We start from the raw sequence: 57,671 nt of genomic DNA on the forward strand, positions 1-57,671 counted from the left end.
GCTGGTCGCGAACAGCAACGCAGCAAGGGCGGCCCCCGACGGACCGGGCAGAAAGATCATATGTTCGGCATTCGGGACGGCAGTACTGCGAACGGCTATCAGAAGCGTAGCCGCAAGCCGAGGACAGATTATATGAACGATCCGGCAGTGATTGCACGGCGAGAGAAAGCGTTATTGAGGCGGCCAGCGGCGGAATAAGGATCGTCAGTGCACGCCGATGTCGCTTTGCGTATCTGATTCCAGCTGCAGACAGGCGGACCAGAGCGGCGTTTTGTGGAAGGAGCCGTCTTGGAAAAGCGTGAGCCCTTCTCTTGCTTCATAGAGCAGGCCCAACCAGCACAGGCGCCGCAGGACGCCATATAGGATATCGGATTTCAGCTCCCAGGCTTCCAGGGTCATTTCGGTGTCGGACAGGGGAGCGAACTCTGGCTTGAGGATTTTCACAACATCCAAAGGCGTGCAACCTTCTCTGGCCTTGATATTGAGAAGGTTGAGGAACATGCGCCACCAGCGCAATCGCGCCTGAACGTCCTCTTGCCGATCGGTCACATGGACATAGGAATAGAGATAATCCGTGGCGATCAGATCGAAGAAGGCTTGCGGGTTCACCAGAAACTCGCGTCCGCGTCTGGTTGGCAGCAGCACATCCTTTTTCCGGCGAAGAAGCTTCATGTGGCGGGTCATGTCCCGCACGACCCAGAGCGGCGGCATGTCGCTTTCGTTCAGAACTTTGTTCATGCTGTAGAGGTCTACGGCCGTGAAGTCGGGCCAGAGGAAGTTCACAGCGGCCCAATGCACGAATTTGCGGTTCATGGCGCCGGTCGCGGTCAATCCTATGCCGCCCTCACCGTCGGCATAGGCAACGGACAGCAGCATGCCGCGAAGAAGAGGTGACAGCGCGGCGACATCGACGTTACCCTGCAGCTTGATTTCCGGAAGCATCGCGCGGCTTTGATCCCTACCCGCCCAATGCGGTGTAAACGAGTATCAGCCGACAACGACACAATTGCCACTGAGAAATCTAAAGCCAAAGGGAGCGTCATCACCCGCCCCCGCTCCTCCCTTGCAACCCGGCCCAGCCGGTCGGATCGGGGGCTGATCGTCGGAGCCAGTGTCGCATCTCTAACTGGCCGACAGCGTCGCAGCCCTATCCAGCTTTGACATCTGTTGTAGCCGCAAAGTTAGAATGTCCTAATTCAGCAAAGTTGGAATGTCACACTCCCCGGGTCTGAACGATGCCTGGGAGAATGCAGATGGGATTGATTGCGATGAGCGAGCGCGATCTGCAGCGGATCGAGGTTTTGTCGAAAGTCGGCGGCGGCCGGATGACGACGGTGTCAGCGGCACATGTGCTTGACCTGAGCGAGCGTCCGGTGCGTCAGCGGCAGGTTCGAATATGCGACAAAACGTCAAGATTTTCGCCTAAAGACAGCGCGCGTCATGTCAATGACGCCAGCAACCAATTGATAATATGAGATTTTTTGCAACACGCCATAATCATTATCTTTGGTAATTACAGTGATCCGATAAATTCAATTTTTTAAACGTCACATCTCTGCCACACAGTTTACAGGCGACTTCATTCGAAGTGAAAAGCAAATTCAGATCAAGTATTTCACGTGGATAAATCAATTATCCCCGTTTGATCGAGTGCGTATTTTGAATTCTCGATGTGTTGCTCTGAGGAAATAATTTTAAAGGCACAGGACATGACTCCATTCATTGGAGATTTACTGGGGAGAGAGCAAATATGCTAGCAATTCTTGGACTGATTACAATACTTGTATTGTTGATTGTCATACTGACAAACAAGTTGTCACCACTGGTTGCCCTTATCGTGATCCCGATCATTGCATCGCTGATTGGTGGTTTTGGGGCAGAAACCGCGACTTTCATCGTCAGTGGCGTCAAAAATATTGCGCCAACGGCAGCGATGTTCGTCTTTGCCATCGTCTTCTTCGGTGTGTTGACCGATGCCGGCATGATGGATCCGATCATCGACCGTATTCTCAAGGCCGTGGGCCTGAAACCGACCCGAATCGTTGTCGGTTCCGCGTTGCTGGCACTGATCATCCACCTGGATGGATCCGGTGCAGTCACCTTCCTTGTCACCATTCCTGCCATGCTGCCTTTGTATGACCGTCTCGGCATGCAGCGCCGTGTTCTGGCGCTTGTCGTCGCCATGGCCGCAGGTGTGAACTTCTTGCCCTGGACCGGCCCTGTTCTGCGTGCCTCGGCTGCTTTGAACGTGCCGGTATCATCGATCTTCACGCCGCTCTTCGTCGTGCAAATTGTTGGCTTGGTCTTCGTTTTCGCCACCGCCTGGTACATGGGTAAGCGCGAAGAGCGTCGCCTTGGCCTTGGCGCCGGTGCCACGGTTGCCGCCGCAGGCGAAGGTTCGGAAGGCGCCTACAAGCGCGAGCTGACCGACGCCGAAAAGGAAATCCGTCGCCCTCACCTCTTCTGGGTCAATATCATCCTGGCGCTTGCGATCCTCGGTACAATGATCTCGGGTTATGTCGATGCCGCTCCGATGTTCATGATCGGTACCGTGCTTGCCCTGATGATCAACTATCCGCAGGTCAAGGATCAGAAGGCTCGCGTCGATGCCCATGCAAAGGCCGCGCTGATGATGGCTTCCATCCTCTTCGCCGCTGGCGCTTTCACCGGCATCATGGGCGGAACGGGCATGATCAAGGCCATGGCTGCAGCCGGCGCAACCTACGTTCCGGCAGACCACGCGCAGGCCATTCCCTTCATCACCGGTATTCTGTCGATGCCGCTCAGCCTGCTGTTCGACCCCGACTCCTACTACTTCGGTGTCATGCCGGTTCTGGCAAATGTCTATCACAGCTTCGGTGGTGACCCGATCCACGTCGCCCAGGCCTCCATTCTCGGCCAGATGACCACCGGCTTCCCTGTCAGCCCGCTGACGCCCGCCACCTTCCTCATCATGGGTCTCACCGGCGTCAGCCTCGGTGAACACCAGAAACTGGCTATCCCATTCCTCTTCGCTGCCACGGTCCTGATGACCATTACCGCAGTGATCCTGGGTGTCATCCCATCCCCATTCGGATGAGCCGCGCCCACCTGATTTGAAATAAGGAGTTATAATAATGCGTTTTATTCGCATCGGATCCGGAGCCGGATATTCCGGCGATCGCATCGAGCCGGCGGTGGAACTCGCCGAAAAAGGCAACATCAACTACCTCGTTTTCGAATGCCTGGCAGAGCGCACCATCGCGATCGCCCAGAACGCCAAGCTGAACGACCCGACCAAGGGTTATGACCCGCTGCTCACCGAACGTTTCGAAGCCGTGCTGCCGATCTGCAAGAAGAACGGCATCAAGATCATCACCAACATGGGTGCCGCAAATCCGCAGGCCGGCGCCGCCAAGGTTCGCGAAATTGCCACCCGCCTGGGCCTCGGCAAGCTCAAGATTGCAGCGATCTCCGGCGATGATGTCGTCGAAGCCCTGAAAGTCAGCGACACGAAGATCCTGGAAACCGGCGCTCCGGCTTCCAGCATGGCCTCCGTTCTGGTCTCGGCCAATGCCTATGTCGGTGCTGCACCAATGGTTGAGGCTCTTGCCAATGGTGCCGACGTCATCATCACCGGCCGCGTTGCCGATCCGTCGATGTTCCTCGCTCCGCAGATCCATGAATTTGGCTGGTCGCAGGATGACTGGGACAAGATCGGCAAGGGTACGGCTGTCGGCCATCTGCTGGAATGCGGTGGTCAGGTCACCGGTGGCTATTACGCCGAGCCCGGAAAAAAGGATGTTGCAGATCTCGCCCGCCTCGGCTTCCCGATTGCGGAAGTCTCCGAAGACGGTGCGATCGTCATCACCAAGGTCGAAGGTTCGGGTGGCACGGTTACCGAGCACACCTGCAAGGAACAGATCCTCTATGAGGTTCATGACCCCAAGACCTACCTGACACCGGATGTGACTGCCGATTTCTCGCAGATCACCTTTACCGAAATCGCTCCCAATCGCATCCAGGTCGGTGGCGTAACCGGCCGTGCCCGCACTGACACCCTCAAGGTTTCGGTCGGCTATAACGACGGCTACATGGGTGAAGGCCAGATTTCCTATGCCGGTCCCGGCGCTTTGGCCCGCGGTCAGCTCGCACTTGAGATCGTCAAGGAACGGCTGAAGATTACCGGCGTCAAGGCAAACGAGCTGCGTTTCGACCTGATCGGCGTCAACTCGATCCACGCTGACGTTCTGGCCCCTGCTCCCGAACCGACAGAAGTTCGTGTTCGCGTCACCGGCCGTTGCGACAGCATGAAAGAAGCCGTGCGTATCGGCAATGAAGTCGAGACGCTCTACACCAATGGCCCTGCCAGCGGTGGTGGTGCAACAAAATCGGCCAAGCAGGTGGTTGCGATGCTTTCCGCGCTCTTCCCACGCGACAAGGTCGTTCCCGTCATCGAATATCTGGAGGCTTAAGGCTATGAAACTCTTCGACATCGCCCATTCCCGCACAGGCGACAAGGGCAACATCTCCAACATCTCCGTCATCGTTTATGACCAGAAGGATTACGAACGCGTCCGCGAATACGTCACGCCCGAACGGGTCAAGGCGCATTTCAAGGGCATCGTCAACGGCGAGGTCGTTCGTTACGAGATCCCGACGCTCGGCGCACTCAACTTCGTCATGCAGGATGCGCTTGGTGGCGGTGTGACACGTTCGCTTGCCCTCGACGCACACGGCAAGTGCCTGGCCTCCGCGCTTCTTGCGATGGACATTCCGGCCAAGAACTGAAGCGCCAAAGGTGCGGGCAGTCTGACTGTTTGCGGGCTGCCCCGCCTCCCCCGAAGAGGAAAAATCCATGTCAAAAGTAAGTAGCGTCTCGGCTGCAGTCGAAAAGATCCCGGATGGCGCGGTATTGATGATCGGCGGCTTCATGGGCGCGGGCACCCCGCCAATGCTGATCGACGAACTGGTCCGCCAGGGCAAGAAGAACCTGACGGTGATCGCCAATGATACGGCCCGTCCCGGTGTGGGCATCGGCAAGCTGATCGATGCCGGTCTGGTGAAGAAGGTGATCGCCAGCCATATCGGCACCAATCCGCAGACCCAGAAGCTGATGATCGCAGGCGAACTCGAGGTCGATCTCGTTCCGCAGGGAACGCTGGCCGAACGGGTGCGTGCAGGTGGTTCAGGGCTTGGCGGCGTGTTGACGCCGACGGGTGTCGGCACGACGGCCGCCGAAGGCAAGAAGACCGTAGAATTGAACGGCGTCACCTATCTCGTCGAAGAAGCCATCAAGGCCGATATCGCGCTGATCTCTGCCCGCAGCGCCGACTATTCCGGCAACCTGCGCTATTCGCTGACCTCGCGCAACTTCAACCCGCTGATGGCGCTTGCCGCCGAACTGGTGATTGCCGAGCCGAACGAGATCTTACCCGTCGGCTGCATCGAACCCGATGCGGTCGTTACCCCGCATGTGCTCGTCGACGTGATCGTTGTGAAGGGAGCGGAGAAATGAACGACAAGGAAATTATCGCCCGGCGCGTGGCGCTGGAACTGAAGCGCGGCTCTCTGGTCAATCTGGGTATCGGGCTTCCCACCATGGTCGCCAGCTACCTGCCCGCCGATGCCGGCATCTCCTTCCAGTCGGAAAACGGTATTATCGGCATGAGTGCCCTGCCCGATCCAGGGCTTGCCGGCGCCGACCTCACCGATGCCGGCGGTTCGCCGATCGGCGCCCTTCCCGGTGCCTGCGCCTTCGATAGCGCCATGTCCTTTGCGCTCATCCGTGGTGGCCATCTCGATGTGACCGTTCTTGGCGGTCTGCAGGTCGACGAGGAAGGCCAGCTCGCCAACTGGATGGTGCCGGGCAAGATGGTGCCGGGCATGGGCGGCGCGATGGACCTGGTTTCGGGTGCCAAGCGTGTGATCGTTGCCATGACCCACACGGCCAAGGGCGCACCGAAGATCCTCAAGAAATGCACGCTTCCGCTGACGTCGGTTCGCCGCGTCGATCTGGTCGTCACGGAAATGGCCGTGATCCAGCCGACAGACGACGGGCTTGTGCTTCTGGAAACCGCTCCGGGCGTGACGGTCGATCAGGTTGTCGCCGCGTCGGAAGCCAAACTGTTAATGCCGAAGGCTCCAGGCGTGATGGGCATCGCAGCCTGACCTGTCGGTTTGCGGGAGGGGTGGTATCCTCTCCTCCGTCGTCCCTCCCGCGTCATTCCGGCTCAAACCGAGCCATTGTAATGTCGAGGCGTGGATTTCCTGCGCCATCTTCTCTCTTTCGCTGCAGATGAAGTCCGGAAGGTCGTTTCACTCATGCGGCAGGATCGGAAAAACCATGACCAATATCGTAATCGTATCGGCCGCCCGCACGGCGATCGGCAAGTTCATGGGTGGGCTTTCCACCCTTCCCGCCAGCCAGCTGGGGTCTATCGTCATCCGCGAGGCTCTCGAACGCGCCAAGCTTGAAGCCTCCGCCGTCTCCGACGTCGTGCTCGGCCATGTGCTGAGCGCCGGCCAGGGCCAGAACACCGCCCGCCAGGCTTCCGTTGCCGCCGGCATTCCGATGGAGGCCACAGCGCTCACCATCAATCAGGTCTGCGGTTCGGGCCTTCGCGCGGTCGCGCTTGGCGCCCAGTCGATCCTTGCCGGCGATGCCGATGTGGTCGTGGCTGGCGGCCAGGAGAACATGAGCCTTGCCCCGCATGCAGCCGTGTTGCGCACCGGCGTCAAGATGGGCTCGGCCGAGTTCGTCGACACGATGATCCGCGATGGTCTGTGGGATGCGTTCAACGACTACCACATGGGCATCACTGCCGAAAACGTCGCCGAGAAATACAAGCTCACCCGCGAAGAGCAGGATGCCTTCGCGCTCGCCTCGCAGACCAAGGCTGCAGCCGCGATCGCTGAAGGCCGGTTCAAGGCGGAAATCGTTCCGGTAACGATCAAAACCCGCAAAGGCGATATCATCGTCGATACCGACGAGAACCCGCGCGCCACGACGCTCGACGTTCTGGCCGGGCTCAAGCCTGCCTTCAAGAAGGACGGCACGGTAACGGCCGGCAATGCCTCGGGCCTCAATGACGGTGCGGCCGCCGTGGTGCTGATGCGCGAGGACGAAGCTGCCCGCCGTGGTCTCACCCCGCTTGCCCGGATCGCCTCGTTCGCGACGATGGGCGTCGATGCCTCGATCATGGGCACGGGTCCGATCCCGGCCTCGCGCAAGGCGCTGGAACGGGCCGGCTGGAACATCAACGACCTCGACCTGATTGAGGCCAATGAGGCGTTTGCGGCACAGGCGCTTTCGGTCAACCGCGAACTCGGCTGGGATCCAGCCAAGGTCAACGTCAATGGCGGCGCAATCGCCATCGGCCATCCGATCGGTGCTTCCGGCGCCCGCGTTCTCGTCACGCTCTTGCATGCGCTCAAAGCCCGCAACGCCAGGAAGGGTCTCGCAACGCTCTGCATCGGCGGCGGCATGGGCATCGCTCTTTGCGTCGAGGCGCTCTGAGACACCCCTGTGAGGCTTCGGCTTCGCAAAGGCGTGGGCATCTGGTGGGTGCCCACGCCTCGTCACTTCCCCGGGCGCGCGACTGCAAACGAAGGCCGGTCACGTAAACCGAAACAATATTGAAATCGATATCAACAGCACAGGCGCGAGCGGCGACGGTCGTTGCGACGAGGAGCCATGCCTATACGGCACGCCCCGCCAGAGGATTACATGAATGGCCAAAGATCAGTCACACGTTCTCATCATCAATTGCGGCAGCTCGTCGCTGAAGTTCAGCCTGTTTGCCGGTGAAGATCGCACCGCAGTCGTTTCAGGCCTCGCCGAAAATCTCGGACAGCCGGAAAGCCGCCTGATCCTCAAGGAAAACGATGCGAAAGTGACGATCGCCCTTGATGGTGGCAGCCATGACGCAGCGCTGCGCCGTCTGATGGACAGCCTGAAGGAGCGCGATCTGCTGGACGCGATCGGCGCTGTCGGACACCGGATCGTGCATGGCGGCGAGCGCTTCATTAAGGCAATCCGCCTCGACACCGCTGTTCTCGACGAGATCGATGCCCTCTCCTATCTCGCTCCGCTGCATAACCCGGCGAACGTGCTCGGCGTGCGCGTCGCCATGGAAGTGCTCGGCTGGGTGCCGCATGTGGCGGTGTTCGACACGTCCTTCCACATGACCATTCCACAAGCAGCACATGCCTATGCCATTCCGCAGACCTATCGGGATGCAGGCGTTCGCCGTTACGGCTTTCACGGCACCAGCCACGGCTTTGTCGCGAAAGAAGCGGTCGAACTGCTGGGCCTTGACCCCAAGGATCATGGCCTCGTGATTGCCCATCTCGGCAATGGTTCCTCGGCAACAGCAGTCCTGAACGGCGAAAGCGTCGATACATCGATGGGCCTCACCCCGCTTGAAGGCCTCGTCATGGGCACGCGCTCCGGCGATATCGATCCCGGGGCGATATTCCACATTGCCCGGCAGGAAAAGCTCTCGATCGACGAACTCGACACGCTGCTCAACCGCAAGAGCGGCCTGCTCGGCCTTTCCGGCCTTTCCAACGATTGCCGGACGCTCGAAAGTGCGGCAGCTGAAGGCCATGAGGGTGCTGTCCTGGCACTCGACGCAATGGTCCATCGCTTGGCCCGTTACATCGGCGGTCTTGCCACGTCCCTGCCTCGTCTCGACGCAATCGTATTTACCGGCGGTATCGGCGAGAACTCGGCCTCCGTGCGTCGCAAGACGATCGCCCGGCTCAAGGTGCTCGGCATCTCGCTGGACGAAGAAACCAATGGCCAGATGTTCGGTGGGCGCTGCGGCGTGATCAGCGCCTCCGACAGCCGGACCGCTGTGGCCGTCATCGCCACCAACGAGGAATGGGCCATAGCAAATGAGGCCCGGCCCTATATAGGTAAGGCTGGCTGAGGCGGAATATCCGAGCAGATTCCGAGGCGTCCGGTTTCCAGATTGGATTGCCGGGCGCTTCAAAATAGATTTTCCCGGCATAGCCGGAACGGTCATGACAAATCGAAAGGCGATAGTTTCATGTCGGCACATCTCATTTTCCTCGCACCGCTGGCGCAAGACGTCGACCTGAGCGCCGTGGCGCTCGGTTTCGTGCGGGCCTTGCAGCGCGACGGTCTCAAGGTCGGCTTCGTCAAGCCGATCGCTCAGCCGACAGCCGGTGAACATCCCGGCTCGCCATTGAAGACGGCCGAAGTCTCCACCTATTTTGCCCGCAGCCTGTGCCTGACGGAGGCCCCCGAGCCGATCGCTTTCACCCATGCGGAAGATCTTTTGCGCAAGGGCGAACTCGATCTGTTGCTGGAAGAGGTCGCAACAATGACGGAAGCGCTGCGCGCCAATCATGATGTCGTTGTCGTCGAAGGCCTGATCCCGTTCACCGATCTGCAGATCGTTCCTCGGCTCAATGTCGAAATCGCTCGCAGCCTCGACGCCGAAGTGGTGCCGGTCGTCAGCGGTGTCGACGATGACAAGCGGCTGACTGATACGGTTGCGCTCGCCGAGCGTCAGTATATGCGTGACGCCGATGGCCATTTCGCCGGGCTGCTCGTCAACAAGCTGCCTGAGACAAGCCGGCGTGAGGCTTTGACAGCTGCATTCGCCAAGGCCGGTATGGAGAGCAGCACCATCCTCGGCGCGATCCCCTACGAGCCGAACCTCAACACACCGCGCCTGTCGGATCTGGTCTCGTCACTGGATCTGAGCGTCGTGCAGGGCTCGAAACTCGATGCCATCAGAGTGCGCGAGATCGTCGTCGGCGCCCGTTCGGTTGAGAAGATGATCGACCGCCTGCGTCCGGAAACCCTGGTCGTCATGCCCGGCGATCGCAGCGATATCGCGCTTGCCTCGGCGCTCGCCCATAGCCGCGGCGTGCCGCTTGCCGGCCTGCTGCTCACCTGCGGTGCACCGCTCGCCACCCCGGTCGCAGACCTGATGGCCTCGGTCGGCTCAAACATCCTGCCGATCCTGTCCACCCCCGACGACACCTATGCCACGGCTTCGCGTCTCGCGCATCTGAGCTACCATGTCAGCCAGGATGACAGCCAGCATATGGAAAAGGTCATCGATTTCGTCGCCGAAAACATCGACACGACCTCGCTGCGTGACCGGATCGGCACCTCGACCGAAGCCCGGCTTTCGCCGCCGCGCTTCCGCAATCACCTGATCGAAGGGGCACGCCGCGCCAACAAGCGCATCGTGCTTCCCGAGGGTGAAGAGCCCCGCACGCTGCAGGCCGCCGTCATCTGCCACCAGAAGGGCATTGCCCGTTGCGTTCTGCTCGGCCGCCCCGATGCCATCCAGATGATCGCCAAGGCCAAGGATATCGAACTGCCGGCCGATCTCGAAATCCTCGACCCGGCCGCCGTGCGCGCCAACTATGTCGACGCCATGGTCGAACTGCGCAAGTCGAAGGGCATGACGCCTCCCCAGGCAATCGCCCAGCTGGAAGACACGGTCGTTCTAGGCACGATGATGCTCGCCGTCGGCGAAGTCGATGGCCTGGTTTCGGGTGCGGTTCATACGACGGCAAGCACGGTGCGCCCTGCCCTGCAGCTGATCAAGACGGAACCGGGCCAGAGCATCGTCTCCTCGGTCTTCTTCATGCTGATGCCCGATCAGGTTCTGGTCTATGGCGACTGCGCCATCAACCCGAACCCGACGGCAGACCAGCTGGCGGAAATCGCCGTCCAGTCCTCCGACACGGCCAAGGCCTTCGGCATCGATCCGCGGGTTGCGATGATCTCCTATTCGACCGGCACGTCGGGCACCGGCGGTGATGTCGACAAGGTGCGCGAAGCAACCGAGTTGGCACGCCAGCGCAAGCCCGATCTCCTGATCGACGGTCCGATCCAGTATGATGCGGCAAGCGTCGAAAGCGTCGGCCGCTCCAAGGCTCCCGACAGCCCGGTCGCCGGCCGCGCCAATGTCTTCGTCTTCCCGGATCTCAACACCGGCAACACCACCTACAAGGCCGTTCAGCGCTCTGCCGACGTCGTTTCCGTCGGTCCGATGCTGCAGGGTCTGCGCAAGCCGGTCAACGACCTGTCGCGCGGTGCGCTCGTCGATGACATCGTCTTCACCATCGCGCTCACTGCCATCCAGGCGGACCAGCAGGCGGCTGGTGCAGAGTAAGGTCTTTCCAGACCAAGTTCACCACGCCGGTGCAATATTCCGGCGTGGTGACTGTTACTTCAACGAAGTGCGAAAACATCCCAGTGTCCGACGTAGCCGCCTGAGCTTTCCAGCCGCACCAGTCGGGCTGCGCACCAGTCGTCTATCTCCTCTTTCCCGAGAAGCTCAGTTTCCATCACAGCGGTCGCCATTCCGGAAATGAACTGTCGCTGCAAGGCCGCATGTGTGGGATCAAGCCGCCACGGGCTCGCCGCCATTGTGACCTGAAAGCCCTGATCTTCAAGCAGGCTGCTCAGTACAGGCGCAGCAGAGGGGCCGAGCGATGGTCCAAACCCCTTGTCCCGGCGCTGATGGCTGTTGAATGCGGCAACGACCTCTTCGTCCATGGGATGGACGTCGTCCCAGCGGCAGACCCCATCATAATTCAAAGCGGCGTAGAGGCCGGCTTCCGTCTGCGAAAGCTGTGCGATCAGCCGAGCGAGAAAACTCTCGGAAACGAGATCGAAAAGGGCCGAAGCCATCACAAGCGTCGCGTCGGAAAATACCTCCGCAGAAATGTCATCCAGATGCGCTTCGATATACTCTATGCGTGCCGCGTCGTCATGCCGATTGCGGGCTTCGGCAAGCAGTTTCGGATCGTTGTCGACAAGCCGCCAGCGCCAATGAAGAGCCTCCGGCGAAAGCGCCCGAAAGGTTGATCCGGTACCTGCACCAAGATCGACAACAAGAGCTCCCTCCCCCGCCCGCGTTACATGATCGACCACCCGCTTGCGCAGATCGCCATCACGAGCCGTATGATCTGCGGCCTCTCGCAGATCGAGCCAATGTTTGTCGAAACCGCTCATCGGATACCTGCCAGAAAATCAGCTAGAACCTGTGCACTCCTCGGCCAATCGGGTAATTTGCGGCCCGTAGCCCAGGCGCCGGTGGCATAGTTTTGTCGTGCCTGCGGATCGTCAAGCAGCAGAGCCAGGGCTGCGGCGAAGCCGTCGATATCGCCGGGTTCCACCAGCATTCCTGCGGTGTCGGGCACCAGATCAGGTACAGCGCCTCCACGGCAACCGACGATCGGCAGGCCTCGCGCCATCGCTTCGGCAAACACCATACCAAAACCTTCGTAACGGCTTGCCAGCGCGAAGATATCGGCTCGGTCGTATTCGGCGTCGACGTCATCGATAGCGCCCGTCACGGCAATTCGGTCGTTCAGCCCAAGTTCGCCAATCTGCTTGTGCAGCTTTGTTGCGGATGCCGGGTCCATTCTGTCGCTACCGACAATCCGACATTGCCATGGCCGGCCGCGCAGCTGCGCCAGCGCTGCAACAAGCGTCGCATGGTCCTTGCGCGGCGTCAGCGAGCCTATGGCAAGGATCAACGGCGGCTCGCCATCGCGGCCGCCTCGGGCAGGTTCGGCAGGTTCAGTTCCCGGTATGGCCACACAGACCGCGTCTTGTCCGACGCCGAAGTCCGAGCTCAGGGTCCGGGCCGTTGCCGGGCTCGTCACCACGATCCCGCGCGTAGAGGCCAGCGCCGCAGTCTCGCTTGTTCGAAGCTCTTGCGCCGTTCGTTCCGAAAGCCCGGTTTCCAGCGCCAAGGGGTGATGCACGAGCGCGACCAATTTCAACCGTCTCGCCTCTCTCTGTGCGATTTCGGGCATGGCCCCGAACGCCAGTCCATCGACAAGGACGAGGCTTTCATCGGCAAGTTCGGCAAACTGCTTTTCCGTCGTTTCCAATTCGCGACTGCTTGGAGCCGGAAAACCGCCGGCTAAGCGGAGATGGTCCACCCGCCATCCGAGCTTGCGCAGTTCCGTGATCATCCGTCGGTCATAACCATATCCGCCGCTAGCGGTCTCTATATCTCCCGGAATGGCGAAAACGAGATGCGGCGCGTCAGCTTTCTTATCTGTGCGGTTCAAATCGCGGCCTCGTACCATGCCCGCGCGACATGGCTTTCGTGCAGCGTGATCTTAAGGCGGCAAATCCGTTTGCCACCCGGGCCCAGTTCCCCGGCATCGATACGTTGGCGCAGATCGTCGAAAATGTGCTTCGCCAGCACTTCGGTGGTTGTCACCTTGCCGCGAAGGACATCCACCTCATCGAGGTTCTTGTAATTGAGCGGGGCAATTGCATTTCTCAAAACTGTTGTCGCCAATCCGATGTCGACGCCGAGGCCGTTTTCGTCGAGATCCTCCGTCATGAAGGCCGCATCGACAACGAAGGTTGCGCCGTGCATGGCTTGAGCCGGGCCGAACACCTCGCGCGGCAGGCTATGGGCAATCATCATGTGGTCGCGTACTTCGACAGCAAACATCGTTTTGAGGTCCTCCGGTTGTCAGACATAGCGGATGCGGTGGCACAACGTATCCGGATCGGAAAGGATATCGATGTAGCCGGCCGCAAGATCATTGAAAGCCGTCTCGCCGGAAATAAGGCCGTCGAGACGATCATCTGCCAAAAGGGCCAGCGCAGTTTCAAGTCGTCGAGAAAGCGGCCAGCGGGATCTTCGTGTCGCCGGGACATGGCCGACCTGTGAGCCGACGATCGAAAGTCGGTGGCTATGAAATCGGCCGCCGAGTGGCACGACAGACCGGCTGTCGCCGAACCAGGACATTTCGACGATCCGCGCTTCGAAACCGGCGACAGCGATGGCCGTCGAAAGGCCTTCGGATGTGGCCGATGCGTGGAACACCACGTCGCTGTCGCAGTCAGATGCTTCCGCCGCCTCCGGCAGGGCGAAGCTGCAGCCGAGCATTTCGGCAAGCCTGCTGCGATCGGGGTTGACATCGACGAGTGTCACTTGCACTCCCGGAACCTTGGCAGCGAGGAACGCCGTCAAAAGCCCCACCAGGCCGCCACCGACAATGGTGACCTTGTCACCAGCCAGGACGCCCGCATCCCAGATACCGTTCAGCGCCGTTTCCATGTTCGCTGCCAGTACGGCCCGATGAGCCGGGACGTCCGGCGGTACTGGAAACGCCATATTCGCCGGTATGTGAAACAGGTCCTGATGCGGATGAAGGCAAAAGACGGTCTGACCGATCGGCTTTGCACTCCCTGCCTTGATCCTGCCGACCACCGCATAACCATATTTGACCGGAAACGGAAAATCTCCCGCCTGCATTGGTGCACGCATGCAGTCATGCTCGCTTGCCGGGACACTCCCCTCGGCGATCAATGTTTCGGTACCCTTGCTGATGGCTCCAAAGCGGCTTTCGATCAGAAGTTCGCCGTCAGCAAGCGCATCCAGCGAAGTGGACTTCAGTTCGGCCTGCCTTATCGCAGTCAACCATAACGCACGCGCCATCGTCATGTGCGATTTTCCGCCAGCATTTGGCAGGAAGCATCGGTGTCCTGTTGCCCCGTCCCTGATGCGCCTCCTGGTCTTCGCCAGCGACGGGCGGCATGCGGCACGAGCGGGCTCAAGATCCGTGGCATCCGCACTTCTTCGGGAACGGCAAACAGGCCGCAACGCGTGGTCCATCGGCCGAAACGGCTGGAAGCGGTGAGCATGGTAAACGGTATCGCCAGACAGAGGCCAGCCATCATCGGCAGCGTCCAGAGGAGCGCACCGGCCCCTGCTCCAAAAAGCAGAGTGATGCCAAACGTAAAGCCGATCACTGTCTGCAACCCCATGGTTCTGAGAGCCGACGAGAAGGAAACGCCCAGCTTGTCGCGGTTTTGGCCGCTCCATGTGACACTGCGCCCGAACGGCAGGCCGAGGAGAAAGACAGAGACATAAACGGCAATGACCGGCGCCATCAGCATAGAGGCGAGGATTTCCGCAATGACGGAAAAGCCGAAGCGCAAAGGCCCGCCGTAGCGGCGTATAGCCCCCTTGGTCAGACAAACATCGAGCATGCCGGCCAGCTTTGGGGCGATGGACATGAAGAATATGACTGCGAAGAGGGAAAGGCCAACCTGCAGATAAGCGGGATCGAAACCTGCTGACATGGCCTTCCAGGCCGCAGCGAATGTGGCTGCAATCCAGGCAGGCGGTGCGACATACATCAATATTGCCTGCACGAGCTGGAAACGGCTCAGCGGTTTCAATCCGGGTTCAAACAGGAAGCGCCAATACTGCATGTTTCCCTGGCACCAGCGCAAATCTCGCTTGGCGAAATCGGGAAATGTCGGCGGATTGGCCTCGAAACTCTGCGTTTCGATCGGCAGAACTCGAACCTCGTAACCGCCGCGCCGCATATAGGCGGCCTCCAGCTGGTCATGACTGAGGATGTGGCCGCCAAGCGGTGGCGATCCGGGCAATACGGGCAGGTCGCAATGGGACTTGAATGCTGCCGTGCGGATCAGGGCATTGTGGCCCCAATAGGGACCGCAATCGGCATTCCACCAGGCAGCCCCCATGGTGAAGGACCGCATGCCGTGGCGCATGCCGAACTGGAACATACGGGCAAAACCGCTCGTCGCCGGAGTTCCGACAACCAGCGTCTGGAGAATACCCAGTTCCGGCCTTTTCTCCATTGCGGCAACAAGCCGGACGATCGCATCACCGGACATGACGCTATCGGAATCGAGAGGCAGGAAAAAATCGTAGTCCTGGCCGTATTCCTCGAGAAAATCATGGATGTTGCCGGCCTTGTAACCGGTGTTTTTCTGGCGTCTGCGATAGATCGGATGAGTGTTTTGAGGCAGGCCGAGGCTATCCGCCAGTTGCGCGAAAGCTCTCTCCTCCGCTTCAGCAATTTCCGGATCGGACGTGTCGCTCAGCACAAAAAAGCGGAAATGCCGTTCGAGACCAGTTGAGTGAAGGCTTTGCGCCATCGTCTGCAACCGGGCAAAGGCTGGCAGAGGATCTTCGTTTCGAAGAAACAGGGTAAGAGCGGTACGCGACGACAGCGTTCGGGGCCGACTGTCACTCCGATAGAATGGGTAGACGCTTCGGGCAGGATTACCCGGCCCATGCAGAAGTATCAGTCCGATGATTGCATTCCAGAACCCCAGCACCGTCCATGGCATTGCTAGCAGAAAGCCGGCCAGCATGACGGTTTCGGGGAAGTCGATACCGCCGGGAAGCAGAAGCCTCAGCAGCCCGAGGAAAAGAGCGCCGATCGTCAAAACATTCAGCACCAGCACAATGCCGCGCCGCCACGTGACCGATGGGCCTGAATAGCGAAAGACCTTCTCGCTCGTGGTCTCGCCCAGCTGATCGCTCACACTCCTGGAGCTGCCGGCTTCATCAGTCGCAGCGGGATCGATCCGTCTGGCATGCAGGTTCATGAGAGTGCTGCTTTCGGTGGGGACGGGCTTGATCCTGAAATTAGGCCCCGATCACGCTTCAACAAGACGTCTGGTCGATCAAACAAACCGCGCCACTCTCACGAACGGGTGATCAGGTCCATCACCTTGCAATTTCATGACTTTTAGTCAGAAACCCGCCTCCCGGAAAAGCACCATCAAGACACGCCGCCAAGCCCGCTCGGCGAAGCTTACTCCCGCACCATCCAGAAGCATGACCCCCTGGACCGATCGGCTGGGCTGAAAGGCGGCGTCACCGACCTTTGCGACCACGGCATATTGGGCCGAGACCGGGACCAGCCTTTGGCGCCTTGGCTCCGAGGCAATATGCACGGCGATCGCTCCATGATGTTGCGACGAAAGCTGTGGCAGATCGATCTCGCGCGCTCCGGCCTCGGCAATCGCAGCGAGCTTCACCGGCAGCCTCGGCTGCGAAAGGTCGTCGGGGATGAACCAGCCCGCGGCATCGACATTGAGCCGCGAGCTGTCATTGCCCGCCACATATCCGCGTGCAACGGATCCGTTTCCGGCGGAAAGAAACCCGATCTGCTCATTGCGTCCGACCCACTGACCGGCCTGAATCTCGGGATTGATCTCGGTGATGGTGCCGTCGAAGGGTGCCTTGACGATAAGTGACGCCTTGCGTTCCTCAAGCCCGGTCTTGCGGGCAAGCGAGCTGCCGAGTTCGCTTTCGATGATGCTGCGCTGGGCAAGGTCATCTGCATTGGCACCCACGCGGGCAAGACGTGAACGGGCAAGCTCTATCTCGACATTGGTTATACGCAGTTCTTCCCGGATCTGCGGCGCGTCGATGACGAACAGGATGTCACCCGCTTTCACGGTCTGTCCGGCGGAAATATCGAGGCGTTCAACCTGCCCCGGCTCCTGCGGATAAAGCCGCACGAACTGTTCGGGGTAGATGACTGCGGGCGCGGTCACGCGGGTCGAGAGCGGCAGAAAGGCCAGGACCAGAAGCAGCCCGAGGATCGAGAGCGTCACATAGGTACGCCGGGTTTTGACGATATCGCTGCGCATGGCCCACCACTCCTTCACTTCCATGACGATGGGGCGAATGATGAAAAAGCCGATCTCGACGATAAAAAGCAGGATACCGACCAGCTTGATGGTGAAGTGATAGACCAGCACCGCAATGCCCAGATAAAGCACCAGCCTGTAGATGGCGGTGGCAATCGCATAGGCGGTGAGGATGATGTCGAGCCTCGGCGGAAAGGCTTCCGGCGCGGCATAACCGGGCTTGAACAGAAACTCCCTCAGCCGCCATCGCATATGCCGGAAGCTGCGCGGCTGCAGGTTTTCCACCCCGAGAAGGTCGGCGAGGATGTAGTAGCCATCGAAGCGCATGAACGGGTTGAGATTGACCAGCAGGCTTAACACCACGCCAGTCGCAGCCAGAACGAAGATGGCGCTGCGCAGCGGACCGTCCGGCACGAAGGCCCAGGCGAGCAGCGCATAAGCCGCCACCGTCAGCTCCACCAGCATGCCGGCGGAATCGATCCGAAGCCTCTGCCAGCGGGACTTCAGTTTCCAAGCGTCGCTGACATCGGTGTAGAGCAGCGGCATCATCACCATGAAGGCAATGCCCATGGTCGGGATACGGCAGCCGAACCGATGCGCCACATAGGCGTGTCCCAGTTCATGAAGGCATTTGATGAAGATCACCGACAGGATGGAGATCGCTGCCCCTTCCAGCGAAAAGACGAAGGGAAAGGTTCCGACGAACGCATCCCACTGGCGCGAGACGAGGTAGATACCGATGAGGCCCGCGACGGCGGAAATCCACCAGAACACCCGGCTGAACAGGAAGGCCACATAGGGCCATGTGGCGCGGATGAAGGGTTCGGGGCGAACCAGCGGGATCTTGAAGAAAAGGTAGTTGTGAATGAGCCGCATGAACCAGGAATGGCGCGGCTGGGCCTTCTGGTGCAGCGCCCGCCAGGCCCCCCGCGTCGGCTCGACCAGAAGCAGATTATGTTCCAGCATCCGCACCACCGTGCCGAGATCATCGACCGACAGGCGCTCGACGAGCCGGGCATTGACGCTACGCAGGAGATTGCCGACCGTGTGGCTGACATTCCAGAGGCTCAGAAGCTGGAACATCTCGTAGGTGATGCGGAAGAAGCGATTTCGGATCGGGTCAAAGACGACCCAGGTCGGCGCCCCGGAATAGCTCGCTCCCACCCGCATGATCTGCAGGTCTTGGCGCAGCGCCGGCAGTGGCGCATCCTGCGGTTTGGCGATCTGCGGCTGGCCGACGATCATAGGCCCAACCGCTGGCGGATGACGGATATCGGTTTGCGGAAGAGGTAGTAGGCAAGCGGCACCTTCTCACCACTGATCTGTGCGGTGCCACGGATGCCGAGACGCATATTGTGCGGCGCGCCATCCAGCGCCGCATAGATGCGATAGGCGAGAACATCGCCCTCGATCATCCTTGCCTCGAAAGACGCCGCGACCACACTGGCGCTTGCCGGATTGAGCGGATCGGAATCGAGGAAGGCGCGCACCTTCGCCCCCTTGGATACCGCGATCGCATCGGCAACCGGTACGTCGATACGCAACTGCATGCGGTCAGGATCGGCCACTTCCATGATCCGCTCACCGGTCGTCACCGGCCGGCCGATCCAGTCCCGCCGGTCGGTATAGATGGCAATACCATCTGCCGGAGCACGCACATCGGAACGCTGCAGCATGTCGCGGGCGTAATCGCGCTTGGCGGCCGCCACTGTCAATTCGCTGCGGGTGATCGCCAGGTCTGCCCTGAGCTTGGGATCGGAGACGGCTCCTTGCGTCACCTGCATCAGCTTTGCCTCGGCAACACGGACATCCTGTTCGGCCACGGCAAGCTCGTTGCGCAGCATCACGTCCGACATTTTCAGAAGTTGCTCGCCCTGTTTCACCGCCTGATCCGGATTGACGGCGATGCTGTCTATGACCCCATCCATCGGCGCTGCTATGATGCGCGGTGAGATCGGGGCAACCTCGACCGGTGCCAGAACCGTCAGCGGAACCGGATAAAAACCGAGCGCTACGGTTGCTATTGCTGCAGCTGCAAGCAGAGGCTTGACCTTGATCCGCCGTTTCAATCGGCGCTCGCCGACAAGCGCTGCCCAGGCATGTGCGTATGCTCCGGACAGTCTGCGGGCGATCAAGAGGTCGGGTTCGGTCCAGGGCATTTCGCGGGCAAGCAGCATGCCACCGAACACCGTGCTATCCTTGAGCTTGAAGGGCATCCAGGCGAGGAAGCGATAGGGAAAGTTCGCATGTTCCGTATCGCCCGGCGGGCAATAGGCAGGCAGCACGAAATCTCGGGGGGCCTCGACACCCTGGTCTTTACGCAGCGACTGGATGATGGCCTCGATCCAGCGGACCCGCGGCGAATTGCGATCGACACTGGTGATCGAGGTCACCGCCTTGACGATCAGGTTTTCCGGCCGCCCGGCCAGTGCAAAAACCTGCCGGCTTTTGGTGATGCGGATCGTCTCGTTGGCGATCAGGAAGGCAAGTTCGCTCACCGTCTGGGCCTGCCGGGCCTCAGCCTCGACCCGCAGCAACAGCTCATATCCCTTCGATACCGCCGCAAGATCGGCGGGTGCCGTTGGAGAGGGACGAAGCGAAGTCTTGATATTCTGTTCCATCACCTCATCCCCCCGATGCGGGGTTGAACTCGGTTGGGCCACTCATGCCCGGCAGGATATGGGTCGTGTCGCTGGTAAAGCGACCGGTTACCTTCACCGTCTGGCTGACCGGATCGACAATCGCCGCGATCCGCGAGACCTCGGCTTCCTTCTTTTCCCCGGTTTCATCGATGTTGATGGCGAAACGCGCTCCCGGCTTCAGCCATTTCAGCCAACTCGACGGCAAAAGCGTCTCGATCTCAAGATCGCCTTCGCTGACGATTTGCATGAGCGGCTGGTTCGGCTCCGGTATCTCATGCTCATGGGCGCGCATGAAGGCGATGCGGCCATCATAGGGCGCACGGATGACGCAGCGGGACATCTTGCTGCGAAAAGCCTCAAGCTCGGCCGACGCCTGATCGGTCTTGGCCTTCGAGAGCGCCACCTCGAAAGTGCCGACCGCCTTGGAACGGGCGAGCCGGGCATTGTTTTCATGCGTGATCGTTTCCGCGCGCAGCATGGCCTCGGCCGATTTCACCTGGGCCTCCAGATCGGCGCAGTTGAAGGCGACGAGAATATCGCCCTTGGCAAAGTGCTGTCCCTCGCTAAACGGCAATGAGGCGATGGGGAAGATCAGGTCAGTGCCGATCATCGCCTCGTTCACCGCCTTGACGATGCCGCGAAGCGTTTCCCCATGCTGTTGCGCCTGCAACGGACCGGAGCCCGCAAGGGTGGTGACGAGCGCGACAAGGACCAGACGCTTTACATTCAATCTTTGCACGGCACGCTCCTTACGCTGCTATTGCGGTGTTCCGCCGTTACTTGGCGGCGATCACCTCGATCTTCGCCGGCCCACCGTCCGTGGTCCACATGGTCCTCAGTTGCGCCGCCATCTGCTCGACGCTGGATGTCGTCGAAAGCCCTGTCGGGAACGGATCGACACCGAGCGACGCGTAGATATTGGCATAGGCATTCTGCAGGTCCGCATAGGCCATATCGAGCTTGGCATCGGCCAGGAGCGCATTCATTTCCTCACGGATGAGGATCTGTTCGCTGGTTCGTTGCGCGGTTGTCTCATCCCTCACTTGCTTCAGGATGCGGTGTGAGACATTGGAAAGGGCCGCCGCCGTTCCATAGGATTTCTTCAGATGGGCGTAGCGGACGCGGCTGATATGAACTTGCGTCATGATTGCCATCGCGACAGAAAGTGCGCGAGCATCGAGCACCTCCTTTTCCGCCTCGATCTTGTCGTTGACGGCCGGCATGCTGACGAGTTTCATCGCGTTGAAACTGACTTTGGTACCCCATGACAGCCAGTCATTGGTGGCAATGAACTCATTGGAATCGTAATTGGCGCCGGCATAGACGTTGAAGCCCGGCAGGATATCGAGAAGCGCGGCATTGACCTCTTTCTCGTTGATCCTTGTGCGATAGGCCACCTCTCGCATTTCCGGCCGGTTTTCCACCGCGATACGGAACATTTCCGGCATGTTGTCGGGAACTGCAAGCTTGGTTGACGCACGCTTGGGAACGGTTAGCGTGAAATGGGTTCCGGGCGTCACATTCATCAAGGCGGCAAGCTGGCTCTTGGCGACCTTCAGTTCACCTTCTAGCATTTCCACTTCGCGCTTCACCTCGATCAACTCGCGCTCATAGGTAAGCGCAACGAGAGGTGAACTTTCTCCACCCGAAGAGAGGCCACGCGTATCCCGCAAGGCCCTCGCCACACGATTTTCGAGCGCCCGCATGCGACCGACTAGGCGCTGATAACTGACAGCACGCCAATAGGCGGTGCGTACGTCCTCGATCACCTTGTTGACGATCCGCCGCTTCATTTCCTCTTGGATCAGCGCCTGATCCGCCGCCTGTTTGGCCCGGACGTAGGAGAGGCCGAAATCGAGGATATTCCACGAGAACGTCAGGTCCGCGGTGCGGATATTATCATCGCGTGTCGAGGGGGTGGAAGCATCCGCTTCGTTACGTCCGGCATAGCCTGCACCTGCCACCACCTTAGGCAGTGCGCTGTAGCTCACAAGATCGGCTTCACGCGTTTTCAATGCGGCCTGCATGATCTCGACCTTCGTGTCGAGGTTGTATTTCAGCGCCCGTGCCATGGCCTGATACAGATCTACCGATCCTGTCAACGGCTCCTGGTTTGCCGTCGCTCTCAGGAGCTTTTCATTTCCGAAAGTCGCATTCGCCTCCGGAGTGAATGGTTCCGTTTTTACCGAGCATCCGGTCGCAAGCAAGACGACAGGCACGGTCCAAATCAGCGGAAACTTCACTGCGTCACCTCTTAAGTCATTGCAACGATACCCTCGCGAGAAAGCGATACCAGGGAACGCGTGCTTCCGACTTCGTGCCATTCAATGTCAGATGGGGCACAAACGCATTCGGAAACCCAGGGCTACTTAAAGATTTACGAATATGATTAATAAGGGCCTAATGGATTAGCTTTCCCGAACGTGTGGATTGCATGTTCCCTCGCGCGCCGGCTGCGCCGAGGATTGCTCATCTGGACGAAAATGTGCCGATCTAGGCCTGTTTCAATGCTATATCTCGCACTACTAAAATTAGTATTTCGGCATTAGTATTTCGTAAACAAGGTCAACCTAATCCTTGGAACTCGTTAATCCGACGACCGTTGCTCGCAGGCTTTTCGCACAACCGGGCATATATCCGCACGGTGTGTTTGGGGTCTTAAAGCGGGAGACACGGCATGAACGAGCATTTCACTCGTCCTGAGAAATCTTCGCCAGCAGGCAAGAAAGCCGGAAAATCGAAGCGGGGAGCACAGGACAAGTTCAGTTCCATGCTCATGGAGCTCGAGCAGCGAATTGCATTCGATGCAGCCGGTGCTGCGACCGTGGATCATACGCAAGACGAGCATTCTACAAAATCAGGCGATGCTGCAGACGCTCATCCGGCTGCCGAAGCAAGTGACCGGGACAGCGATGCGTTGTCGAAGGCGTTGTCGGCAGTGCCAGAGGCAGGATCGGAGCCGGCGCAACCTGCAATCGAATCCGTCAAACAGGTCGTGGTCGTGGACAGTTCCGTTCCCGACTATGAAACGCTGCTTCAGGACATAGACGGTGATTTCGAGGTCATTGTCCTGGAAGAAGGACGCGACGGTGTCGAGCAGCTGGCGGAAGCCCTGTCCCACATGGAGGATGTGGAGCAGGTCCACATCATCTCCCATGGCGATGAAGGGCGGCTCTATCTCGGCTCGGCGGAACTGACGATCGAGAGCATGGCCGGCGATTATGCCGACGAACTGCAGAGCCTGCGATCCTCGCTGACCAACGATGCTGATATTTTGATCTATGGCTGCGATTTTGCCCGCGGCGAACTTGGTCAGAATGCCGCCCGGATGATGGGGTATATGACCGGCGCCGATATCGCCGCCTCAACCGATTCCACCGGTAATGCCGCACTCGGCGGCGACTGGGATCTGGAATATCGCGCAGGCTACATCACCGCTTCCGTTCTTCCCTCCCTTGATGCGCAGCGTGAATATGCGGAGCTCCTGAACGTCCAGGCGAATGTCGGCAATGGCGCTTTGCTCGTTGTCTCGGGCCGCACGCTCTATTCCGTCGATGTAGCGACCGGCAAGGCCACCGCGATCACCACGGCTCCGGCGACGATCGGGGGCGTGACGCTCAGCGATACGCTCAACTCGCTCGCAGTCGATCAGGCGAACGGTCTCGTCTATTACACGGATAGCAACGCCGCCAATACGAACCGCGCACTCTTTGCTTATGACTTCATCAGCAATACTCATATCCTGATCGACAATGACCTGACGAACAACGGTACTGGTCTCAGCGTAACGGTCGGCGATCGCGGTGTCGGCAGTGGTGCCGCGACTTTCTATCAGGGCTCTCTCTATCTCGGCATCGAGAACATCAATGCGGCCGGTGACGACCAAATCTGGCGCATCACATTCAGCGGCAATGGTCGCACCATCGCCTCAGCCTCCACGTTCGGCTCTGCCGTAACCGGCACCAATGACTGGGGCGATTTCGCCATCGACACGACCAACAATTACCTGCTTAGCATCAATGGTGCAGCCGCAACGATCACGCGCTACAATCTCTCCACCGGCGCGGTCGTCAGTTCCTTCACCAACCCCGCGGGCACGTCCTTTGCCCAGGGTGGCGGCGATATCAACGGCAATACCTATGTTGTCGGACAATCACTGCAGCAGATCAACGTCAACACCGGTGCCGCGATCGGCTCGGCGATTGCGATCACGACCAATGGAACGACTGCGATCGGTACGATTGCCGATGGTGCTCGCTGGGTGCCGCCGACCGGGTCTATCGGCGACCAGATCTATGACGACAACAATACCAACGGCACGTTCGATACCGGCGACGTGGGCATCGCCAATGTCACGGTTCAGTTGATCGATGACGTGAACGGCAATGGTGTGGCCGATGTCGGCGAACGGGTGCTCGCAACCGACACGACCGGCGCTGACGGAAAATATCTGTTCACCGGCGTGCTGCCCGGCCAGTATGTCGTGCGCGTTACCGACAGCAATGGTGTTTTGGGCACGGCAGCGGCGACGACGAGCACGGCGCAGTCGATTGCACTGGCCACGATCGGAGCGGCCAATCTCGCAGCCGATGTCGGTTATAATGCCTACGCACCTGTGGTCGATCTCAATTCCGGCACCACGCCGTCGCAGATCATCAACAATGGGGGCAATCCGGGCAGCACCGGCTGGACGGTCGGCGGCAGTGCGGGTGCGGTCAACAGCGGCGGCTTTGCCTGGACCGGCGACAATACGACCGGAACGCTGACACAGAGCGGCATTTCCGGTTGGAATAACGGCTCGGCTCCGTCCGGTGCGGCACAATTGACCTTCGAAATGGGTTGGAACAACGGCATTTTACTCGGTCTGCCGAACGATACGACAATCGCATCAACGGTCGATGTTTCCATCGGTGGGGTGGTCTATGCGCGCATCACCACCGGTACTGTGAACGGCAATGCCAATACGGCAACGATCACCTACCTCAACGGTGCAAGCGGCTCGCCCTCCACCGTTGCGGCATCGACTTCCGGCAGCTGGACACGGACCGGCATCACCATCAACCTGCCCAATACGGTTGCGGCGACCGGAAACCTTGTCTTCAGCTTCTCCAGCGTCGGCAGTGGCCTTGTTACCGGCAATGACGATATCTTCATCGACAATGTCAGCGCGCTGACCAATGTCGATGCCTCGCCTGGTGTGAACTACACGACGACCTACACCGAAAACGGCGCCGGTGTTTCCATCGGCAGTACCCTGACCGATGTGCGCGATATCGACAGCACCAATATCCGCTCCGCCACAATCGTTTTGACCAATGCCCAGGCCGGTGACTTGCTCGCGCTCGGAACGCTGCCGAGCGGCATTACCGGCTCGATCGATACGTCCGTCTCCGGTCAGATCACCGTCACCCTGACCGGCTCTGCGACAAAGGCGAATTATGCCGCGGCCATCCGCGCCATCACCTTCTTCAACAGTGGCGACGATCCAAGCACGACGCCGCGCGTCATAAACGTCACCGTCAATGACGGTGGCCTCACCTCTGCCGTTGCCACCTCGACGATCAATGTCGTCGCCGTCAACGATGCCCCGGTCAATACGCTGCCGGCTTCGGGCTGGACGACAAACGAAGACACGAGCGTCGCGCTTTCCGGCCTTTCCATTGCCGATATCGATGTCGGCAGCGGCACGATGACGGTGACACTCAATGTGGCGACCGGCACGATCACCGCCGCGACCAGCGCCAATGTTGGCGTCCAGGGCGGCGGAACGGGCACGATCACGCTGACCGGCACGCTTGCCAATATCAACGCCTATCTCGCCTCCGCTTCGTCTCTCGTCTATGTCCCGGTCGCAGACGCCAACGGTACAGTCGTCCTGACGATGACCACCAGCGATGGCGGCGGCACAGGTACCGGCGGCGCGCAGACGGATGTCGATACCCGCAACATCACCATCAACCCTGTCAATGATGCTCCGGTGATCGATCTCGATAGTTCCGCGGCCGGCACCGGTTATTCGATCGGTTACACCGAAAATGCCGCGGGCGTGGCGATCGCCAACACCAACAACTCTGTCACCGACGTCGATAACGCCAATATCGCATCCGCAACGATCGTCATCACCAACGGTCAGGCCGGTGACGTTCTGGCCGCCAACGGCGCGTTGCCTGCAGGCATCACTGCAAGCTACAACGCGTCCACCTATACGCTGACGCTCACCGGTTCGGCCACGAAGGCCGCCTACCAGACGGCACTCGCCCAGATCCTCTATTCCTCGACGTCGGACAACCCGACGATCGGCGGCACGGTCACCGGCCGCACCATCAGCGTCACCGTCAATGACGGTGCGCTCGCCTCCAACACGGCCGTCACATCGGTCGCCGTTACCGCCGTCAACGACGCGCCGGTCAATACGCTGCCGGCCGCCGGCTGGACCACCAACGAAGACACCAATGTCGCGCTGACCGGCCTGTCGATCACCGATCTCGACGCGGCAAACGGCACGATGACGGTCACTCTCGGCGTCGCCTCAGGCACGCTCACCGCCACCTCGGGCGGCAGCGTCACCATCGGCGGCTCCGGCACCGCCACGCTGACGCTGACCGGCACCCTTGCCAATATCAACGCTTATCTCGCCTCCGCATCCGCGCCGATCTATGTGCCTGTCGCCGATGCCAACGGCGCGGTGACGCTGACCATGACGACCAGCGACGGCGGCAATACCGGCACCGGCGGCACCCAGACCGATGTCGACACCCGCTCGATCAACATCACTCCCGTCAACGACGCACCGACGCTAGATCTCGACACCGGCAGCAACGGCACCGGCTATACGACCAGCTATACGGAAAACGGTGCGGGCGTCGCCATCACCGGCGCATCGAGCCTCATTTCAGACGTCGACAATGCCAACATGACGTCGATGACGATCTCGATCGCCAACGGCCAGGCCGGCGATATTCTCTCCTGGGCCGGCATGCCGGCCGGCATCAATGCCACTTACAATTCAACGGCCTTCCTGCTGACGCTGACCGGCTCAGCCACCCGCGCCGACTATCAAGCGGCGCTGCAGGCAATCCGTTATTCATCCAGTTCGGAAAACCCGTCCACGATCGCCCGCACGATCACCGTCGTCACCAATGACGGCGCGGCAAACTCGAATACCGCCGTCGCCACGGTAAACGTGATCGCCGTCAACGATGCGCCGGTCAACACCGTGCCCGGCACGCAGACGGTGCAGGAAGATGTACTGACCGCCATCACCGGCCTGTCCGTCACCGATGTCGACAATACCAATGTCACCGTCACGCTGACGGTCGCCAACGGCATCCTCTCGCCCTCCGCCAGTGCCGGCACGGTCACCGGCGTCGGCACCGGTACGGTCACCATTTCCGGCACGCAGACGCAGGTGAATACCGTTCTCGCCTCGCTGCGTTATCAGGGCAATGCCGATTACAACGGCACCGACACGCTGACCATGGTCACCTCGGACGGTTCGCTGTCGGATACCGATACGGTCGCGATCACCGTCACGCCGGTCTCCGATACCGCGCCCGATACGGTGACCACCAACGAAGACACGCCGATCTCCTTCAACGTCATCACCGGCACGAACGGCGCATCCGCCGACAATTTCGAAAATTCCGGCCGCACGTTGACCGCAGTCACCCAACCGCCCGCCGGCCAGGGCAGCGTCACATTCAATGCCGACGGCACGATCACCTATACGCCCGCTGCCAATTTCAACGGCACCGCCACCTTCACCTACACCGTCACCTCCGGTGGCGTAACCGAGACGGAAAACGTCACCGTCAATGTCACCGCCGTCAACGACGCCCCGGTCAACACCCTGCCGGCTTCCGGCTGGGCGACAAACGAAGACACCAATGTTGCGCTGACCGGCCTTTCCATCGCAGACGTCGATGCCGGCACCGGCACGATGACCGTGCAGCTGTCCGTCACATCCGGCACGCTCACCGCCACATCGGGCGGCGGCGTGACGATTTCCGGCTCGGGCGGCACGATCACGCTCACCGGCACGCTCGCCAATATCAACGCCTATCTCGCCTCGGCCGCAGCCCCGATCTACGTACCCGTCGCCAATGCCAGCGGCAGCGTCACGCTGACCATGACCACCAACGATGGTGGTAATACCGGCGGCACTGCACTTACCGATGTCGACACCCGCCCGATCACCATCGCCGCCGTCAACGACGCCCCCGTCAACACCCTGCCGCCTACCTATTCGACCGCCGAAGACACATCGGTCGGGCTGACCGGCATCCAGATTTCCGATGTCGATGCCGCATCCGGCACGATGACGGTCACGCTCGGCGTCAATTCCGGTATCCTGACCGCAAGTGCGGCCGGCAGCGTTACCGTTGCCGGATCGGGCACCGGCACGATCACGCTCACCGGCACGCTGGCCAATATCAACGCCTTCCTCGCTTCCGCCTCGCGCCCTACCTTCACGCCGGTCGGCGACTTCAACGGCGCGGTCACGCTGACCATGACCACCAGCGACGGCGGCAATACCGGATCGGGCGGCACGCTGACGGATGTCGATACCTCGACGATCACCGTCACCCCGGTCAACGATGCCCCTGTTCTCGATCTCGATGCATCCGGCGCCGGCACCGGCTTCACCACGACCTACACGGAAAACGGCACCGGCATCGCCATCGTCGATACTGACGTGCTGATCACCGATGTCGACAACACCACCATGTCCTCGGCGACGATCACCATCACCAATCCGGTGGCAGGCGATACGCTGTCGATCGCCGGCACCCTGCCGTCCGGCCTGTCCTTCACCTACAGCAACTTCACGCTGACGCTGACCGGCACCGCCACAAGAGCCGATTACCAGACGGCGCTGCAGCAGATCCGCTATTCGTCGACCTCCGACGATCCGGGCTCCACCGCCCGCACGATCAGCATTTCCGTCAGCGACGGCACGGCCGCCTCCAACACAGCCGTCGCCACGGTCTCGGTCATCCCCGTCAACGACCCGCCGGTCAACACGCTGCCCACAAGCTACACGACGGCGGAAGATACGCCGCTTGCCATCAGCGGCCTCTCGGTCGCCGACCCCGATGCCGGCACCGTCAGCATGACGGTCTCGATCGGCGTCAATGCCGGCACGATCTCGGCTGCCGCCGCAGGTGGCGTCACCGTATCGGGTTCCGGCACCGGCACGATCACGCTGACCGGTACGCTCGCCAATATCAACGCCTATCTGGCTGCCGGCGCCACCCAGCCGGTCTACACGCCCCTCGCCGATTTCAACGGCCCCGTCACGCTGACCATGACCAGCAGCGACGGGACGCTGACGGACACCGACAGCCGCACGATCACCGTCACGGCGGTCGCCGATATCGCCAACGATACGGCAAGCACCAACGAGGACACGGCCGCCAATATCGACGTCAACGCCAATGACACGTTCGAGAACGGCACCCACCAGATCACCGCCATCAACGGCAGCTCGATCGTCGCCAATGGCGTGGTGACGGTGGCGAACGGCACCGTGCGCCTCAATGCCAACGGCACGCTGACCTTCACCCCGACCGCCGATTACAACGGCACGACCAGCTTCACCTACACCGTCACCTCCGGCGGCGTGACGGAGAATGCGACCGTCACCGTCACCGTCAACCCGGTCAACGATGCCCCAGTCAACACAGTGCCGGGCGCGCAGACGACGGCGGAAGATGCTCCGCTCGCCATCAGCGGCATCAGCGTCGCCGATGTCGATGGCGGCACGCTCACCACCACCGTCAGCGTCACCAACGGCGCGCTTTCCGTCACCGCAGGCGGCGGCGCGACGATCAGCAACAACGGCACCGGCACCGTCACCATCGCCGGCACGGCAGCGCAGATCAACGCGGCGCTCGCCGGCCTCTCCTACACCCCGACCGCCGACTATAACGGCTCAGCCCAGCTGACCGTCGTCACCAATGACGGCACGCTCAACGATACGGACGGCATCGCCATCACCGTCACGCCGGTCGCCGATATCGCCAATGACACGGTCACGACCAACGAAGACACCGCCGTCATCATCAACGTCAACGGCAACGACTCGTTCGAAAACGGCGCCCACCAGATCACCGCCATCAACGGCACCCTAGTCGCCGTCAACGGTACGGTCACAGTCGCCAACGGCACCGCGCGCCTGAATTCCGACGGCACGATCACCTTCACCCCGGCCGCCAATTACAATGGCCAGACCAGCTTCACCTACACGGTCACGTCGGGCGGCGTCACCGAAACGGCAACCGTCACCGTCAATGTCACCGCCGTCAACGATGCGCCGGTCAACACCGTGCCGGGCGCGCAGACGATCGCCGAAGACGGCACGATCACCTTCTCGTCCGCTGGCGGCAACGCGATTACGGTTGCCGATGTCGACAACGGCACGCTGACGGTCACCCTCACCGTCACCAACGGCGCCTTCTCGCTGTCGGGCATATCCGGCCTCACCTTCACCGCAGGCGACGGCACGTCGGATGCGACGATGACTTTCTCAGGCACCACGGCTGCGATCAACGCGGCACTCGCCGGTGCCACCTACGTGCCGACCCGCGATTACAACGGCTCCGCTCAGATCACGCTCACCACCTCGGATGGCGCGCTCTCCGATGTCGATACGATCGGTGTAACGGTCACGCCCGTCGCCGACATTACCAATGACAGCGTCTCGACCGATGAGGATGTGGCGGTCACCATTCCCGTTCTCGTCAACGACACGTTCAACAATCCGGGCCGCGCGATCACCGCCATCAACGGCACCTCGATTGCGGTTGGCGGCACGGTTGCGGTGGCAAACGGGGCGGTGCAACTCACCGCCGGTGGCCAGCTCGTCTTCACCCCGACGCTCGATTACAACGGTGTCACCACCTTCCAGTACACGGTCACCTCCGGCGGCGTCACTGAGACCGGCACGGTCACCGTCGCCGTCGCCTCCATCAACACGCCGCCGGTCAACACCATTCCGGCCAATTACACGACGCTGGAAGACGCAGGCCTCGGCCTCACCGGCCTGTCGATTTCCGATGCAGATGCCGGCACCGGCACGGTCTCCGTCACGCTTGCCGTCGATAGCGGCACCCTCGCCGCCGCCAATGCCGGCGGCGTCACCGTCACCGGCTCAGGCAACAACCAGATCGTCCTCTCCGGAACGATCTCCGCCATCAATGCCTATCTCGCAGGCGCCTCGCGCCCCACATTCACGCCTGCCGCAAACTCCGTTGCCAGCGTCACCCTGACGATGACGACCAACGATAACGGCAATACGGGCGGCCCGGCGCTGACCGATATCGACACCTCGACCATCACCATCACGTCGGTCAACGACGCACCGTCCGGCGCCGACAAGACCATCACCCTGACGGAAGATGGAAGCTACACGTTCACTGCCGCCGATTTCGGCTTCACTGACGCCAACGACAACCCCGCCAACACGCTCTCCGCAGTCATCATCACTACCCTGCCAACGAACGGCACGCTGACGCTCGGCGGCGTAGCGGTGACCGCGAACCAGGTGATCAACGCCGCCAATATCGGCAGCCTCGTCTTCACCCCCGCCGCCAATGCCAATGGCGCAGCCTATGCCAATTTCACCTTCCAGGTGCGCGATAATGGCGGCACGGCCAATGGCGGCGCCAATACCGACCCGACGCCGAACACGATCACCCTCAACGTCACCGCCGTCAACGACGCCCCGGTCAACACCTTGCCCGGCAGCTTCACCACCAATGAAGACACCACACTTGCGCTGACCGGCATCTCGATCACCGATGTCGATGCCGGTTCAAGCAATGTCAGCGTCACCCTCTCTGTCGGCTCAGGCACCCTGTCGGCCACCACGGGCGGCGGCGTCACCGTCACCGGCTCGGGCAGCGCAATCACGCTCACCGGCACGGTCGCCAATATCAACGCCTTCCTCGCCGGTTCCTCGCGCCCCACCTACACGCCGGTCGCCAATGCCAATGGCGCCGTCACGCTCACCATGGTCACCAACGATGGCGGCAATACCGGCACAGGCGGCGCGCTCAGCGATAGCGACACGTCGACCATCAACATCGCCCCGGTCAACGATGCCCCGGTCGGCTCCAATGTGGCGATCAGCACCAACGAGGACACGCTCTTCTCCGGCACGCTGCCGGTCGCGACCGATGTCGATGGCGATACGCTGACCTATTCGGCCGGCTCGCTCGGCCCCTCGCATGGCGTCGTCACCATCAACGCCAACGGCACCTATACCTACGCGCCCGCCGCCAATTTCAACGGCACCGACACGTTCCGCTACCGCGTCAGCGATGGCACGACGAGCGTCGAATATACCGTCACCGTCAACGTCAATGCCGTCAATGATGCCCCGGTCGCCGCCAACGACAGCGCCCAGACCGCAGCAAACAGCAATGTCTCGGCAAATGTGCTGACCAACGACAGCGATGTCGACGGCGACACGCTGACCGTCTCGCAGGTCAACGGCGTGTCCGGCAATGTCGGCGTGGCGATTGCCGGCTCGAACGGCGGCACATTCACCATCGGCGCCAATGGCGCGGCCGTCTTCAACCCCGGCACGGCCTTCGTCAATCTCGCCGCCGGCCAGACGCGCACCAGCTCCGTCACCTATCAGGTCTCGGACGGCAATGGCGGCACGGCCACCGCCACGTTCACCGTCACCGTCACCGGCATCAACGACGCACCGGTTTCCACTCCGATCGCCAACCAGAGCTCCAACGACGCCCAGACGGTATCGTTCAATGTCTCCGGCAATTTCAGTGACCCGGATGCCGGCGATACCCTGACCTATTCCGCCACCGGCCTGCCCCCCGGCCTGTCGATCAGCGCCGCGGGCGTCATCACCGGCACGATCAACCGCAGCGCCAGCGTCAACGGCCCCTATTCCGTCACCGTCACCGCCACCGACAGTCTGGGCGCGCAGACAAGCCGCAGCTTCAACTGGGCGGTCGCCAACCCGGCCCCGATCGCCAACAACGATGCGCTGGCGACCACCGAAAACGCCGCCCTCAACGGCTCCGTCTTCGCCAATAACGGCTCCGGTGTCGACAGCGACCCCGATGGCGACCCAATCACCGTCTCGGCCGTCGGCGGCAGCGGCGCGGGCGTCGGCACGGCCGTTGCCGGCTCGAACGGCGGCACTTTCACCATCAATGCCGATGGCACCTATGCCTTCAATCCCGGCACCAGCTTCGACAACCTGGCCGCCGGCCAGACCCGCACCACCACCGTCACCTACACGATCTCCGACGGTCAGGGCGGCACTGCCACCGCCACCGTGACGGTCACAGTCACCGGTCAGAACGATGCGCCGAACGCCGTCAACGACACATTCACCACCAATGAGGACACGCCCGTCACCTTCGACGTGCGGGCAAACGATAGCGATGTCGACGGCGGCACGCTCACCGTCACCGCCATCAACGGCACGGCGATCTCGGTCGGCAATCCGGTCACGATAACCAGTGGCACGGTGACCGCCGGCGTGGTCTCGCTGAATGCCAACGGCACGCTCACCTTCACCCCTGCGGCAAACTACAACGGCGCCCCGAGCTTCACCTACACCGTCTCCGACGGTCAGGGCGGCGCAACCACGGCCACCGTCAACGGCACGGTAAACCCGGTGCAGGACGCGCCGATCGCCACCAACGACACGTTCACCACGCCGGAAGACACGGCAATCACCTTCGACGTGCGCACCAATGACAGCGATGCCGACAATGATCCGCTGACGGTTAGCCAGATCAACGGCCTTGCCATCACCTCCGGCGGCTCGGTCGCAGTGACCGGCGGCTCGGTCCGTCTGAACGCCAATGGCACGCTCACCTTCACCCCTGCCGCCAACTATTTCGGCTCGCCGAGCTTCACCTACACGATCTCCGACGGCCAAGGTGGTTCAGCGACGGCCACCGTCAACGGCACCGTCACCCCGGTTCAGGACGCGCCGGTCACCACCGACGACACCTTCTCTACGGCCGAAGACACGGCCGTCACCATCAACGTGCTGACCAATGACAGCGACCCGGACGGCGATGCGCTGACGATCACCCGTATCAATGCGACAGCAATTTCGGTCGGCGGCACCGTCTCCGTCACCGGCGGCACGGTGACGCTCAATGCCAACGGCACGCTCACCTTCACCCCCGCCGCCAACTACAATGGCTCGCCGAGCTTCACCTACACGGTATCGGACGGCAATGGCGGCACAGCCACCGCGACGGTCAGCGGCACAGTCACGCCCGTCAACGACGCCCCCGTTGCAGCCAATGACACCTTCTCCACATCGGAAGACACGGCAACAACCTTCGACGTCCGCACCAACGACAACGACGTCGAAAGCGACGCGCTGACTGTCACCCAGATCAACGGCACCGCGATCGTTACAGGCGCAACCGTTTCCGTCACCGGTGGCACGGTCACGCTCAATGCCGACGGCACGCTCACCTTCACGCCTGCCGCCAACTACAATGGTAGCCCGAGCTTCACCTACACGATCTCGGACGGCAATGGCGGCACGGCGACCGCAACGGTCAACGGCACGGTCACGCCGGTCAACGATGTACCGGTCGCGGCAAACGACACGTTCACGACGCCGGAAGATAGCGCGATCACATTCGATGTCCGCGCCAATGACACGGATGCAGACGGCGACGCGCTGACCGTCACCGCCATCAACGGCACGGCGATTGCCATCGGCCAGTCGGTTGCGATCACCGGCGGCTCGATTCGCCTCGATGCCGATGGCCGCCTGAGCTTCACGCCGAATGCCAATTTCAACGGCGATGTCAGCTTTACCTATACGGTCTCTGATGGCACAGCCTCGGCAAATGCCACGGTCATCGGCACGGTCACGCCGGTCAATGATGCACCGGTCTCGTCCAATATCAGTATCTCGACCAGCGAGGACACACTGCTATCGGGCACATTGACCGCCACCGACGTGGATGGCGATACGATCACCTTTGCCGCCGGCACCACCGCGCCGGCCAACGGAACGCTGGTGATCAACGCCAACGGCACCTATACCTACCAGCCGAACACCAATTTCAACGGTACCGACACGTTCAGCTTCGTCGTCACCGATGGCAAGGGCGGTCGTAATGAATATACGGCCACAGTGACGGTCAGTGCGGTCAACGACACGCCGATCGGCACACCGTTGCCGGATCGCGCTGCCAATGACGGCGCAAACGTCAATTTCGATGTCTCCGGCTTCTTCTCCGATGCCGACAACGATGCGTTGACCTATTCCCAGACCGGCTTGCCCGCAGGTCTGTCGATCTCCACTGCCGGCGTCATCACCGGCACGATCGATCGCAATGCCAGCCAGGGCGGGAACAACGGTGTCTACACCATCACGATAACCGTTTCGGACGGCAATGGCGGCACGATCCAGCAGTCCTTCGCGCTTACCATTTCGAACCCGGCTCCGATCACCGTCAACGACAGCGTTACGACGCCCGAAGATACAGCCGTAACCATCAACGTCCTTGCCAATGACAGCGACCCCGATGGCGATCCGCTTTCGGTCGTCTCGGCAACGGCCGCCCATGGGACGGTTACCATCCTCGCGGATGGCGAAATATCCTACCTGCCGGATGCCGATTACAACGGCACCGATACGATCACCTATACGATCTCCGACGGCAATGGCGGTACGGCGACGGGAACTGTCACCGTCACGATCACACCGGTCAACGATGATCCGGTCGGCAGCCCGATCGCCGACCGTACCCGCAATGACGGCGACACAGACAGTCTCGACCTCTCTGCCTTCTTCACTGACCCCGAAGGCGGCACACTGACCTACGCGATTGACCCGGACTCTCCGCTCCCCTCTGGCCTGACGCTGACGGGCGCTACGATCGGTGGCCGGATCGCTGCGGATGCGTCAGGACCGACAGGCGAAACTGTCTACCGGATCCGCGTCATCGCCACCGATCCGAGCGGCGGCACGGCCGTCGTCGAGTTCAACTACACCGTTCTCAACATCCCGCCGATCGCCCGCGACGATGCGGTCACGACGCCCGAAGATACGCCGGTCAACATCAATATCCTGGCCAATGACAGCGATCCGGATGGTGATGCAGCGGAGGTCATCCGGGTCAACAACGAGGTTCTGGAGCTTAACGGGGACCCCATCCAGACGACACACGGTTCGGTACGACTGATCGAGGACGCCAATGGCAATCAGGTGCTGCGGTTTACCCCGGCCGCCGATTACAACGGCAAGGAAAGCTTCACCTATTCGATCTCGGACGGCAATGGCGGGGTGGCGACCGCAACCGTCACCGTGACCGTCACCCCGGTCAACGACACGCCGACACCGACCCAACCGATCCCCGACCGCGTGCGCGCGGATGGCCAGTCCTTCACCTATGATGTCGCCGACTTCTTCAACGATCCGGATGGCGACACGCTCACCTACACCATCTCCGGCCTGCCTGCCGGGCTGCAATATGATGCCGCGACAGGTCTGATCTACGGCAATATCAGCAATCAGGCGAGCCAGGGCGGGCCGGCCAATGACGGCGTCTATACGATCACGATCGTCGCGTCTGATGGTGCGAACGCTACAGCCACCCAGACTTTCGAGTTGACCATCACCAATCCCGGACCGACAGCCAACAACGATACTGCAACCGTTGCCGAAGACGGTTCCGTCACCTTCAATCCGATCACCGGAGCAGGCACGACAAGCGGTGCTGCAGGCCGGGATGTCGATCCGGATGGCGATACGCTGACCATCACCGCTGCCAGCGCCGGCAATGGTGTTGTCACGCGCAATGCGGACGGTACACTGACCTATACGCCGGCGGCCAATTTCAACGGCGTCGACACCATTGTCTACACGATCTCCGACGGCAATGGCGGCGTTTCGACGGCGACGGTCCGTGTCAGCGTGACGCCGGTCAATGACGCACCGACCTCCAGCCCTATCCCCGACCAGTATGACAGCGACAGCCAGGCGGTCAGCTATGATGTTCGCCCATATTTCAGCGATATCGACAACGACACGCTGACATTCTCGGCCATCGGTCTGCCGCCGGGCCTAACCATGGATGCCGCAGGCCTGATTTCCGGAACGCTTGCAGCGAACGCGTCGAATAACGATCCTTATACCGTCACGATCACGGCATCGGACGGCAATGGCGGCACGACGACCCGCAATATCACCTGGATTGTCACCAACCTGCCACCCAAAGCATTCGATGACACGCTGATCGTCAACGAAAATACCTCAGGCAGCGGTAATGTGCTGACCAATGACCGTGATCCGGATGGCGACACTCTGAGCGTCGATCAGGTGGAAGGCGTCGCCGGCAATGTCGGGATCGCGGTTGCCGGCTCGAATGGCGGGACATTCATCATCAATGCCAACGGAACCTACACATTCAATCCGGGCACGGATTTCGACGACATGTCGGCTGGTGATCCGCCGCGCACGACGACCATCACCTATCGCGTCAGTGACGGGACCAATTACGATACAGCGACGATCACCGTGACAGTCAATGGCGTCAACGACGACCCGACAGCAGATACTATCCCGGATTACACCCGCGCAGATGGACAGTCTCTGACCAGCCACCCCCTGCATCTCGGCACCTTCTTCCAGGATGTCGATGCCAACGACACGCTGACATTCACGCAAACGGGTCTTCCGCAAGGCCTGTCCATGGCGGCAGATGGAACCGTTACGGGCACGATTGCCAACAATGCCAGCCAGGGCGGCCTGAACGGCACCGGCGTCTATGCGGTCACGGTCACTGCGTCCGATGGCACAGGCGGAACCATTTCGGAAACCTTCACCTTCACGGTGACCAACCCCGCGCCTGTCGCGGTCAACGATACGGTCGAAACCGCCGAAGATACGCCCGTCACCTTCAATCCTATCACCGGCGCCGGCACGACAAGCGGCACTGCGAGCGCGGATACCGATCCGGACGGCGATACACTTTCCATCGATCCCGCATTTCCACCGGTTGCCGGCAATGGCACCGTCGTGGTCAACGCCGACGGTACGCTCACCTACACGCCGAATGCCAACTACAATGGTACGGACACGATCGTCTATCGTATTACCGACGGACAGGGTGGTTACAGCACCGGCATCATCACGGTTTCGGTCGATGCAGAGAACGATCCACCGATTTCCTCTGACATAGCGAGCATGGAGCGCAATGACGGAGACACGATCAGCCTCAACATCTCCGGCAATTTCGTCGATCCCGAAGGCGAGGCACTCACGTTTACGGCAACCGGCCTGCCGCCCGGCCTGTCGATTGACCCGGTAACCGGCATCATTTCGGGCAGGATCGATCCGGATGCGTCCGGTCCGACGGGCACACGCAACTTCCTCGTCAGGATCACCGCCACGGATCCGGATGGCGCCAGCACATTCGAGGAATTCACCTATACCATCAAGAACGTCGCCCCGAATGCCGAGAACGACGCGGTCTCGACGGATGAGGATACGCCGGTCGACATCGACATCCTCGCCAACGATACCGACCCGGACGGCGATACGGACACGGTGATCCTGGTCGAAGGCGTCAACCTTACCGTCGGCGGTCCGGCCGTGATGACGCCGAACGGCTCCGTCCAACTCATCCTCAACGAGGACGGTCGCGAAGTCCTGCGCTTTACCCCGAATGCCAATTTCAACGGAACGGAATCCTTCACCTATACGATCGGGGACCGGAATGGCGGTTCGGATACAGCAACCGTCACGGTCACCGTCAATCCGGTCAACGATGCGCCGGTGGCGACACCCATTCCGGATCGCACCCAGGTCGATGGTTCCGCCTTCAGCCTCGACGTCCGCCCCTATTTCAGCGATGTCGACGGCCAGGCGCTGACGATCACCGTCGGTGCATTGCCGCCCGGCCTCACCTATGATCCCGCCACCGGTCTGATCAGCGGCACGCTTGCGGCCAATGCTTCGCAGGGCAGCCCCTACACGATCACCGTCACTGCCAGCGACGGCAGTCTCTCCGTCTCCGACAGCTTCGTCTTCACCGTGACGAACCCGGCACCGGATGCCGAAAACGATATCGTCAACACCGACGAAGACACGCCGGTCACCTTCAACCCGATCACCGGCGCCGGTACTGAAAGCGGCGCTGCGGGCGCTGACAGCGATCCGGACAACGATCCGCTGACCATTACCCAGATCAACGGTCAGCCGATCGCGATCGGACAGACTATCGCAGTCGCCGGTGGCAGTGTGACGCTGAACAATGCAACCGGCAGCCTTACCTTCAGCCCGACGGAGAATTTCAACGGCACGGTCGGTTTCACCTATCGCATAGACGACGGCAATGGAGGCTTCTCCGACGCTTCGGTCACGATCAACATCGCTGCGGAAAACGATCCGCCGGTCATCGACCTGAACGGCTCAGACACGGGAACCGACAGTTCCGCCTCGTTCACCGAAGGCAGTGCTCCGGTACTGATAGTCTCGCCCGATGCAATCGTCGCGGATATCGAGGGCGGCATCATCTCCCTCGATATCGACCTCGGTGGCTTCACCGATGAAGGCAGCGAAGTCATCCACCTGAATGGCGCAGTCGACATCGTCTACGGCACCGCCTCGAGCGGCACGATCTCCTTCGGCGGAACAACCTTCTTCTTCGACTATGATGGTGCAGACAGCCTGCATTTCGAAAATGCGGCAGGCAGTTCCGTACCGATGTCGGAAGCGTCGACGAGCGCCCTCCTGCGCGCCATCCAGTATGAGAACCGCAGCGACAACCTGACCGCCGGAACCCGCACACTGACCATCTCGGTCACTGACGACGGCGACGAGACGGCTTCGGCGACAGCAACCGTTATCGTCGGTGCAGTCAACGACCCGCCGGTCGCCAACGACGACACGGCGACGACTGGCGAGAACACACCCATCACCAACGGCCCGAGCGTGCTCGCCAATGATACGGACGCGGAAAACAACACGCTTGCTGTTTCCGCAGTAGGGGGTACAGGTGCGGGCGTCGGCACGGCAGTTGCCGGTTCGAACGGTGGTACTTTCACCATTCGCGCCAATGGTACGTATGATTTTAATCCCGGCACTCAGTTTGATGACCTGCAGGTCGGGGAAACCCGCACGACGAGCGTTACCTACACGGTCTCAGATGGCAATGGCGGGACATCCATCGGCACACTGACCATCACCGTTACCGGCGAAAACGACGCCCCCGTCGGCGGCGCCTTTACCATCAATGTAGATGAGGACGCTCAGGCAACCGGCGACCTGCCGGTCACCGATGCGGACGGTGATCCGCTGACCTATGCGATCGCCACCCAGCCGGCGAACGGCACGATCACCATCGGCACCGATGGCCGCTATACCTATATCCCGGCGGCAAACTTCGCCGGCAACGACACGTTCACCTATACGGTCAACGATGGTCGCACGACTGTCACCTTCACCGTCAATGTCGTGGTCGCCAATGTCGAAGACCCACCGGAAGGCGAGATCCCCAACAAGGCCTTCGATGATGCCGACGACGTGACGCTCGATGTCTCGCAATTCTTCACCGACGCCGATGGTGACGACCTCACCTTCATCGCGACCGGGCTGCCCGACGGGCTGACGATGAGCGCAGACGGCACCATCACCGGCACGCTGGAAAGCGATGCCAGCCAGGGCGGCACAGACGGCGTCTACACGATCACCGTTACGGTCGACGATGGCCAACCGGGCGGCGCAATCACCCGCACCTTCACCATCACCGTCTTCAACCCTGCCCCGATCGCCCAGAACGACGCGATCACCACGGGAGAAAACACACCCGCAACTGGCTCCGTCTTTATCAATAATGGCTCTGGTGCGGATACCGACCCGGATGGCGACACGATCATCGTTTCGGCCGTTAACGGCAATGCGACCGGTGTCGGCACGGCTGTGGCAGGAACCGCCGGCGGCACCTTTACCATAGGCACCAACGGTGCCTACACTTTCAATCCGGGCACAGACTTCGACAATCTCGCCGCCGGCCAGATCCGCATCACCTCGGTCACCTACACGATCTCCGACGGCCAGGGCGGTACGTCGACGGCCACCTTCACCGTGACAGTCACCGGCGCAAATGACGCTCCGATCGGTGCGAACGGCACAATCGAGGTCACCGAGGACACGCCCTATAGCGGTACCCTTCCTGTCGCCACCGATGCCGAGGGCCAGACGCTCACCTATGCGGCCGGGACCCAGCCGACGAACGGCCGTGTCGTGGTCAATCCGAACGGTACGTTCACCTACACGCCGAACCCGAATTACGCAGGCGCCGACAGCTTCACCTATACGGTCTCGGATGGCACCGCGACTGTCACCTACACGATCACGGTCGATGTCGACGCGGTCAACGACGCCCCTGCGCTCGGCAATGATAGCTTTACCGTGAATGAAGACGGCAGCACGATCATCGACGTGCTCGCCAACGACAGCGATGTTGACAACGACACGCTGACGATTACCGAAATCAACGGCCAGGCGATTGCCGTAAACGGCACAGTTGCCGTCACGGGCGGCACGATCACGCTCAATGCCAACGGCACGCTGACCTTCACCGCGACGCCGAATTTCAACGGCCCGCTGACCTTCACCTACACCGTCTCCGATGGCTCCACGACCTCGACCGCCACCGTTTCCGGCCAGGTGACCTCCATCAACGACGTCCCCGTCGCCGAAGGCGACACGGCAACGACCGACGAGAACACGCCGATCGACGGTAATGTCATCATCGGCAGCGACAGCGATGCGGATGGCGACACGCTGACCGTCGTGGCGGTCGGCGGCAATCAGAATGGCGTCGGCGCAACGCTTGCCGGTTCCGGCGGAGGTACCTTCGTCATCCTCGCGGATGGTTCCTACACCTTCAACCCCGGCTCGGCCTTCCAGGATCTGCAATTGGGCGAAAGCCGAGTCTCCACGATCACCTACACGATCTCGGACGGCAATGGCGGCACCGATACGGCCACGCTTACCGTCACCGTCACCGGCGTCAACGACGCGCCGACCGCGCCGACACTTCCGCCACGCGCCGATCTTGATGGCGCCGCGGTCGATGTCGACCTCGCCGCCGGTTTTGCCGATGTCGATGGCGATACGCTGACCTATACGATCACCGGCCTGCCGACCGGGCTCTCCTACAATGCCGCAACCGGCCGGATCACCGGCACGATCTCACCGTCCGCCTCTGGCCCAACCGGCACCCGCGCCTTCGCCGTCACCATGACGGCGAGCGACGGCAATGGCGGCACCGTCGAGCGGGCCTTCACATGGACCATCACCAACCCGGCGCCCGACGCTCAGAACGATACGTTCTCCATCGACGAGGGCGACACGCTCACCGGCAATGTTCTGGTAAACAACGGCAATGGCGCCGATACGGATGAGGATCCGCTCACCGTCTCGCTCGTCAACGGCCCGGCGAGCGGCACGCTGACACTGAACGCCGACGGCACCTTCACCTACGTCCCGAACGCCTTCTTCAACGGTACCGACAGCTTCACCTATCAGGTCGCCGATGGAAGCGGCGGTTTCGATACCGCGATCGTCACCATCAACATTGGCGCGGTCAACGATGCACCGGTCCCCGCCGACGATATATTTGCGATCGACGAGGACGGGAGCACCGTGATCGACGTCCTCGCCAACGACAGCGACCCGGATGCCGACGCTCTAACCGTCACCGCCATCAACGGCCAGGCGATCTCCGCCGGCAATCCGGTCACCGTCTCCGGCGGCACTGTCTCGCTCAATGCCGACGGCACGCTCACTTTCACGGCGGCTGCGAACTACAACGGCACCCCGTCCTTCAGCTACACCGTCTCCGATGGTGCGATCAGCCGCGATGCGATCGTCTCCGGCACGGTTAGAGCCATCAACGATGCGCCGGTTAATACACTGCCGGGCAGTTTCAACGGTTCGGAAGACACCGACCTGACGCTCACCGGCATCTCTATCACCGATGTCGATGCAGGCAATTCACAGATTACGGTCACGCTCGGCGTCAACGCCGGCTCGCTGATCGCTTTTTCCGGCGGCAATGTCACGGTTTCCGACGGCGGTACCGGTTTGATCACGCTGACCGGCACTGTCGCAAACATCAATGCCTGGCTCGCGGGCCCGACGGCCCCGATCTATCGCCCGGTTGCGGATAGCAGCGCGGCCGTCACCCTGACGATGACCACCAACGACCGCGGCAATACCGGCGCAGGCGGCCAGTTGACGGCGACAAGTACGGCGATGATCATGATCGCCCCGGTCAACGACGCGCCTGTGGCCTCCGACCAGCGCATCACGACGGCGGAAGACACGCCGATCGCCGGCACGATCCCCGCCACCGATGTCGATGGCGATCCGCTTAGCTACGCGATCACCGCCCAGCCGGCCAATGGCCGCGTGACGATCGACGCCTCGGGCGCCTATCTCTACACACCCGGCACCAATTTCAACGGTACCGACACCTTCACCGTGACCATTTCCGACGGCCAGGGCGGCACGACGACGGCGACCGTCACCATCGACGTCTCGCCGGTCAATGACGCCCCGATCGGTTCTGATGGTTCAATCACGGTGACGGAAGACACGGCCTATCCCGGCCAGTTGCCTGCCGCGACGGATCCCGAGGGAATGCCGGTCACCTATGGCGTCGGCAGCCAGCCTCAGCACGGCACTCTGACCATCAACGCGAACGGCAGTTACACCTATACCCCGGCCGCAAATTACAACGGCGCGGACTCATTCACCTACACGGTCAGCGACGGCACGGCGACGAGTACCTACACGATTGCCATCACGGTCACTGCAGTCAATGACGCGCCGATCGCCTCTGGTGCCTCGATCACTCTCAACGAGGATACGCCCTTCGACGGCCAGCTTCCGGCCGCAACCGATGCGGAAGGCGACGATGTCACCTACGAACTGGTCACCGGCACGGCGAACGGCACCGTCGTCGTCAATGATGACGGCAGCTATCGTTATGTGCCGAACGCCAACTACAACGGCTCGGACTCGTTCACCTTCCGCGTCACAGACGGCACCAACTTCAACATCTACACGGTCAACATCACCGTAAACCCCGTCAACGACGCACCGGTCGCGTCGGACGTAACGGTCGAGATCGACGAGGACACACCGATCATCAACGGCACGCTGCCACCAGCCACCGATGCCGAAAACAACCCGGTCACCTACAGTGCCGCCACCCAACCGCAGCATGGCACGCTCATCGTCAATGCCAACGGCACCTACACCTATCGCCCGGCAACCAATTACAACGGCACCGACACGTTTACCTATACGGTCAGCGATGGTGCAGCCTCGAATACTTATACTGTCACCATCATCATCGATCCGGTCAATGACGCGCCGATTGCCTCGGACACCGCGATTTCCGTCGCCGAAGACGAGCCGTATGACGGCCAGCTTCCGCCTGCGAGCGATGTCGAAGGCAACGATGTCACCTATGCGCTCGCCGCCGCCCCGACGAACGGCACGATCGTGCTCAATTCGGACGGCTCCTATACCTACACGCCGAACCTCGATTTCAGTGGTTCAGACATGTTCACCTATACGGTGTCGGACGGCGAGGGTGGCTCGAATACCTATGAAGTCATCGTCACGGTCGGCCCGGAAAACGATCCTCCCATTGCCGAGAATGCAGACGTTACCACCAACGAAGACACGCCGATCGTCAACGGCACGCTGCCGCAGGCAACCGACCCGGAAAACCAGCCGATCACCTATGGCCTCGGGCGTGGCGCACTGAACGGTACCGTCACAGTCAATCCGAACGGCACCTATTCCTATACCCCCGCCACCAATTTCAACGGCACGGACAGCTTCACCTATACGGTGAGCGACGGTGCGGCGACCAGCACATACACGGTGACGATCACCGTCAATCCGGTCAACGACGCCCCGACTGCGTCCGATACCGCCATCACCGTCACCGAGGATACACCGTTCAACGGGCAGCTTCCGCCGGCGACGGATGTCGAAGGCAACCCGATCACCTATGTCCTCGGCACCGGTCCGACCAACGGCACGCTCACCTTCAACGCGAATGGCAGCTATACCTATACCCCTGCTGCCAATTACAATGGTCCCGACTCGTTTACCTACACGGTCACCGATGGCCCCGGCACCTCCGCCGTCTACACCGTCACGATCGATGTCGATCCGGTCAACGATGCCCCGGTCGGCAGAAACGATGCGGTCACCGCCATCGAGGACACGCCCTTCGACGGCACCTTGCCGCCAGCGACCGATGTGGAGGGTGATCCGCTCACCTATGTGATCGGACGCAACGCTACGAACGGCACGGTCACGGTCAATACGGACGGTACCTATCGTTACGTACCGAACCCGAATTTCTTCGGCACGGACACATTCACCTACACGGTCAGCGACGGCTCGGCCTCGTCTGCCGCCTATACGGTGACGATCACCGTCACGGCGGAGAACGACGCCCCGATCGGCTCCAACACCAGCATCTCGGTCACCGAGGATGTGCCCGCAAGCGGAACCCTGCCGCGCGCCACCGACCCGGAAGGCCAGCCGGTTAGCTACGGCCTCGGCACAACGCTGCCGGCCCACGGCACAGTCGTCGTGAATTCGGACGGAACCTATACCTACACGCCGGCTGCCAATTACAATGGTGCGGACACGTTCACCTATACGGTGAGCGACGGTTCGGTGAGCGCGACCTATACGGTCACGGTCACCGTCAGTGCTGTCAACGATGCCCCGGTCGGCCGCAATGATGAGGTAACGATCAACGAGGACACGGTCTTGAACGGCACTTTGCCGGTTGCCACCGATGTCGATGGCGACCCGCTCACCTATGCCAAGGGCAGCGATCCGTCGCATGGCAGCCTGACGGTCAACGCCAACGGCACCTATACCTATATCCCAGATGCCAATTTCAACGGCGCGGACTCGTTCATCTACACCGTTACCGATGGCACTGCGACACGCAGTTATACGGTCACCATCACCGTAAATGCCGTCAACGACGCCCCTGTCGGTTCAAATGGTACCATCCGCACCGGCGAGGACACGCCTTTCGACGGCCGTCTCCCACTCGCGACGGATCCCGATGGCGATGCGCTTTTCTACGGCCTCGGCCAGCAGGCGGAAAACGGAACGGTCACGATCAATCTCGACGGCACTTACACCTACACTCCCAATGCCGATTTCAACGGCATTGATCGGTTCACCTATACAGTCAGCGACGGCCGTATCGAGCGGAGTTATACGATCACCGTCACTGTCGACGCGCAGAACGATCCGCCGGTCGGCGAAGACTTCGAGGTGACGATCAACGAAGATGGCTCGGCCTCCGGACCGTTGCCTGGCGCGACGGATGTGGACGGCGACAGGCTGTCCTATGGTCTTGGAGAACAGGCCAAAAACGGGATGGCCACCGTAAACGAGGATGGTAGCTACACCTATGTACCGAATGCCAATTTCAACGGCACCGATACATTCACCTATACCGTCAGCGACGGTGTCGTCACGGTTACATATACGGTCACGGTTACCGTGCGCCCGGTCAACGACATCCCGGTCGGCAGCAATGGAAGCATCAATGTTGTCGAGGACACCATATTCAATGGTCGCCTGCCGGTCTCAACCGATGCGGATGGTGATGCGCTAACCTACAGCCTCGGCAATCAGGCGAACCATGGAACGGTATCGATCAATGCCGATGGCACATATCGTTACGTGCCTGCCGCAGACTTCAGCGGCACCGATAGCTTCACCTACCGGGTGAGCGACGGCACAGCGACAGTTACCTGTACGATTTCGATCATTGTCGCTCCGGTCAACGACCCGCCGCGTGGTGAAGACGCCGCCTTGACGACGGCAGAAGATACGGTGGCGACAGGCCGCCTCCCGATTGCCATCGACCCCGAAGGTAGTCCGGTCACCTACGGCCTTGGCGCTGCCCCATCGCGGGGTACGGTAACGATCAACCCGGATGGTACATATCGTTATGTCCCGAACCGGAATTTCAGCGGTACCGACACGTTCTCCTATACGGTGAGCGACGGCACGGCGACTTCGACCTACACCGCGACGGTTACCGTAACTGCGGTCAACGACGCGCCGCTTGCCTCGGATACGTCGATCTCCGCCACATCCGGCGTGACATCAACCGGCTCCCTCCCCCAAGCCATTGATCCGGAAGGTGATGCGGTGACCTATGGGCTCGGTAGCCAGGCGAGCCACGGCACCGTGACGATCAATCCCGATGGCTCTTACAGCTATCGTCCGGCTGCGGGTTACAGCGGCAGCGACAGCTTCACCTACACGGTCAGCGATGGGCGGGCGACATCGACCTATACCGTGACAGTCTCAGTCGGCGCCGGAAATCGGCCACCTGCGGGATCCGATGCCAATGTCACAGCCTTCGAGGACACGACGCTCAACAGCCGTTTGCCGGTTGCGACAGATGGGGATGGTGACACGCTGACCTATGGTCTCGGCGCTCCAGCCATTCATGGCACGGTCACCGTCAATGCGGATGGCACTTACAGCTATATCCCGGCGCTGAACTTCAACGGCACGGATACCTTCACCTATACCGTCAGCGACGGCCGTTCGACATCCACATACACCATCATCATCACGGTCGAGCCGGTCAACGATCCACCGGTCTCCTCAGGCACGTCCATCTCCGTGACCGAAGGAACGTCGATCTCGGGCAACCTGCCGCCTGCGCTCGATCCGGAAGGGCAACCGATCACCTATGGTCTCGGTACCGGTCCGCAGCACGGCACCGTCACGATCAACCCAGACGGCACCTATACCTATACGCCAGCAACCGGATATAGCGGGTCTGACAGTTTCAGCTTCACGGTAAGCGACGGCACCAATACCGCAACCTACACCGTTACAATCACGGTGGATCCGGTTGAAGGCCCGCAGGAACCGCGTCCGCCGCTCGAAGTGGATCCGCCGCCGCCAGTTGTTTTCGAACCAAACGACCCTTGGCAGCCGCCGTCCGTTTCGGAGAGCATTTCTGCCGGATCCACGTCACCGATATCCTCGATCATGGACGATCTGGACGGGATTGCCGACCTGACGGCGCAAGGCCCGATCGTTAATGTCGTCAACTCCATCCGCTCGCTGAATGGTGTGGGTTACCTGCCGGAAGAAGGTGCTGTCATCCACGCCGCAAACCAGATCGGCGATTGGGTCGAGAGCGGGCGTATCATCGACGATCTCACCGCCGGTTTCTTCAAGGGCGGCTCGAACATCCATCTGGCGCGCGAAGGCGCGGAAAGCACCTGGTTCCAGATCGATACGATGGTCTATAACGACTATCTCTACATCATGCCGTCGTCGCAGGGAGAGGTGGAAAATGCTGCCTTCGGTGTCACGCTGGCGGACGGAAGACCACTGCCGGACTGGCTGAAGCCGACCCGACAGGGCCTCGTCATCGGCCGTCCACCGGCAGGCCTCGAATTTATCGATCTGCGTGTCCACGGCAGCTCATCGGACGGTGTGATCTCTGACACGATCCGTATCGATCTCCACACCGGTGCGATCGTCGATCACATCAGCGACCGGCGAACCGATATCGGCCCTGGGCTTTTCTCGGACCATTTGCTTGCAGCAACAGACCTTTATGGCGATGAAATGTTCACGCTCGGTCAGGCGCTTCAGCAATGGAGCGAATTGCCCGATCGCTGATGTACTTCTCTGAAAACCACATTCGACCCGCCGGTATTGAAACTGGCGGGTCGCGATAGGCTATCATGCCGAGAGAGCCGGCTTGGTCTTGCGGCGTGACCGGTACCAGATTAGGCTGGCCAGCAGGAGCGCAACCGCCGTAACACCCGCACCGATGCCGATACGCGCCATCTGGACCATGTTGGATTTTGGCCCGCCTTCGCGGATCACCTGAACATCTTCAGGCGTTACCGTCAGCTTATCGTTGCCATACTGCGCCAACAGATAGTTGGAAAGCGAGGCGACTTCGACATTGGTCAGCTGTACGACGGCATTCGTCTGGTCGCCGAAGGGCGGCATGAAGACATGCTCGTCTTCGGTATGACGATCGACGCCGTTGAGGATCGCCGAGATGACGTTGATCGAGTTGTCACCGGCCGTCGCGGCATTGTGGAACAGGCTCGGATAATAACCGTCCCTGGTGCCCTGGGCGTTATAACCGTGGCAGGAGGCGCAATTGGCTGCAAAGATCTGCGCACCGGCGTGATCGCCCTTCAGGCCGTCTGCATAGTCCTTGCCGCGGAAGGCAGCCATGTCGTTGCCGGGAGCGCCCTTGTCGAAGCGGGTTGCTCCGGTCGTCCCGGCGGCATTTGCAGATGGGACGCTGCGGACATAGGTGGCGATGGCGTTGAGATCCGCATCGGTCAGGTGCTGGAAGGAATAGCTGATGGCTTCCGCCATGCTGCCTGCCGCCTGCGCCTTGTTTTCCAGCTTGCCTGTCTTCAGGTAGGTGACGAGTTCTGCCTGCGTCCACGAGCCGATGCCATGCACCGGATCGTTGGTGATATCGGGCGCATACCAGGCGCCGATCTGGCCGCCGGTCAGGTTGAGGCTCTTCTGTTCCTGCATGAAGATGCCGCGTGGCGTGTGGCAGGTGCTGCAATGGGCAGCCCCTTCGGCGAGATATTTTCCGCGGTTCCACTCGGCAGACTGGCCTGGATCATCCTTGTGCACTTCGTTCGGACGGAACAGCATGTTCCAGCTCATCATCGAGGCGCGGAAGTTCATTGGGAAGGGAAGATTTGTCTCCGGCGACTTTTCATCCACTGGCTGAACGCCCTGCATGAAATAGGCGTAAAGCGCATGAATGTCCTCATCCGTCATGTTGGAATAGGACACATAAGGCATGGCGGGGTAGAGATTGGCGCCGTCGCCACGGATCCCCTTGCGCACCGCATCCGAAAACTGGGCTTCGGTATAATTGCCGATGCCGAATTCCTTCGAAGGGGTGATATTGGTCGACACGATAGTGCCGACCGGGGAGGCCATGGGCAGACCACCCGCCATCGGCTTGCCGCCCTCATGGTTGGTGTGACAGGCGACACAGTCGGAAGCGGTCGCGAGATAACGGCCCTTTTCGATCAGCTCCTTGGAAAATTCCTGGGCCGATGCCGTGATTGGTGCTGTGGCGGCAAGAACCAGCGGTGCCGCGAGGGCAAATGATTTTACGGTCTTCATGATCACGCACCCCGCATCTGGTCGACAATCGCATCGCCGGCCTTGATGGCGAGCGCGACCATGGTGATGGTGCTGTTGCCGCAAGCCGTCGACGCCATTGCGCCGCCGCCCGGGATGAACAGGTTTTCGTGGTCATGCGCACGGCAGTCCGCATCGACCACCGAGTTCGAGGCATCATTGCCCATGATCGTGCCGCCCATGATGTGCTTGCTCTGATTGAACTTCGGCGAGATCTTCACATCGGTCGCGCCCATGGCTTCCGCGATGCGCTTGCCGATCGGCAAGGAATAGACTTCGGCCGATTTGCGTGTGTATTCACCGACATCATAGTGGATATGCGGCTTCGGCAGGCCCAGCCAGTCTGTCTTGTCCGAAAGCGTCAGGCGGTTGTTCGGATCGGGCAACACCTCATGTGCGGCAACGATATCGGCCGTGCAGGCCGTCATGCGGCGGATTTCCTCGTCCAGCGCCTTTCCGACCAGGCCCTTCTTCAGCGCTGCGAAGGTGACGAAGCGGTTGCGGGCAAAATTGTTGTAGCGGAAATAGGCACCGGCATGTTCCGAACGGAAAGACCCTTGCGAGGTTTCCATAATGCCTGAATTGACGACAGGGCCGATGCCCGACCAGAAGGGCTCCTTGGTGGTGACCGTCAGCGTCAACTGCGGGTGGTCCATCATGTTGCGGCCGACCTGATCGGATGAATTTGCAACACCGTTCGGGTTGCGGTCATCCTTCGACATCAGAAGCAGTTTCGGGTTTTCCAGACCGTTGCAGGCGAGCACGAAGAGCTTGCCGTCGATGCGGTGAGTTTCCTTGTGCTGATCGTAGAAATGAACCGCCTCGATCTTGTTCTGGGCATTGGTCTCTACCTTGTAGACGACCGAATCGACGAGGATCGTTGCACCCTTCTTTTCGAGACGATGCAGCGCCGTCTCCGCGTCATACTTTGCTGCCACAGGACAGACCGGCACGCAGTTGTTGTTGGCGCAGCAGGCCGGGCGGCCGTCATAAGGCATGCCGCTATTGCGGGCCTGCGCCACCGGGATGTTGTTGTAGCCGAGTGTCCTGGCGATTTCGGTAAAACGCTCTTCGCCCGGAGAGAAGGGCAGATGCGGCATGGGATAAGGGGCTGAGCGTGCAACGCGCGGCCATTGCAGCGCCGGATCGGACGGGCCGCAGATGCCGAGCTTGTTTTCGGTCCGGACGTAATAGGGTTCCAGCGTGTCGTAGTCGAATGCCCAGTCGCGGCCGACGCCGTAAAGCGACTTCAGGCGCATGTCTTCCGGCGTCAGGCGCCAGGACGTACCCGCCCAGTGCCACGTCGAGCCGCCGGCGTAACGAATGAAGGTCTGTGCGTAGCTGTCGGGACCTGAAAGCTGCAGATAGGCCTCGTCGCCCTTCTCGTTGCCCATCGGATGCGGTGCCCAAGGGCGCGACGGATAGGCAACGGAGGTGTCGCCTTTGACGCCGAGCGGCGCGTTGCGCCAGTTCTCGACCACTTCGGCGCGGGAAACCCGCGGGCCCGCTTCGATCATGAGGACGGAATGGCCTGCATCGAGCAACTGTTCGGCGATCACGACGCCGACAACGCCCGTTCCGACGATGACGACGTCGGCACTAGTCTTGGTAACCATGGGGATAAGGCTTTTCTTCGGTGGGTTTCGTCAGAAGGTCGGCATCGGGGCCGAAAGCGGCAGGTTCGGCCTGGTCCACAGATTGGGGCCGGAAATGCCATAGGACGGGATGGTGAGGATATCGCTGGTGGTCTTGAAAGTCAGCGCTTCTTCATAGGTGAAGACGGTGGCATCGCGCTTGTCGGAGGAGGAGCCGCTATACCAGGCGGCGATCACCCAGAGCGCAAAGTCCTTCAATTCACCTTCTGGAATGTCGGCGAAGAAGTCCTCTACCTGCGTTGCCTTGTTCTTCTCGGCAATCGTGATGATTGCCTCAAGCATCTGCGGCAGGTTCTTGTATTGAGCCGTTGCACCCTCCGCTATCCGTGCTCCGACGGCCGGGCTGAGCTGGTGCTGGATCAACAGATTGGACAGCTTCATGAACTGGCCCTGCATGCCGGCATCGACAGCTGCGAGCGAGAGGGTGGGACAGAGAGAGGCGGCGATGCTGCCGGCGAACAAAGTTGCGCCGCCGAGCAGAATGCCACGGCGTGACATCATCAACGTTCCGTTGGGGTCTTTCGACTGTCTAGTCATCATTTTCCTGACCATGGGAGAAAGAGGCCGATGCCTCCGGGATAAACTGTTCGGCCTTGGAGGCGCGTTGCATGTGCGGAAAATGTATGGAAAATTTCCACGCAAACCTGTTCCCCGCGGCGCAAGGCGTGGGGATATCCGGGACAGGAACGAGACAACGAATCGCAGGCATGTAAAAACACAAAAGGCGCGAGTGGACGCAATGACGCTGTCGCGAGACAGCGCGGTCCTCCCCCGCACCGAAATTAGTTGGATAGCTGATTATCAGCTACGCCACCAATTGATATTTGTCAATCCGGCAAAAGGAGGCACACCGGCGTGATCGTTACCGCACATGAAATTCTGCATTCGCATGGCATTCTGCTTCGCCGCTGTCAGCAGGTGGCGCTTGCTATGTTCACGCAGGAGGCTGGTGATCTCGGTTTCAGCCCGACCCAGTATAGCGCGCTTGCCTTCGCCTATATCGAGCCCGGCATTCATCAGAACACAATGGGAGAGCGGATTGCACTGGACCGTTCATCCGTTACCAAATGCCTGGAGGGTCTGGAGAACCAGGGTTATGTGCGTCGGGAGGTCGATCCGAGCGATAAACGAGCACGCCTGATATTCATCACCCCGGAAGGCGAGGACATGCTGAAACAGGTCGCCGCCGCCGCACGCCGCGCTCGCAAGCGCTTCCACGCCGCCCTCGGCGAGGCAGAGTTCAGCCACCTCATGGATCAGCTCAGCGCATTCAGCCGCGTGTTTGATGAGCCTGAAGAGGCAAAATAACGGATAAGCTCATGCGCGCTGGGTGAGGCAGCGCGAAACGCTGTCCTGCCAGCCGATAATCGCCCCCTTCCGCTCGTCGTCAGCCATTTCCGGTTCAAAACGCTTGTCGCGTTTCCAGTGGGCCGAGAAGCCTTTCGCATCGGGCCAGACGCCGGCGCGGGAACCCGCAAGCCAGGCAGCGCCGAGCGCGGTCGTCTCCAGAAGTTCCGGCCGGTCGACCGGAGCGGCGAGAATGTCGGATAGGCGCTGCATCGTCCAGTTGGAGGCGACCATGCCGCCATCGACGCGAAGCACGGTCGTGGTGCCGTGGCCCGTCCAGTCCTTTTTCATTGCCTCCAGAAGATCATGTGTCTGGAAGGCGACGCTTTCGAGCGCCGCACGGGCAAACTCAGCCGGGCCGCTGCTGCGGGTAAGACCGAAGATCGCGCCTCGGGCATCCGCATCCCAGTAGGGTGCGCCCAGTCCGGTAAAGGCAGGCACCATATAAAGCCGCTGTCTCGGATCGGCCTGCCGCGCCAGCGCGCCGACTTCAGACGCTACCTTGATGAAACCAAGTTCGTCGCGCAGCCACTGCACGGCAGCACCTGCAATGAAGATAGAGCCTTCCAGCGCGTAGGTCGTGATGCCATCAAGGCGGTAGGCGATGGTGGTCAGCAGGCGGTTGGACGAGGCCACGCGGTCCGTGCCGGTGTTGAGGAGCGCGAAACAGCCGGTGCCATAGGTAGATTTCAGCATGCCGGGTTCGAAGCAGGCATTGCCGATGACGGCCGCCTGCTGATCCCCGGCCACACCTAGGATCGGTATTGCGACGCCGAAAAGGGATTTATCGGTAATGCCGAAATCGGCAGCGCAATCCTTGACCTCCGGCAGCATGGCTCGCGGAATGTCGAGGATGCCGAGCAATTCGTCGTCCCAATCGTTTTCGCCGATATTGTAGATCAGCGTGCGCGAGGCATTTGTGGCGTCGGTAACATGCGCCCTGCCGCCGGTAAGCTTGTAGATCAGCCAGCTATCGACCGTGCCAAAGCAGACCTCACCCTTTACTGCACGAGCCCGCAGGCCTTCGACCTTGTCGAGTAGCCAGGAGAGTTTCGTGCCGGAGAAATAGGGATCGAGCAACAGGCCGGTCTTTTCGGTGAAGGTGGCTTCGAGCCCCCTGCCCTTCAGGTCCTCGCAAAGTGCCGAAGTCCGTCGATCCTGCCAGACAATGGCCGCATGAAGCGGCTTTCCGGTTTCGCGATCCCAGACGACGACGGTTTCTCGCTGGTTGGTGATACCGATCGCGGCGATTTCGGCCGCAGAAATACCGGCCTTTTCGATCGCCGTGCGGGCCGTGGCAAGGACGCTTTGCCAAATCTCTTCAGGGTCATGTTCGACCCAGCCGGATGCGGGAAAGAACTGGGTGAATTCCTGTTGTCCAAAACCCTTGATAGCCATATCGGCATCGAAAACGATCGCCCTGCTCGATGTCGTTCCCTGGTCGATGGCAAGAATGTACCCACCCATAAATCCAAACTCCTCCGGATATTTCATAAAACCGGGGCGTCATGGCACGCCCCGGCTTTGTCTATATAGGCTTTTTACCGATTATTTTTGCCAGCTTTTCACCAGTTCGTCGTAGTTGACGGTGATCGGCTTTTCCTTCTCGTTCTCGATCTTCAGCTGCGGTGCGAGATTGCCCTTCGATACTGCATCCTTGTTCCAGTATTCGAGATCATGCTCCTCGGCGAGCTTCGGCCCCATCTCGCCCTGAACGCCGGCGCGTTCGAGGCGCTGCAGCACCTTCTCCTGCTCGGCGCAAAGCGAATCCATCGCTTCCTGCGCGGTCTTGGCGCCCGACGACGCGTCACCGATCGCCTGCCACCACAGCTGCGCCAGCTTCGGATAGTCAGGAATGTTGGTGCCGGTCGGCGACCACTGGACGCGTGCCGGTGAGCGGTAGAACTCGATCAGGCCGCCGAGGTTCGGCGCACGGTCCGTGAAGCTCTTGTGGTTGATCGAGCTATCGCGAATGAGCGTCAGGCCGACATGGCTCTTTTTCACGTCTACCGTCTTCGATACGACGAACTGTGCGTAAAGCCAGGCGGCCTTGGCGCGGTCGTCCGGTGTGGATTTCAGCAACGTCCAGGAGCCGACGTCCTGATAACCGAGCTTCATGCCTTCCTTCCAGTAGACGCCATGGGGCGACGGGGCAAAGCGCCATTTCGGCGTACCGTCATCGTTGACCACGGGCAGGCCCTTCTTGACGAAGTCGGCCGTAAACGCCGTGTAGGTGAACATCTGCTGGGCGACCTCACCCTGGCCCGGAACCGGGCCGGATTCGGAGAAGGTCATGCCATTGGCGGCGGCCGGCGCATAGGCCTTCATCCAGTCCAGATATTTCTGGATAGAATAGACAGCCGCCGGGCCGTTGGTGTCACCACCGCGGGCAACGCAGGAGCCGACCGGCTGAGATTTCTCGTTGACCTTGATACCCCATTCATCGACGGGCAGGCCGTTCGGCAGTCCCTTGTCGCCATTGCCGGCCATGGAAAGCCAGGCATCGGTGAAGCGCCAGCCGAGCGACGGGTCCTTCTTGCCATAGTCCATATGGCCGTAGACCTTCTTGCCGTTCACCTCGCGGCCGGTGAAGAATTCGGCGATATCCTCATAGGCCGACCAGTTGACCGGCACGCCGAGATCATAGCCGTATTTCGCCTTGAAATCGGCCTTGTTCTTTTCGTCGTTGAACCAGTCGTAACGGAACCAGTAGAGGTTGGCGAACTGCTGGTCGGGCAGCTGGTAAAGATCGCCGTCCGGCGCGGTGGTGAATTTCAGGCCGATGAAATCCTGAAGATCCAGGCCGGGGTTGGTGACATCCTTGCCCTCGTTCGCCATCCATTTGGTCAGCGAGCGGGCCTGCTGGTAGCGCCAATGGGTGCCGATCAGGTCGCTATCGTTGACATAGGCGTCATAGACGTTTTCGCCCGACTGCATCTGCGTCTGCAGTTTTTCCACGACATCGCCTTCGCCGATCAGGTCGTGCGTCAGCTTGATGCCGGTGATTTCGGAAAAGGCCTTGGCGAGAACTTTGGATTCATATTCGTGTGTGGTGATGGTTTCCGACACAACCTTGATATCCATGCCGGCAAAGGGTTTTGCCGCATCGATGAACCACTGCATTTCGGCTTCCTGCTCGGCGCGGGAAAGCGAAGACTGGTCGCCGATTTCCGCATCGAGGAATTTCTTGGCTGCGTCCATATCGGCATGGGCCGCGCCTGTCATTGCCAGCAGCATGACTGCCGTCGTCGTCATAAGATGCCGTCGCATATCTAGTCCTCCCGGTTGATGCGATTGCAGTTCACTTTAGTCCTGGCGGCTGGACCTCCTCCCGCCGCCGTATCGTCTTGGCCCTAGACGAAGCGGAATACGCCGATCGCGTAGACCACCGACAGGGCCAGAGCCCACCACAGGCTGGGGCCTCCAAGACCCAGCCATGCGAGATGAATGAAGGCGGAGCCGAGCAACGAGACGAACAGGCGGTCGCCCCGCGTCGTCTCGAACCGCAGGATGCCGACGCGCGGGCCACCGCCCGGAGAAAGATACTCCCACACGCCCATCGCCGCGATCAGCGCGAAAATGGTGATGAAAAAGATCGCCGTCGGCAGCGTCCAGGCCATCCATGAGAAGCTCATTTTTGCTCTCCTTCTCAAACGCGGCCGAGGGCAAAGCCCTTGGCGATGTAGTTGCGGACGAAATAGATGACGAGCGCACCCGGAATGATGGTCAGCACGCCGGCGGCAGCCAGCACGCCCCAGTCCATGCCGGAAGCGGAGACCGTGCGGGTCATGGTTGCCGCGATCGGCTTCGCATCCGTCGTCGTCAGCGTACGGGCGATCAAGAGCTCGACCCACGAGAACATGAAGCAGAAGAAGGCGGCGACGCCGATGCCCGATGCGATCAACGGCATGAAAATTTTGACGAAGAATCGCGGGAAGGAATAGCCGTCGATATAGGCGGTCTCGTCGATTTCCTTCGGCACGCCTGACATGAAACCTTCGAGGATCCAGACCGCCAGCGGCACGTTGAACAGGCAATGCGCGATGGCAACAGCGATATGCGTATCGATCAGGCCGAAGGCCGAATAAAGCTGGAAGAAGGGCAGCGCGAAAACGGCGGGTGGCGCCATGCGGTTGGTCAAGAGCCAGAAGAACAGGTGCTTGTCGCCCAAAAAACGGTAGCGAGAGAAAGCATAGGCCGCCGGCAGCGCCACAAGAACCGAGATCACCGTGTTCATCACCACATAGATGATCGAGTTAATATAGCCATTATACCAGGCCGGATCGGTGAAGATGACGATGTAGTTTCGAAGCGTCGGATTGGTCGGCCAGAGC

The 57,671-nt window shown here is 60.8% G+C and carries 27 protein-coding genes and 2 pseudogenes (1 of these 29 running past the window's edge); 12 read left to right on the forward strand and 17 right to left on the reverse strand.

Annotated features, from left to right (window positions below):
* Positions 1 to 198 (forward strand): annotated as a pseudogene (locus tag JNB91_RS11620) (ISNCY family transposase); the annotation flags it as partial.
* A 6-nt stretch (positions 199 to 204) separates the two neighbouring features.
* Here the strand turns inward: JNB91_RS11620 and JNB91_RS11625 are convergent.
* Entirely contained in the window at positions 205 to 942 is a 738-nt protein-coding gene (locus tag JNB91_RS11625) for a hypothetical protein (RefSeq protein WP_220325679.1), read from the reverse strand.
* A 311-nt stretch (positions 943 to 1,253) separates the two neighbouring features.
* Between JNB91_RS11625 and JNB91_RS31615 the strand changes: the two are divergent.
* From JNB91_RS31615 to pta, 9 genes and pseudogenes are all read left to right on the forward strand, one after another.
* Positions 1,254 to 1,397: pseudogene (locus tag JNB91_RS31615) on the forward strand (ISNCY family transposase); the annotation flags it as partial.
* A 353-nt stretch (positions 1,398 to 1,750) separates the two neighbouring features.
* Positions 1,751 to 3,079 (forward strand): CitMHS family transporter, encoded by a 1,329-nt coding sequence (locus JNB91_RS11635; RefSeq protein WP_220325680.1) that lies wholly within the window; start codon positions 1,751 to 1,753, stop codon positions 3,077 to 3,079.
* A gap of 37 nt (positions 3,080 to 3,116) precedes the next feature.
* On the forward strand, positions 3,117 to 4,454 hold the full coding sequence (locus JNB91_RS11640) for an acyclic terpene utilization AtuA family protein (RefSeq protein ID WP_220325681.1): 1,338 nt from the start codon (positions 3,117 to 3,119) through the stop codon (positions 4,452 to 4,454).
* 4 nt (positions 4,455 to 4,458) lie between these two features.
* On the forward strand, positions 4,459 to 4,770 hold the full coding sequence (locus JNB91_RS11645) for an AtuA-related protein (RefSeq protein WP_139678196.1): 312 nt from the start codon (positions 4,459 to 4,461) through the stop codon (positions 4,768 to 4,770).
* A gap of 67 nt (positions 4,771 to 4,837) precedes the next feature.
* Positions 4,838 to 5,497 carry a CoA transferase subunit A gene (locus tag JNB91_RS11650; protein WP_220325682.1) on the forward strand — a complete coding sequence of 220 codons (660 nt, stop codon included), beginning with the start codon at positions 4,838 to 4,840 and terminating at the stop codon, positions 5,495 to 5,497.
* A complete protein-coding gene (locus tag JNB91_RS11655; protein ID WP_220325683.1) occupies positions 5,494 to 6,150 on the forward strand; it encodes a 3-oxoacid CoA-transferase subunit B in 657 nt (218 codons plus the stop codon). Before JNB91_RS11650 ends, JNB91_RS11655 begins: the two co-directional genes overlap by 4 nt.
* Before the next feature lie 175 nt (positions 6,151 to 6,325).
* On the forward strand, positions 6,326 to 7,498 hold the full coding sequence (locus JNB91_RS11660) for an acetyl-CoA C-acetyltransferase (RefSeq protein ID WP_220325684.1): 1,173 nt from the start codon (positions 6,326 to 6,328) through the stop codon (positions 7,496 to 7,498).
* A 214-nt stretch (positions 7,499 to 7,712) separates the two neighbouring features.
* On the forward strand, positions 7,713 to 8,915 hold the full coding sequence (locus JNB91_RS11665) for an acetate/propionate family kinase (RefSeq protein ID WP_220325685.1): 1,203 nt from the start codon (positions 7,713 to 7,715) through the stop codon (positions 8,913 to 8,915).
* Between the two features lie 120 nt (positions 8,916 to 9,035).
* Positions 9,036 to 11,147 carry a phosphate acetyltransferase gene (gene pta / locus JNB91_RS11670; RefSeq protein WP_220325686.1) on the forward strand — a complete coding sequence of 704 codons (2,112 nt, stop codon included), beginning with the start codon at positions 9,036 to 9,038 and terminating at the stop codon, positions 11,145 to 11,147.
* A 59-nt stretch (positions 11,148 to 11,206) separates the two neighbouring features.
* On the opposite strand, the gene JNB91_RS11675 is transcribed toward pta, so the two are convergent.
* The 9 genes from JNB91_RS11675 to JNB91_RS11715 form a co-directional block, all read right to left on the reverse strand.
* Positions 11,207 to 11,992, reverse strand: a complete 786-nt coding sequence (locus JNB91_RS11675; protein WP_220325687.1) for a class I SAM-dependent methyltransferase — start codon at positions 11,990 to 11,992, stop codon at positions 11,207 to 11,209.
* Complete coding sequence (locus tag JNB91_RS11680) at positions 11,989 to 13,062, reverse strand: glycosyltransferase family 4 protein (protein WP_223218154.1); 1,074 nt, start codon at positions 13,060 to 13,062, stop codon at positions 11,989 to 11,991. Before JNB91_RS11680 ends, JNB91_RS11675 begins: the two co-directional genes overlap by 4 nt.
* Positions 13,059 to 13,457: a 6-pyruvoyl trahydropterin synthase family protein gene (locus JNB91_RS11685; RefSeq protein ID WP_220325689.1), complete on the reverse strand. Its 399-nt coding sequence runs from the start codon at positions 13,455 to 13,457 to the stop codon at positions 13,059 to 13,061. The genes JNB91_RS11680 and JNB91_RS11685 overlap by 4 nt, the downstream gene beginning before the upstream one ends.
* 21 nt (positions 13,458 to 13,478) lie before the next feature.
* On the reverse strand, positions 13,479 to 14,456 hold the full coding sequence (locus JNB91_RS11690; RefSeq protein WP_220325690.1) for a zinc-dependent alcohol dehydrogenase: 978 nt from the start codon (positions 14,454 to 14,456) through the stop codon (positions 13,479 to 13,481).
* Positions 14,453 to 16,318 carry a glucans biosynthesis glucosyltransferase MdoH gene (gene mdoH, locus JNB91_RS11695; RefSeq protein WP_346269310.1) on the reverse strand — a complete coding sequence of 622 codons (1,866 nt, stop codon included), beginning with the start codon at positions 16,316 to 16,318 and terminating at the stop codon, positions 14,453 to 14,455. Before mdoH ends, JNB91_RS11690 begins: the two co-directional genes overlap by 4 nt.
* Before the next feature lie 210 nt (positions 16,319 to 16,528).
* Positions 16,529 to 18,679, reverse strand: a complete 2,151-nt coding sequence (locus JNB91_RS11700; protein ID WP_220325692.1) for a site-2 protease family protein — start codon at positions 18,677 to 18,679, stop codon at positions 16,529 to 16,531.
* A complete protein-coding gene (locus JNB91_RS11705) occupies positions 18,676 to 20,055 on the reverse strand; it encodes an efflux RND transporter periplasmic adaptor subunit (protein WP_220325693.1) in 1,380 nt (459 codons plus the stop codon). The genes JNB91_RS11700 and JNB91_RS11705 overlap by 4 nt, the downstream gene beginning before the upstream one ends.
* A 4-nt stretch (positions 20,056 to 20,059) precedes the next feature.
* Entirely contained in the window at positions 20,060 to 20,815 is a 756-nt protein-coding gene (locus JNB91_RS11710) for an efflux RND transporter periplasmic adaptor subunit (protein WP_220325694.1), read from the reverse strand.
* A 37-nt stretch (positions 20,816 to 20,852) separates the two neighbouring features.
* Positions 20,853 to 22,178, reverse strand: a complete 1,326-nt coding sequence (locus JNB91_RS11715) for a TolC family protein (protein WP_223218155.1) — start codon at positions 22,176 to 22,178, stop codon at positions 20,853 to 20,855.
* A gap of 575 nt (positions 22,179 to 22,753) precedes the next feature.
* Here JNB91_RS11715 and JNB91_RS11720 point away from each other — a divergent pair.
* Positions 22,754 to 48,820: an Ig-like domain-containing protein gene (locus tag JNB91_RS11720; RefSeq protein ID WP_220325696.1), complete on the forward strand. Its 26,067-nt coding sequence runs from the start codon at positions 22,754 to 22,756 to the stop codon at positions 48,818 to 48,820.
* A gap of 63 nt (positions 48,821 to 48,883) precedes the next feature.
* Here JNB91_RS11720 and JNB91_RS11725 read toward each other — a convergent pair whose 3' ends face one another.
* The 3 genes from JNB91_RS11725 to JNB91_RS11735 are packed head-to-tail and all read right to left on the reverse strand — an operon-like array spanning position 48,884 to position 52,491.
* On the reverse strand, positions 48,884 to 50,317 hold the full coding sequence (locus tag JNB91_RS11725) for a c-type cytochrome (RefSeq protein ID WP_220325697.1): 1,434 nt from the start codon (positions 50,315 to 50,317) through the stop codon (positions 48,884 to 48,886).
* Between the two features lie 2 nt (positions 50,318 to 50,319).
* Positions 50,320 to 51,951: a GMC family oxidoreductase gene (locus tag JNB91_RS11730; protein ID WP_220325698.1), complete on the reverse strand. Its 1,632-nt coding sequence runs from the start codon at positions 51,949 to 51,951 to the stop codon at positions 50,320 to 50,322.
* A gap of 30 nt (positions 51,952 to 51,981) precedes the next feature.
* The gene (locus tag JNB91_RS11735) at positions 51,982 to 52,491 is read right to left on the reverse strand and encodes a sugar dehydrogenase complex small subunit (RefSeq protein WP_220325699.1); all 510 of its coding nucleotides are present in this window, start codon (positions 52,489 to 52,491) and stop codon (positions 51,982 to 51,984) included.
* Between the two features lie 354 nt (positions 52,492 to 52,845).
* Between JNB91_RS11735 and JNB91_RS11740 the strand changes: the two genes are divergently transcribed.
* On the forward strand, positions 52,846 to 53,298 hold the full coding sequence (locus tag JNB91_RS11740; RefSeq protein WP_220325700.1) for a MarR family winged helix-turn-helix transcriptional regulator: 453 nt from the start codon (positions 52,846 to 52,848) through the stop codon (positions 53,296 to 53,298).
* Between the two features lie 9 nt (positions 53,299 to 53,307).
* On the opposite strand, the gene glpK is transcribed toward JNB91_RS11740, so the two are convergent.
* The 4 genes from glpK to JNB91_RS11760 form a co-directional block, all read right to left on the reverse strand.
* Positions 53,308 to 54,804 (reverse strand): glycerol kinase GlpK, encoded by a 1,497-nt coding sequence (gene glpK, locus JNB91_RS11745; protein ID WP_220325701.1) that lies wholly within the window; start codon positions 54,802 to 54,804, stop codon positions 53,308 to 53,310.
* A gap of 81 nt (positions 54,805 to 54,885) precedes the next feature.
* Entirely contained in the window at positions 54,886 to 56,607 is a 1,722-nt protein-coding gene (locus JNB91_RS11750) for an ABC transporter substrate-binding protein (protein WP_220325702.1), read from the reverse strand.
* A gap of 83 nt (positions 56,608 to 56,690) precedes the next feature.
* Complete coding sequence (locus JNB91_RS11755; protein WP_220325703.1) at positions 56,691 to 56,972, reverse strand: DUF2160 domain-containing protein; 282 nt, start codon at positions 56,970 to 56,972, stop codon at positions 56,691 to 56,693.
* A 14-nt stretch (positions 56,973 to 56,986) separates the two neighbouring features.
* Positions 56,987 to 57,671, reverse strand: the 3' portion of a protein-coding gene (locus JNB91_RS11760) for a carbohydrate ABC transporter permease (protein ID WP_220325704.1). It continues 134 nt past the right edge of the window; only the last 685 of its 819 coding nucleotides appear in the window; the start codon falls outside the window, past its right edge; it ends in the stop codon at positions 56,987 to 56,989.

It is taken from the genome of Aliirhizobium wenxiniae (assembly GCF_019511445.1).
Lineage (GTDB): Bacteria > Pseudomonadota > Alphaproteobacteria > Rhizobiales > Rhizobiaceae > Neorhizobium > Neorhizobium wenxiniae_A.

What these genes read in the sequence shown, in the direction of transcription:
- JNB91_RS11625 (WP_220325679.1), bottom strand. Translation starts at nt 942, where the DNA reads ATGCTTCCGGAAATCAAGCTGCAGGGTAACGTCGATGTCGCCGCGCTG.
- JNB91_RS11635 (WP_220325680.1), top strand. Translation starts at nt 1,751, where the DNA reads ATGCTAGCAATTCTTGGACTGATTACAATACTTGTATTGTTGATTGTC.
- JNB91_RS11640 (WP_220325681.1), top strand. Translation starts at nt 3,117, where the DNA reads ATGCGTTTTATTCGCATCGGATCCGGAGCCGGATATTCCGGCGATCGC.
- JNB91_RS11645 (WP_139678196.1), top strand. Translation starts at nt 4,459, where the DNA reads ATGAAACTCTTCGACATCGCCCATTCCCGCACAGGCGACAAGGGCAAC.
- JNB91_RS11650 (WP_220325682.1), top strand. Translation starts at nt 4,838, where the DNA reads ATGTCAAAAGTAAGTAGCGTCTCGGCTGCAGTCGAAAAGATCCCGGAT.
- JNB91_RS11655 (WP_220325683.1), top strand. Translation starts at nt 5,494, where the DNA reads ATGAACGACAAGGAAATTATCGCCCGGCGCGTGGCGCTGGAACTGAAG.
- JNB91_RS11660 (WP_220325684.1), top strand. Translation starts at nt 6,326, where the DNA reads ATGACCAATATCGTAATCGTATCGGCCGCCCGCACGGCGATCGGCAAG.
- JNB91_RS11665 (WP_220325685.1), top strand. Translation starts at nt 7,713, where the DNA reads ATGGCCAAAGATCAGTCACACGTTCTCATCATCAATTGCGGCAGCTCG.
- pta (WP_220325686.1), top strand. Translation starts at nt 9,036, where the DNA reads ATGTCGGCACATCTCATTTTCCTCGCACCGCTGGCGCAAGACGTCGAC.
- JNB91_RS11675 (WP_220325687.1), bottom strand. Translation starts at nt 11,992, where the DNA reads ATGAGCGGTTTCGACAAACATTGGCTCGATCTGCGAGAGGCCGCAGAT.
- JNB91_RS11685 (WP_220325689.1), bottom strand. Translation starts at nt 13,457, where the DNA reads ATGTTTGCTGTCGAAGTACGCGACCACATGATGATTGCCCATAGCCTG.
- JNB91_RS11690 (WP_220325690.1), bottom strand. Translation starts at nt 14,456, where the DNA reads ATGACGATGGCGCGTGCGTTATGGTTGACTGCGATAAGGCAGGCCGAA.
- JNB91_RS11700 (WP_220325692.1), bottom strand. Translation starts at nt 18,679, where the DNA reads ATGATCGTCGGCCAGCCGCAGATCGCCAAACCGCAGGATGCGCCACTG.
- JNB91_RS11705 (WP_220325693.1), bottom strand. Translation starts at nt 20,055, where the DNA reads ATGGAACAGAATATCAAGACTTCGCTTCGTCCCTCTCCAACGGCACCC.
- JNB91_RS11720 (WP_220325696.1), top strand. Translation starts at nt 22,754, where the DNA reads ATGAACGAGCATTTCACTCGTCCTGAGAAATCTTCGCCAGCAGGCAAG.
- JNB91_RS11725 (WP_220325697.1), bottom strand. Translation starts at nt 50,317, where the DNA reads ATGAAGACCGTAAAATCATTTGCCCTCGCGGCACCGCTGGTTCTTGCC.
- JNB91_RS11730 (WP_220325698.1), bottom strand. Translation starts at nt 51,951, where the DNA reads ATGGTTACCAAGACTAGTGCCGACGTCGTCATCGTCGGAACGGGCGTT.
- JNB91_RS11735 (WP_220325699.1), bottom strand. Translation starts at nt 52,491, where the DNA reads ATGATGTCACGCCGTGGCATTCTGCTCGGCGGCGCAACTTTGTTCGCC.
- glpK (WP_220325701.1), bottom strand. Translation starts at nt 54,804, where the DNA reads ATGGGTGGGTACATTCTTGCCATCGACCAGGGAACGACATCGAGCAGG.
- JNB91_RS11750 (WP_220325702.1), bottom strand. Translation starts at nt 56,607, where the DNA reads ATGCGACGGCATCTTATGACGACGACGGCAGTCATGCTGCTGGCAATG.
- JNB91_RS11755 (WP_220325703.1), bottom strand. Translation starts at nt 56,972, where the DNA reads ATGAGCTTCTCATGGATGGCCTGGACGCTGCCGACGGCGATCTTTTTC.